At 72.7% G+C, this 57,331-nt stretch carries 52 protein-coding genes and 1 tRNA gene (1 of these 53 cut by a window edge); 24 read left to right on the forward strand and 29 right to left on the reverse strand.

The genetic code is table 11. From position 1 onward, the window contains the following. The coding region (locus ABT336_RS05460) for a YcnI family copper-binding membrane protein (RefSeq protein ID WP_350895287.1) at positions 1-572 on the reverse strand (572 nt) is incomplete at its 3' end. 34 nt (positions 573-606) lie between these two features. Next, complete coding sequence (locus ABT336_RS05465) at positions 607-2,298, reverse strand: copper resistance CopC/CopD family protein (protein WP_350895288.1); 1,692 nt, start codon at positions 2,296-2,298, stop codon at positions 607-609. A 201-nt stretch (positions 2,299-2,499) separates the two neighbouring features. Between ABT336_RS05465 and ABT336_RS05470 the strand changes: the two genes are divergently transcribed. From ABT336_RS05470 to ABT336_RS05485, 4 genes are read left to right on the forward strand one after another with little or no spacing between them, the layout of a single operon-like run. Further along, the gene (locus tag ABT336_RS05470) at positions 2,500-3,111 is read left to right on the forward strand and encodes a sigma-70 family RNA polymerase sigma factor (protein WP_350895289.1); all 612 of its coding nucleotides are present in this window, start codon (positions 2,500-2,502) and stop codon (positions 3,109-3,111) included. A 34-nt stretch (positions 3,112-3,145) separates the two neighbouring features. After that, on the forward strand, positions 3,146-3,670 hold the full coding sequence (locus ABT336_RS05475; RefSeq protein WP_350895290.1) for a MauE/DoxX family redox-associated membrane protein: 525 nt from the start codon (positions 3,146-3,148) through the stop codon (positions 3,668-3,670). Next, complete coding sequence (locus ABT336_RS05480) at positions 3,663-4,379, forward strand: DsbA family protein (protein ID WP_350895291.1); 717 nt, start codon at positions 3,663-3,665, stop codon at positions 4,377-4,379. Before ABT336_RS05475 ends, ABT336_RS05480 begins: the two co-directional genes overlap by 8 nt. After that, a complete protein-coding gene (locus tag ABT336_RS05485) occupies positions 4,376-5,620 on the forward strand; it encodes a hypothetical protein (RefSeq protein ID WP_350895292.1) in 1,245 nt (414 codons plus the stop codon). The genes ABT336_RS05480 and ABT336_RS05485 overlap by 4 nt, the downstream gene beginning before the upstream one ends. Here ABT336_RS05485 and ABT336_RS05490 read toward each other — a convergent pair. Genes ABT336_RS05490 through ABT336_RS05505 form a run of 4 tightly spaced genes read right to left on the reverse strand, consistent with a single transcriptional unit; the run spans position 5,604 to position 8,208 of the window. Then, positions 5,604-6,353: an energy-coupling factor ABC transporter ATP-binding protein gene (locus ABT336_RS05490; protein WP_350895293.1), complete on the reverse strand. Its 750-nt coding sequence runs from the start codon at positions 6,351-6,353 to the stop codon at positions 5,604-5,606. The genes ABT336_RS05485 and ABT336_RS05490 overlap by 17 nt on opposite strands. Then, positions 6,350-7,120 carry a cobalt ECF transporter T component CbiQ gene (cbiQ, locus tag ABT336_RS05495; protein WP_350895294.1) on the reverse strand — a complete coding sequence of 257 codons (771 nt, stop codon included), beginning with the start codon at positions 7,118-7,120 and terminating at the stop codon, positions 6,350-6,352. The genes ABT336_RS05490 and cbiQ overlap by 4 nt, the downstream gene beginning before the upstream one ends. A gap of 3 nt (positions 7,121-7,123) precedes the next feature. Then, a complete protein-coding gene (locus ABT336_RS05500) occupies positions 7,124-7,489 on the reverse strand; it encodes a PDGLE domain-containing protein (protein WP_350895295.1) in 366 nt (121 codons plus the stop codon). Beyond that, positions 7,486-8,208, reverse strand: a complete 723-nt coding sequence (locus ABT336_RS05505; RefSeq protein WP_350895296.1) for an energy-coupling factor ABC transporter permease — start codon at positions 8,206-8,208, stop codon at positions 7,486-7,488. The genes ABT336_RS05500 and ABT336_RS05505 overlap by 4 nt, the downstream gene beginning before the upstream one ends. A gap of 146 nt (positions 8,209-8,354) precedes the next feature. Here ABT336_RS05505 and bcp point away from each other — a divergent pair, with 146 nt between their 5' ends. From bcp to ABT336_RS05520, 3 genes are all read left to right on the forward strand, one after another. Next, positions 8,355-8,825, forward strand: coding sequence for a thioredoxin-dependent thiol peroxidase (gene bcp / locus ABT336_RS05510; protein WP_350895297.1), 471 nt, complete (start codon positions 8,355-8,357; stop codon positions 8,823-8,825). A gap of 72 nt (positions 8,826-8,897) precedes the next feature. Next, positions 8,898-8,975: transfer RNA gene (locus ABT336_RS05515), tRNA-Leu, on the forward strand. An 87-nt stretch (positions 8,976-9,062) separates the two neighbouring features. Next, positions 9,063-9,584, forward strand: coding sequence for a GNAT family N-acetyltransferase (locus ABT336_RS05520; RefSeq protein WP_350895298.1), 522 nt, complete (start codon positions 9,063-9,065; stop codon positions 9,582-9,584). A 59-nt stretch (positions 9,585-9,643) separates the two neighbouring features. On the opposite strand, the gene ABT336_RS05525 is transcribed toward ABT336_RS05520, so the two are convergent. Beyond that, the gene (locus tag ABT336_RS05525; protein WP_350895299.1) at positions 9,644-10,717 is read right to left on the reverse strand and encodes an expansin EXLX1 family cellulose-binding protein; all 1,074 of its coding nucleotides are present in this window, start codon (positions 10,715-10,717) and stop codon (positions 9,644-9,646) included. Between the two features lie 99 nt (positions 10,718-10,816). Beyond that, positions 10,817-11,650, reverse strand: a complete 834-nt coding sequence (locus ABT336_RS05530) for a class I SAM-dependent methyltransferase (RefSeq protein WP_350895300.1) — start codon at positions 11,648-11,650, stop codon at positions 10,817-10,819. A 115-nt stretch (positions 11,651-11,765) separates the two neighbouring features. Here ABT336_RS05530 and ABT336_RS05535 point away from each other — a divergent pair, with 115 nt between their 5' ends. Next, positions 11,766-12,818: an LCP family protein gene (locus tag ABT336_RS05535; protein ID WP_350895301.1), complete on the forward strand. Its 1,053-nt coding sequence runs from the start codon at positions 11,766-11,768 to the stop codon at positions 12,816-12,818. A gap of 200 nt (positions 12,819-13,018) precedes the next feature. Then, positions 13,019-14,320 carry a sugar transferase gene (locus tag ABT336_RS05540; RefSeq protein ID WP_502891112.1) on the forward strand — a complete coding sequence of 434 codons (1,302 nt, stop codon included), beginning with the start codon at positions 13,019-13,021 and terminating at the stop codon, positions 14,318-14,320. A 59-nt stretch (positions 14,321-14,379) separates the two neighbouring features. Here ABT336_RS05540 and ABT336_RS05545 read toward each other — a convergent pair whose 3' ends face one another. From ABT336_RS05545 to ABT336_RS05575, 7 genes are read right to left on the reverse strand one after another with little or no spacing between them, the layout of a single operon-like run. Further along, entirely contained in the window at positions 14,380-15,636 is a 1,257-nt protein-coding gene (locus ABT336_RS05545) for a DUF1501 domain-containing protein (protein ID WP_350895303.1), read from the reverse strand. A gap of 2 nt (positions 15,637-15,638) precedes the next feature. Next, complete coding sequence (locus ABT336_RS05550) at positions 15,639-16,907, reverse strand: DUF1800 domain-containing protein (RefSeq protein ID WP_350895304.1); 1,269 nt, start codon at positions 16,905-16,907, stop codon at positions 15,639-15,641. A gap of 27 nt (positions 16,908-16,934) precedes the next feature. Then, positions 16,935-18,182, reverse strand: a complete 1,248-nt coding sequence (locus tag ABT336_RS05555; protein WP_350895305.1) for an MATE family efflux transporter — start codon at positions 18,180-18,182, stop codon at positions 16,935-16,937. Further along, entirely contained in the window at positions 18,179-21,016 is a 2,838-nt protein-coding gene (locus ABT336_RS05560; protein ID WP_350895306.1) for a glycosyltransferase, read from the reverse strand. Before ABT336_RS05560 ends, ABT336_RS05555 begins: the two co-directional genes overlap by 4 nt. Continuing rightward, positions 21,003-22,172, reverse strand: a complete 1,170-nt coding sequence (locus tag ABT336_RS05565; RefSeq protein ID WP_350895307.1) for a glycosyltransferase — start codon at positions 22,170-22,172, stop codon at positions 21,003-21,005. Before ABT336_RS05565 ends, ABT336_RS05560 begins: the two co-directional genes overlap by 14 nt. Then, a complete protein-coding gene (locus ABT336_RS05570) occupies positions 22,169-25,546 on the reverse strand; it encodes an SGNH hydrolase domain-containing protein (protein WP_350895308.1) in 3,378 nt (1,125 codons plus the stop codon). Before ABT336_RS05570 ends, ABT336_RS05565 begins: the two co-directional genes overlap by 4 nt. A gap of 34 nt (positions 25,547-25,580) precedes the next feature. Continuing rightward, complete coding sequence (locus ABT336_RS05575) at positions 25,581-26,723, reverse strand: hypothetical protein (protein WP_350895309.1); 1,143 nt, start codon at positions 26,721-26,723, stop codon at positions 25,581-25,583. Between the two features lie 148 nt (positions 26,724-26,871). Here ABT336_RS05575 and ABT336_RS05580 point away from each other — a divergent pair, with 148 nt between their 5' ends. From ABT336_RS05580 to ABT336_RS05615, 8 genes are all read left to right on the forward strand, one after another. Next, on the forward strand, positions 26,872-27,723 hold the full coding sequence (locus ABT336_RS05580; RefSeq protein ID WP_350895310.1) for a MurR/RpiR family transcriptional regulator: 852 nt from the start codon (positions 26,872-26,874) through the stop codon (positions 27,721-27,723). A 12-nt stretch (positions 27,724-27,735) separates the two neighbouring features. After that, complete coding sequence (gene hutU / locus ABT336_RS05585; protein WP_350895311.1) at positions 27,736-29,382, forward strand: urocanate hydratase; 1,647 nt, start codon at positions 27,736-27,738, stop codon at positions 29,380-29,382. Between the two features lie 14 nt (positions 29,383-29,396). Next, the gene (locus ABT336_RS05590; RefSeq protein ID WP_350895312.1) at positions 29,397-30,617 is read left to right on the forward strand and encodes an allantoate amidohydrolase; all 1,221 of its coding nucleotides are present in this window, start codon (positions 29,397-29,399) and stop codon (positions 30,615-30,617) included. 34 nt (positions 30,618-30,651) lie between these two features. Further along, positions 30,652-32,037 (forward strand): formimidoylglutamate deiminase, encoded by a 1,386-nt coding sequence (locus tag ABT336_RS05595; protein ID WP_350895313.1) that lies wholly within the window; start codon positions 30,652-30,654, stop codon positions 32,035-32,037. Beyond that, on the forward strand, positions 32,034-33,218 hold the full coding sequence (hutI, locus tag ABT336_RS05600; protein WP_350895314.1) for an imidazolonepropionase: 1,185 nt from the start codon (positions 32,034-32,036) through the stop codon (positions 33,216-33,218). Before ABT336_RS05595 ends, hutI begins: the two co-directional genes overlap by 4 nt. Next, positions 33,215-34,750, forward strand: coding sequence for a histidine ammonia-lyase (gene hutH, locus ABT336_RS05605; protein WP_350895315.1), 1,536 nt, complete (start codon positions 33,215-33,217; stop codon positions 34,748-34,750). Before hutI ends, hutH begins: the two co-directional genes overlap by 4 nt. Before the next feature lie 488 nt (positions 34,751-35,238). Further along, positions 35,239-35,907, forward strand: a complete 669-nt coding sequence (locus ABT336_RS05610; RefSeq protein ID WP_350895316.1) for a hypothetical protein — start codon at positions 35,239-35,241, stop codon at positions 35,905-35,907. A gap of 251 nt (positions 35,908-36,158) precedes the next feature. Beyond that, positions 36,159-36,962 (forward strand): hypothetical protein, encoded by an 804-nt coding sequence (locus ABT336_RS05615; protein ID WP_350895317.1) that lies wholly within the window; start codon positions 36,159-36,161, stop codon positions 36,960-36,962. 48 nt (positions 36,963-37,010) lie between these two features. Here the strand turns inward: ABT336_RS05615 and rdgB are convergent, their stop codons facing one another. From rdgB to ABT336_RS05645, 6 genes are all read right to left on the reverse strand, one after another. After that, positions 37,011-37,628 carry an RdgB/HAM1 family non-canonical purine NTP pyrophosphatase gene (gene rdgB, locus ABT336_RS05620; RefSeq protein ID WP_350895318.1) on the reverse strand — a complete coding sequence of 206 codons (618 nt, stop codon included), beginning with the start codon at positions 37,626-37,628 and terminating at the stop codon, positions 37,011-37,013. Positions 37,629-37,678: 50 nt separating this feature from the next. After that, positions 37,679-38,407 (reverse strand): ribonuclease PH, encoded by a 729-nt coding sequence (rph, locus tag ABT336_RS05625; RefSeq protein ID WP_350895319.1) that lies wholly within the window; start codon positions 38,405-38,407, stop codon positions 37,679-37,681. Positions 38,408-38,524: 117 nt separating this feature from the next. Then, positions 38,525-39,271 (reverse strand): MBL fold metallo-hydrolase, encoded by a 747-nt coding sequence (locus tag ABT336_RS05630; protein ID WP_350895320.1) that lies wholly within the window; start codon positions 39,269-39,271, stop codon positions 38,525-38,527. A gap of 255 nt (positions 39,272-39,526) precedes the next feature. Beyond that, entirely contained in the window at positions 39,527-40,492 is a 966-nt protein-coding gene (locus ABT336_RS05635; protein WP_350895321.1) for a PLP-dependent cysteine synthase family protein, read from the reverse strand. 9 nt (positions 40,493-40,501) lie between these two features. After that, positions 40,502-40,864, reverse strand: a complete 363-nt coding sequence (locus ABT336_RS05640) for a MoaD family protein (RefSeq protein WP_350895322.1) — start codon at positions 40,862-40,864, stop codon at positions 40,502-40,504. 65 nt (positions 40,865-40,929) lie between these two features. Further along, on the reverse strand, positions 40,930-41,418 hold the full coding sequence (locus tag ABT336_RS05645; RefSeq protein WP_350895323.1) for a M67 family metallopeptidase: 489 nt from the start codon (positions 41,416-41,418) through the stop codon (positions 40,930-40,932). A gap of 165 nt (positions 41,419-41,583) precedes the next feature. Between ABT336_RS05645 and ABT336_RS05650 the strand changes: the two genes are divergently transcribed. Next, positions 41,584-42,444: an aldo/keto reductase gene (locus ABT336_RS05650; RefSeq protein WP_350895324.1), complete on the forward strand. Its 861-nt coding sequence runs from the start codon at positions 41,584-41,586 to the stop codon at positions 42,442-42,444. A gap of 192 nt (positions 42,445-42,636) precedes the next feature. Here the strand turns inward: ABT336_RS05650 and ABT336_RS05655 are convergent, their stop codons facing one another. Further along, positions 42,637-43,134, reverse strand: coding sequence for a DUF2017 domain-containing protein (locus ABT336_RS05655; RefSeq protein ID WP_350895350.1), 498 nt, complete (start codon positions 43,132-43,134; stop codon positions 42,637-42,639). A 2-nt stretch (positions 43,135-43,136) separates the two neighbouring features. Continuing rightward, complete coding sequence (gene clpS / locus ABT336_RS05660; RefSeq protein ID WP_350895325.1) at positions 43,137-43,427, reverse strand: ATP-dependent Clp protease adapter ClpS; 291 nt, start codon at positions 43,425-43,427, stop codon at positions 43,137-43,139. A gap of 126 nt (positions 43,428-43,553) precedes the next feature. On the opposite strand from clpS, the gene ABT336_RS05665 reads away from it, so the two are divergent. The 4 genes from ABT336_RS05665 to ABT336_RS05680 all read left to right on the forward strand — a co-directional run bounded on the left by ABT336_RS05665 (position 43,554) and on the right by ABT336_RS05680 (position 48,457). Next, on the forward strand, positions 43,554-44,840 hold the full coding sequence (locus tag ABT336_RS05665; protein WP_350895326.1) for a nicotinate phosphoribosyltransferase: 1,287 nt from the start codon (positions 43,554-43,556) through the stop codon (positions 44,838-44,840). An 86-nt stretch (positions 44,841-44,926) separates the two neighbouring features. Continuing rightward, entirely contained in the window at positions 44,927-45,508 is a 582-nt protein-coding gene (locus ABT336_RS05670) for a nicotinamidase (protein WP_350895327.1), read from the forward strand. Positions 45,509-45,572: 64 nt separating this feature from the next. Further along, positions 45,573-46,799, forward strand: a complete 1,227-nt coding sequence (locus tag ABT336_RS05675) for an MFS transporter (RefSeq protein ID WP_350895328.1) — start codon at positions 45,573-45,575, stop codon at positions 46,797-46,799. A 128-nt stretch (positions 46,800-46,927) separates the two neighbouring features. Beyond that, complete coding sequence (locus ABT336_RS05680) at positions 46,928-48,457, forward strand: lactonase family protein (RefSeq protein ID WP_350895329.1); 1,530 nt, start codon at positions 46,928-46,930, stop codon at positions 48,455-48,457. Positions 48,458-48,606: 149 nt separating this feature from the next. Here the strand turns inward: ABT336_RS05680 and ctaD are convergent, their stop codons facing one another. From ctaD to ABT336_RS05710, 6 genes are all read right to left on the reverse strand, one after another. After that, positions 48,607-50,364 carry an aa3-type cytochrome oxidase subunit I gene (gene ctaD / locus ABT336_RS05685; RefSeq protein WP_350895330.1) on the reverse strand — a complete coding sequence of 586 codons (1,758 nt, stop codon included), beginning with the start codon at positions 50,362-50,364 and terminating at the stop codon, positions 48,607-48,609. Between the two features lie 141 nt (positions 50,365-50,505). Then, the gene (locus ABT336_RS05690; RefSeq protein WP_350895331.1) at positions 50,506-51,618 is read right to left on the reverse strand and encodes an FAD-dependent monooxygenase; all 1,113 of its coding nucleotides are present in this window, start codon (positions 51,616-51,618) and stop codon (positions 50,506-50,508) included. Between the two features lie 112 nt (positions 51,619-51,730). After that, positions 51,731-52,516: an aldo/keto reductase gene (locus tag ABT336_RS05695; RefSeq protein ID WP_350895332.1), complete on the reverse strand. Its 786-nt coding sequence runs from the start codon at positions 52,514-52,516 to the stop codon at positions 51,731-51,733. 80 nt (positions 52,517-52,596) lie between these two features. Continuing rightward, entirely contained in the window at positions 52,597-54,378 is a 1,782-nt protein-coding gene (locus tag ABT336_RS05700; protein ID WP_350895334.1) for a glycoside hydrolase family 15 protein, read from the reverse strand. A gap of 39 nt (positions 54,379-54,417) precedes the next feature. After that, positions 54,418-54,810 carry a cupin domain-containing protein gene (locus tag ABT336_RS05705; RefSeq protein ID WP_350895335.1) on the reverse strand — a complete coding sequence of 131 codons (393 nt, stop codon included), beginning with the start codon at positions 54,808-54,810 and terminating at the stop codon, positions 54,418-54,420. Between the two features lie 272 nt (positions 54,811-55,082). Further along, positions 55,083-55,625, reverse strand: coding sequence for a septum formation initiator (locus tag ABT336_RS05710; protein ID WP_350895336.1), 543 nt, complete (start codon positions 55,623-55,625; stop codon positions 55,083-55,085). A gap of 103 nt (positions 55,626-55,728) precedes the next feature. Between ABT336_RS05710 and ABT336_RS05715 the strand changes: the two genes are divergently transcribed. Beyond that, positions 55,729-56,424 (forward strand): response regulator transcription factor, encoded by a 696-nt coding sequence (locus ABT336_RS05715; protein WP_350895337.1) that lies wholly within the window; start codon positions 55,729-55,731, stop codon positions 56,422-56,424. Next, on the forward strand, positions 56,421-57,331 hold the 5' portion of the coding sequence (locus ABT336_RS05720) for a sensor histidine kinase (protein ID WP_350895338.1). Its footprint extends 394 nt past the window's final position; 911 of the gene's 1,305 nt are visible here — the first part of the coding sequence; it begins with the start codon at positions 56,421-56,423; its stop codon lies off the right edge, out of view. Before ABT336_RS05715 ends, ABT336_RS05720 begins: the two co-directional genes overlap by 4 nt.

The raw sequence follows: 57,331 nt of genomic DNA on the forward strand, positions 1-57,331 counted from the left end.
GCCGGCTCCGTCGCCCTGTCGGCACCGGCTGCGGTCAGGGTGAGCACGGGGGCGGGATCCTGCGGCTCCTCCCCACCGGCCACCGGCGGCTCGATCCAGCGCTGGACGTTGCCGTCGGAGTAGGTCTGCAACGCCCGGAACACCATCGTGTCGACCTCCGGCAGCGGACCCATCGAGACCGGGAACTCCTGGAACTCGCCCGGCTTGACCCCACTGCCCTCGGCCGCCGTCCAGGTCAGCTTGGACACCGCCTCGGTGAGTTCGGCACCGTGCACCTCGATCGGCGGGCTGACCGGTCGCCGCTCCACCGTCACCGTCCACCCCGGGACCGGCAACGTCGACACCGACCCGACCGGCGCGTCCTCCGGCAGGGTCACCTCCAGCTTCACCGTGGAGGCGGTGTCGCTCTCGTTCGGCACCCGGAACGCCACCCGGCTGTAGGCGCCCTGCTCGGCCTCGCCCGGACTGACCGTGACGTGCGCGGCGGCGGGTGCCCCGACGCCCAGGACGAGGGCGGCGGCGGCACCGAGCGTGAGCGCGACGGAGGTGGCGGTACGCCGGGGACGGATCATCGGTGGAACCTTCCTTCGGGACGGGCCTGTGGCCCTATCTGATCGGCACGGTGGCGGTCACCGTGGCCTGGTCGATGTCGGAGACGCGGACTGTGAACCGGAACTCCCAGTCTCCGGCGGCGGGGAGGTTGACCTCGCTGGTCGCGTGGTTGTCGGTCAACGGGAGCAGCGGGAACTCGATCGGCTCGATCCCGGCCGACGGCAGCGCCGCCGTCACCCGCCACTGCTCGACCGGCTGCGGCCGGTTGTCCGGGGTGTACGCGTACAGGTGCAGGGTGTTGTTGCCCCGCTGGACCGGGGAGAGTTCGACCTGCAACGAGTAGATCGGGCTGGTCAACGTGGTGTTGAAGAAGTTCTGGGTGCCTCCGGCACCACCCACCCCCTCGACCACCGCGCTGCGGGCCGGCGGGGTCTGCACCAGGGTGGCCGAGACGCCGAGGACCACCACGGTGACCGCCAACTCGGCGATGACAAGTCGGCGTACCCGGGTCGGACGCTGCGCCGCCGTCCGCTGGCGTACGAGGTGACGGGAGACCGCCGCCACCCCGATCACCAGGGCGAACAGGGCGATCTTGGCGAGCACCAGCTGCCCGTACGTGGTGTTCAGCAGCCCGTCGAGGGTGGCCACCTCGACCAGGGCCTGCACCGTACCGGCGAGCAGCAGGGCCGCCACCGACAGCGCCGCCCACCGCGACCAGATGGGCAGGATCGCGTCCAGTTCCCGCTCCTGTGCCCGGGGCAGCAGGAACGCGGCGAGCATCACCAGTCCGCCCAGCCAGATCGCCATGCTGCCCAGGTGCACAGCGTCGACGAGGACCGAGACGGCCGGGGCGGGCGAGGCCACCGCGTGTCCGGCGAGCGGCCAGGTGAACAGCGCCGCGCCGCCGAGAACGGTCAGGATGATCAGGTCGGTTCGGCCGACCACACCGGCGAGGACCGGGCGGAGCAGGAACGCGGCGGCGGCGAGCAGACCCAGCCGGACCAGGTGGGCGGTGCCGAAGCCGCTGCCCACCACGCTGCCCAGCCCCTCACCCGTCACCTCGAACAACCCACCCCCGGCGGTGTACGGCACCTGGAGCCAGATCGCTGCCACGGTGGCGAAGGCCACCAGGCCCATCCCGGTCCAGGCCAGCCGGATCGGCCCCCGCCGGTCCAGCCGGGTCGGCCAGAGCGCGGCGAGCACCAGCACCGCCCCGACCACCAGCAGCAGACCGACGTAGCCGACGAACTTGGCCACCTTGACAGCGACCTCGACGGTCGGGTCGGCCCGACTGTCCGACCCGCTGTCGGTGGGCGGGGTCGACGGGGCGCCGACCGAGTAGGTGAACGCACCGGAGATCGGGTGGCTGTCGGCGGAGATCACCCGGTAGCTCACCAGGTAGGTGCCCTGTCCGGCGTCCCCGGCCACCTCGATGGTGACCACACCGCCGTCGAAGCGGGGCTCGCCCCGGTCGGCTCGGGAGCCGTCGGGGGCGATCACCCGGATCCGGTCGGTGATCTTGCGTACCGGTTCGCTGAAGGTGAGCACCACCTCGGCCGGTGCGTTCGGGACCACTGCCGAGGCGGCGGGGCTGGTGCTCTGTAGCACCGCGTGGGCGCTGGCGGGGGTGGCCGGCGTGATCAGCAGCGCGAGGACGGCGACCAGCAGGCCGGTGGCGGCGGCCCAACGGACGATCCGTCGACGGGGCGCGCTGACCGGGGGGCGGCGGCGGGGGACGGCAGTCATGTCGGCAATGCTCGCCGACGAGACCGGGTGCTGGCGAGTCCCAGCCTCCCGCGAATCGCCGCCACCTGCTCGGGCGCACCCGTCTGACGTCTCACGGAGGGGTGGTCGGCCCGTGTGGCGGAAAAGTTCCCGACGTGGCCCAGGTTATGTGAGGACGAACGTCCCTGTTCCCGCCGTCTCGGACGCGTACGCTGGTCAGTCGTGATCCCCGTACCGCGCGAACCCGCTGACACCGGTGCCGCCCGCCCCGCCGTCTGGCCCGCCGGAGCCGTGGCCGACACCGACCGGGAGGCGGCCACCCGGTGGGCGCTGGCCGCCCGCGACGGCGACCCGGCAGCGGTGTCCGCCTTCGTCCGCGCCACCCAGGCCGAGGTCTGGCGGTTCACCGCCGCCCTGGTCGACCCGGACAGCGCCGACGACCTCACCCAGGAGACCTACCTGCGGGTGTTGCGGGCGCTGCCCGACTTCCAGGGCCGGTCCAGCGCGCGGACCTGGCTGCTCGGGATCGCCCGGCGGACCTGCGCGGACCATTTGCGGACCGTGGTCCGGCGGCGGCGGCTCGACGACAGGCTCGCCGCCCACGCCCACACCGACGAGCTGCACCCCGACCCCGCCGGCCAGTTCGGTGCCGCCGACCTGGTCGGGCGGCTGGCGGCGGACCGCCGCAGCGCGTTCGTCCTGACCCAGTTGCTCGGCCTCTCCTACGCGGAGGCGGCGGTGGTGGAGGGGGTGCCGGTGGGCACCATCCGGTCCCGGGTGGCGCGGGCCCGCAGTGAGCTGGTCGAAGCGGTCGGCGACGCTCTCGCCGGTTGAGGCACCGGAACTTCCCGCAGGGACAGGACGACCTATGACCATGACCGCAGCGGTGACGCGGACCGGACGGTGGACCGTCCTACGCCCCTGGCTCGGCCTCGCCGCCCGGCTGGGACTGGCGGCGGTCTGGCTGGTCGCCGGGGCCACCAAGGTCGGCGACCTGGCCGCCTCCGGGCGGGCCGTGAACGCCTACCAGATCCTGCCGTACGACCTGGCGGTGGTGGTCGGTGCGGCGCTGCCCTTCGTCGAGCTGGCCCTGGGCGTCCTGTTGCTGGTCGGGCTGGCCACCCGGTTGAGCGCCGGGGTCTCCGTGGCGTTGTTGCTGGTCTTCGTCGCCGGGATCGCCTCGGCGTGGAGCCGGGGGCTGGCGATCGACTGCGGTTGTTTCGGCACCGGCGGGGAACTGGCCGCCGGGCAGTCCCCCAGCTACCTCCCGGAGATCCTCCGGGACCTGGGGTTCCTGGCGCTGGCCGGGTTCCTGCTTCGTTGGCCGGTCACCCCAGTCTCGGTCGACGGGGCGCTGGCCGGTGATCCCACAGTGGAGGACGACGATGAGTAGTCGTAAGGGCCGCCGGGACGCGGCACGGGTGGTCCGGGAGCAGATGGCCCGGGAGCGGCGACGCAAGCGGGCCCTCTGGACCTCGGTGGCCGCCGTCGCCTTCCTGGTCGTCGCCGGGCTGATCGGGTGGAGCGTCTGGTCCGGCCAGCGCGCCGGGGACGTCACGGTGCCGACCGGGGCCAACGAGGCGGGCACCGGGATCGTCGCCGGGTCCGGCCCGGTCACAGTTGACGTCTACGAGGACTTCCTCTGCCCGGCGTGCAAGCAGTTCGAGGAGGTCACCGGCCCGACCCTCGACCAGCTGATCACCGAGGGCACGGTCCGGGTGGTCTACCACCCGGTGGCGTACCTCAACCGCTACTCCACCACCCAGTACTCCACCCGGTCGTCGGCCGCCGCCGGGTGCGCGGCGGAGAACGGCCGTTACCGGCAGTACGCGAAGAAGCTCTTCGAGGCGCAGCCCGCCGAGGGGGGTGCCGGACTCAGCGACGACCAGCTCACCGACCTCGCCGTCGAGGCGGGGCTGGACCGGGACGGCTTCGCCGCCTGTCAACGGGACGAGGCCTTCAAGCCGTGGACCGAGCGGCTGACCGACGAGGCCAGCCGGAGCGGGATCACCGGCACCCCGACCGTCCTTGTCGACGGCGAGGAACTCGCCGACCGCAGCCCCGACGGGTTGCGCGCCGCCGTCGAGGCAGCCGGCCGATGAGGCGTTCCGGCAGGCTGGTGCTGGTCCTGGCCGGGGTGCTCGCCACGCTGGTGGGGACCGCCGTCCCGGCTGCCGCACACGGGGCGGACGCCCCCGCCGGGACCGACTACCGGACCGAGGTCACCGGGGTCTTCCCCGACCTGCCGGGGGTGCACGTCCGGCCCATCGAGGCGGGGGCCCGACTGGAGTTGACGAACCTCGGCGACCGGGACGTCGAGGTGATCGGCTACTCCGGGGAGCCGTACCTGCGGGTGGGTCCGGAGGGTGCCTTCGAGAACGTCCGCTCCCCGGCGACGTACCTGAACCGGACCATCGCCGGGGGAACCCTGCTGCCGGCCGAGGCCGACCCGGCCGCCGCCCCCACCTGGCGCAGGATCGACGCCTCTCCCACTGTCCAGTGGCACGACCGGCGGGCGCTGTGGCGGGAGGAGGGGCCGCCCGCCCAGGTTCGGGCCGCACCGGACCGGGAGCACCGGGTACGGGACTGGGCGGTCCCGATCCGCCACGACGACGGCACCGGTGGGTCCGAGGAGGGTGAGATCCGGGGCACCCTGGACTGGGTGCCCCCACCGGACCCGTACCCGTGGTGGGTGGGAGCCACGCTCGGCCTGCTCGCCGTGGGGGCGCTGGGCCTGGTCCCGGCCGGTACCCGCAACGGGGCGCGAGCCCTGGCGGGGATCGGCGGGCTGCTGGCCCTCGGTGGCCTCGCCGCCGGGGTGACGATAGTCGGCCGGGAGGTCGACGCCGGGGCGACCGGCCCGACCGGGGTCCTCGTCGGGCTGCTCAGCGGGCAGATCTGGGCGCTGCTGACCGGGCTCGGAGCGCTGGTCGCCGGTTGGTACGCCGTCCGTCGCCGACCGGGGGCGGACTTCGTGCTGGCGCTGGCCGGGACCTGCCTGGCCCTGTTCGCCGGGATCGGCGGCGCTGCTGTCCTCACCCGTTCGATAGTGCCGTCGCCGTGGCCGGGGGAGGTCGTCCGGGCGATGACGGTGCTGGTCCTGGTCGCCGGGGCGGGTGCCGCCGCCGCCGGAATCCTGCGGCTGCGAGCCGCCGCCGCCCTGGCCCCGTCCAACCGACCGGCCGACGGCCCGCCGGACGATCCGGCATCGGAGGGCTCGACGCCGGAGCCCGACGACGACGGGACGAACGGGTCGTCGCCGGGAAGCTCGACGCCGGAGCCCGACGGCGGCGGGACGGGCCGGGGTTCCGGAGGGCGTCCGGTGGTCAGGGCCGGGGGCTGAAGCCGTACGGCAGCTCCAGGCGGTGCCGGGCCAGCAGCTCCCCGTCGGCGAGCAACCGGGGGGTGGGTCCGTCGGCCACGATCCGGCCCTCGTCCAGGATCACCGACCGCTCGCACAGCTCCAGCGCGTACGGCAGGTCGTGGGTGACCATCAGGACTGTCACCGGCAGGCCGCGCAGGATCTCCGCCAGCTCCCGCCGGGACGCCGGGTCGAGGTTCGACGAGGGCTCGTCGAGGACCAGGAGCTGCGGGTGCATGGCCAACACGGTGGCCACCGCGACCCGGCGACGCTGCCCGAACGACAGGTGGTGGGGGGCGCGGTCGCGGTGCCCGGCCATGCCGACGGCGGCCAACGCCTCGTCCACCCGGGCCGCCAGCGCCGCACCCCGCAGCCCGAGGTTGGCCGGGCCGAACGCCACGTCCTCGGCGACTGTCGACAGGAAGAGCTGGTCGTCGGGGTCCTGGAAGACGATGCCGACCCGGCGGCGGACCTCGGCGAGCACGGCCCGGTCCGACCCCACCGTCATCCCACCGACCCGCACCGTCCCTTCCACGCCGGTGAGGATGCCGTTGAGGTGCAGCACCAGCGTGGTCTTTCCCGCGCCGTTGGGGCCGAGCAGCGCCACCCGCGCACCGTGCGCCACCGTCAGGTCCACCCCGCGCAGGGCCACGTGCCCGTCCGGGTACGCGAACCGGAGCCCCCTGACGTCCAGGGCGGGTGCGGTGGTGCTCACGTCAGGGCGACGGCGACGGCGGCGACGGTGAGCGCCGCCGCCGGTACCGCCGCCCCGGCCAGCCACTGTGCGGTGGTGGCCGCCGCCGAGTCCGTCCGGCTCGGGGGCATCCGCCCGGTGTAGCCGCGCGAACGCATTGCCAGGTACACCCGTTCACCCCGCTCGAAGGCGCGCAGGAACAGCGTGCCGACCCCGGCGGCGAGCCCCCGCACCTGCCACAGGAAGCGGGGGTCGTCGCCCCGGGAGATCCGCGCCACCCGCATCCGCTGCGCCTCCCCGACCAGCACCGGCAGGTAACGCAGCATGAAGGTGGCGATCTGGGTGACCACCTGCGGGCAGCGCAGCCGGTCCAGACCGAGGATCAGGTCCCGGGTGGTGGTGGTAGCGGCCAACAGCAGCGAGGCGAGCACCCCCAGGGTCGCCTTGGCCAGGACGTTCCACGCCCCGTACAGCCCCTCCTCGGACAGCCGCAGACCGAACAGGTCCACCCGGTCGCCGGTGCCGAGGAACGGCAACGTGAAGGCGAACAGGACGAACGGCACCTCGATCGACGTCCGGCCGAGCAGCCACCCCGGTGGCACCCGGGAGAGGACGGCGACCACCGCCACCAGCAGGGCGTACCCGCCGAAGGCCCAGAACCGGGCGCGGGGGGTGGCGACCACGACGAGGGTGAAGGCGACCATAGCGGTGATCTTGACTTCGGGTGGGAGCCGGTGCACAGGTGAGGTGCCGTCCCGGTACAGCAGGTGCGTGGACCCGGCCCCCACCGGTCAGTCCTCGACCGCGGTGTCCGGCGACCCCGCCGGTTGACGGCGGCGCAGCAGCCAGAACCCGCCACCGCCGACGGCGAAGGTGAGGACCACCCCGAGGATCCCGGACAGGCCGGTGGAGAGCAGACCGTCGCCCAGCCCGGCGATGCCGTAGTCGGCAAGCGGGCCGCCGATCTCGTGGTCCCGTTCCTGCTGTGCGGGGCAACTGCCGCCCACGAGGGTGTCGTCGGCGTCGAAGGTGCAGCCCTCGCGCAACGACGAGTCCAGACCGTCGGGGTGCGACGACGCGAAGCTGCTCACCACACCGGCCAGCAGGAACGCCACCAGGAGACCGGCACCGAGGAACCCCCACAGCCGCCGGTTCACCGGGCACCTCCGGTCACCGGGGCGGCCGAGGAGGGTCGGCGGGTCGGCGGTAGTCGGCGCAGCGCGTACACCAGATCGGGTCTGACCTTGGCGACGGTGACGACAGTGGTCGCGGTGATCAGTCCCTCGCCGACGCCGATCAGCAGGTGCACCCCGGTCATCGTGGCGGCCAGGCCGGCGAGGTTCCCGCCCAGGTCGGTGGTGCCGCCCAGCCAGTACTGGACGACGAAGCCGAGCGCCGCCACGACCACGCTGAGCAGCCCGGCGACGAAGCCGGTCACCGCCAACCCGGCGGGGGTACGCGGGAGCACCCGCAGCAGGAGCGCGATCAGCAGGTACGCAGCGGCGGTGCCGATCAGGGCGATGTTCGTGACGTTGAGCCCCAGCATGGCCACCCCGCCGTCGCCGAAGACGAGCGCCTGCACGACGAGCACCACGGTGACGCAGAGCGCCCCCACCCAGGGGCCGACGAGGAGGGCGGCGAGCGCCCCACCCATCAGGTGCCCGCTGACCCCGGCGGTGAGGATCGGGAAGTTGAGCATCTGGACGGCGAAGATGAACGCGGCCACCAGACCGGCCATCGGGGCCAGCCGGTCGTCCAGGTCACGTCGCCCGCGCAGGACGCAGAACACCAGGACGACCAGGGCGAACGCGGCGAACGCGGCGGCCACCGGGCCGTCGATGATCCCGTTGGAGATGTGCATCGCGAGGGTGTCCACCCGGGCCTCCGAGGGGCGACAACTGATCGATGAACGCAACTGTCGGGCAGAGTATTCACCACCTGACCCACTGTTGCCAATACCTGGCAACAACGGCGGCGCGTCGCCGCAGGCGGCACCGGCCGGGGCGGCGGTAGGGTCGGGCCATGACCGACCGCCTCTCCCCCGGTGACCCCGCGCCCGAGTTCAGCCTCCCCACCGACACCGGGGAGACCCTCGCCCTGGCCGACCTGCGGGGCCGCCGGGTCATCCTGTACGCCTACCCGGCCGCCATGACCCCCGGCTGCACCAAGCAGGCCTGCGACTTCCGCGACACCCTCGACTCCCTGCGGTCCGCCGGGTACGAGGTGGTGGGCATCTCCCCCGACAGGCCGGCCAAGCTGGCCAAGTTCCGGGAGCACGACGCGATCACCTTCCCCCTCGTCTCCGACCAGGACAAGCAGGTGCTCAGCGCGTACGGGGCGTACGGCGAGAAGCAGATGTACGGCCGTACCGTGACGGGTGTGATCCGTTCCACCTTCGTCATCGACCCGGACGGAAAGATCGAGCGGGCCCTCTACAACGTGAAGGCCACCGGCCACGTCGCCAAGCTCCGCCGCGACCTCGGACTCGACTGACGTCCCCCACACCGGTGCCCGGCGGACGGTGGCCGCCTCGGCAGTGGTCTACGATTCGACAGCGGTGGTGACGGGGCCGTAGCCCAATTGGCAGGAGGCATACGGTTTAGGTCCGTACCAGTGCGGGTTCGAGTCCCGCCGGCCCTACCACGGCGGTCTCCGCCGACTCGACGGTGTCGATGTCGGGCGCGTCACGATCACGGGCGGGGGCGTCCCGCCACCGGCCAGGATGTCCGCGTGACACTGCACTTCGTCCTGGACCCGGACCTCACCCCCGACCTGCGCGACCAGCTCGTGGCGCTCTGGTTGGAGGTGACGAACGCCGGTGGCGCTGTCGGGTTCGTCCCCCCGGTCACCGAGGCCGAGGTGCGGTCCATGGCCGACCCGACGTTCGACGGGATCACCGAGGGTCCCGACCGGCTCCTGGTCGGGTACGCCGACCGCCGACCGGTCGCCGCCCTGGTCTTCGCGGACAACCGGTTCCACCTCAAGCCGCACTGGTGCACCCTGAAGCGGGTGATGGTCCACCCGGACGCCCAGGGCAACGGGTACGGGGCCGCCCTGATGCGGGAGGCCGAACGGCTCGGCCGGGAGCTGGGGTGGGAGGCGCTGCACCTGACCGTCCGCGACGGGGGCGGGCTGGACGCCTTCTACCGGCGACTCGGCTACCGGGAGGTGGGCAGGCTGCCCGGCGCGCTGCGGGTCGGCCCCGGCGACGACCGCGACGAACTCCACATGTGGCTCGCCCTGCCCCGGTGACCGAGGTCAGCAAGCCGGTGTGAGGGGCGAACCCCCTCGCTCCCCTTCCACCAGTCGGGTCAGCGGGTGCAGGCGACGGGGTGGGGCTGGCCGCCGCCGCCCGCCGCCCCGTCCGCCGGTGGGTCGGCCGGGGGTGCGGTGGGCATGTCGGTCGGCGAGGTCGACGGGGAGGCCGAGGGGCTGGGCGACGGGGAGGCCGAGGGGCTGACGCTCGGGCTGGGCGAGGCGGAGCGGGACGGGGTCGCCGACGGTGACGCCGAACTGGCCGCCCGGGGGGCGGTGGTGGCCGACCCCCCGCCGTACATCCGGACGTCTGTGGCCTGGACCTGGCCGGGGGCCATCCGGATGCCGGTGGCGACCGCCCGGTTGCCGTTGGTGTCGGTCACCCGGATCGAGTACGGCCCCGGTCCAGCCCCGGACCCGATCTCCCAGTAGTTGTAGCTCTGCCGGGTGGCGGTACGCCACGCACCCGAGGTGCCCGGCCGGACCTCCACCGACCGGAGCGGGTTGCCGTGCGACCCGACGAGCACCGAGAACCAGTACTGCGAGGCACCCTCCTTGATCCGGAAGGTCAGGGGGCCGGGGAGCGCCGGGTCGACCAGCGCCCGGTAGCTGACCGGGACGATCCCCTGGACCGGGTCGGCGATCTCCCGGAACGCCTCGGCGGAGAGGTCGATGTGCCCGGGGGCGCACTCCGGGCACTGGTCCACCACCAGCACCCGGACCGAACCCTTGGGGCCGGTCACGTCGAGGTATCCCCCGCAGGCGGCGGCCGAGGCGTACTCGGAGGGGCCGAGGGCGACGTACCGCTTGTTCGACGGTGGGGTCGGGTACGAGCAGTTGCCGATGCCCCCGGCGAGGTCGTAGAAGGTCGCCTTGCCCTGGTTGAGCCGACCGGCCACCGGAGGGGCCGCCAGTGCCGCCGGGCCGGCGGCGAGCACCGGGGCCGCGACCGGGGGTGGGGCGGCGCAGACCGGCGCGGCGTCACGCAGCACGAGGGTCAGCCCCAGCACGGAGGCGACCCCGGCCACGCCGACCGCCAGCAGCCACCGGGGCGGTATCGCCGAGGGGGCTCTGCGCCGACCGGGGCCGGGCGGGCGGTCGAGGTCCTTGGGCAGGTCAGGGTCGGTCACGGAACCCGATGCTGCCCGACCCGACACCATCGGGACAAGCCGGCTAAGCGAAAACTAAGACGGACGGCCCCTGTGGCCTCCACCTGCGGGCCGAGGGAGTCACCAGGCGACGCCGATGCCGTCGCCCGGATACCAGTGCCGGGCCGGGGTCTCCCGGTAGGCGAGGAACCGGCGGCCGGTCCGCTCGGCGTGCTCGGCAAGGACGTTCGTCGCTGTGACGTTGTCGGTCAGCAGGATCGCCCCGGGGGCGAGCTTCGCCTCGACCGCGTCGAACTCGCGCTTCTCGTGGGCTCGACTGTGGTCGCTGTCGTGCAGGAAGAGGTCGACCGGGCGGTCCAGGGCGTCGAGCGAGGCGATCGAGTCGCCGATCACCAGGTCGACCACCTCGGACCAGGGCTCGGTGCGGGCCAGGTAGCCGGCCTCCGGGTTGATGTCCAGGCTGGTGACCCGACCGGGTCGCCCGTCGGCCGCGTTGCGCAGCAGGGCGGCGGCCAGGACACAGCTGCCCAGCCCCTTGTCGACGCCGGTCTCCACCACGTGTGCCGGGCCGGTGGCGCGGACCATCGCGTACCACCCGATGCGGCGGGCGTAGCGGACCTGCCGGTCGGCCAGGCCCCGGCGGGCCGCCCCGGCGGTCGCCTGCTCGATGTGGGTACGCAGCCGGTCGTCGGCCTCGATCTCGTGGAAGTACGCCCGGACCTGCTTGACCGGTACGTCGCAGACCACGCTGACGAACCAGGCCAGGTGGTGCCGACTCAGCTTGGTCAACTCGTACGTGTAGTTGTGATGCTCCCGGGAGGTCACCAGCCAACGGGCCGAGGTCTTGAGCACCTTGGCGTCGTGCCGGGCCACCCGGACCAGCCGCTTGGGGAAGGCCGCGATCGGCGCGAGCCGGGTGCGGGCGATGTTCCGCCGGAGCTTCTCTGCGTCCACAGGAGCGTTCTACCATCCCTCGGGAAACAACAGGTGCGCTCTTGACCGGATCGACGGGTGCGTGGTCGACGACCGGGGGACACCCTGGACGGTCGACGGTCAGTAGCATGCCGACATGTCCATGGGTCGACAGGTTCCGGAGTCCGAGCCGAGCACACCGGTCGGGGCGGGCCCGGGCGGTGCCGCCCGACCTCGCCGCAGGCGTCGTCTCCTGCTGACCGGCCTGCTGGTCCTGGCGCTGGTCGGCGGCGGTGGTGTCCTGGCCGCCGCGCTCTACGTCAGGTCGGTCGACTCGGCGATCGACAGGGTGGACGCCTTCGACGAGGTCCCGGCGGAGTCTCGACCGCAGGTCGTGGCGACCGACGCGTTGAACGTCATGATCCTCGGCAGCGACTCCCGTGACCCGGAGGACAGCTCCGGGTCACGGACCGACACGATCATCCTCGCCCACCTGCCCCGGGACCGGTCGAGCGCACAGCTGATCTCGATCCCCCGCGACACCTGGACCGCGGTCCCCCGGTCGAAGCAGGGGCGCGGCGGCCGGGACGCCAAGATCAACGCAGCGTACGCGTGGGGTGGTGTCCCGCTGATGGTGCAGACGGTGGAGAGGTTCACCGGTGTCCGCATCGACCACGTGACGATGGTGGACTTCGCCGGGTTCAAGGACATCGTCGACGCGCTCGGCGGCATCGAGATCGACGTGGAGAAGGGGTTCACCTCCACCCACTCGCTCAACGCCGACGGTCGACGGGAGTTCGTGGCGGGCCGACAGACGATGGACGGTTCCGCAGCCCTCGACTACGCCCGCGAGCGGTACGCCTTCCCCGACGGCGACTTCGCCCGCATCCGGCACCAGCAGCAGGTGATCAAGGCGATCCTGGACAAGGCCGCCTCCGGCGGCACGCTGAGCAGCCCCACCCGGTTGAACGCGTTCGTCCGGGCCACCGCCGAGGCGGCAGCTGTCGACAGATCGATGTCCCTGCTCGACTTCGCGATGGAGCTGCGGCACCTGCGCAGCGGCAACCTGGAGTTCTTCACCTGCCCGGTGACGGGCACCGGCAGGGTGGGCAGCGAGAGCGTGGTCTTCGCCGACGAGGAGAAGGCCGCCCGCCTCTTCGACGCGGTCCGACGCGACGACGTACCCGAGATCCTCGCCGCCGGTAGGTAGTCCGCCTCCACCGAGTAGGGATGACCATGTCGCGCCGGACCGAACCGAGCATCCCCGGTCCGCCGAGGCCGGTCGAGGGGTCTGCGGTGTCCGGCGTGCCGGACCCCGACCCCACCGACCGGCCGGGCCTGGAGACCACAGCAGTCCTGCCGTACGCCGGTTCCCGGGCCTCGACGAGGACCCGGGCGCTGCGCGCCTGGATGCTGACCCTCCCGGTCGACGTCGTCGCCCTGCTCATCCCCCTGTTGGTCAGCCAGACGTACTGGCGGGGGACACTCGCCTACGCCGCCCTCGTGGTGACGGTCTTCGCCACCGGCGGGCTGTACCGCGCCCGCCGCCACCTCGGCATCCTGGACGAGCTGCCGACCCTCTGCGGACGGCTGCTCTCCTGCGGGGCGGCGGTGGCCATCATCGCGGCCGTACGCCACGAGTCCGTCCCGTACGTCAGCGGGTTCATGCGCGACGTGGCGCTCTGCGGGGTGCTGGTGGTCGTCGGCCGGGCCGGGACCCGCAAACTGATCCTCGTCGCCCGACGGCGACGCTGGATGGAGCACAACGCCATCGTCGTCGGTGCCGGCCCGGTCGGCCAGGAACTCGCCCGGCTGCTGCGCCGACACCCCCGCTACGGGCTGCGATTCGTCGGATTCGTCGACGCCGCGCCGCAGCGCCCGGGGCCGGTCCCCCTCATCGGCACCCTCGACGACCTCGAACGGCTCATCCCGGCGCTCGACTGCGACGTCATGGTCATCGCCGATCCGGACTGTTCGGAGGCGGCCCTGATGGAGGTCCTGCTCCGGCCGGTCAGCGCGGGGTGCAACCTCTGGGCGGTGCCTCGCCTGTGGGGTTCACGGTCCCAGGCCGGATACCCCGACCACGTCGGGGCCATTCCGATCACGGAGATCGGGGACACCACCTTCACCGGCCCCCGGTGGGCCATCAAACGCGCCTCCGACCTGGTCCTCGCCACTGTCGCGGCGGCCCTGCTGAGCCCGGTGCTCCTGCTCGGCGCGGTGGCGACCTTCCTGGAGGGTGGGCGTGGCGTCTTCTTCCGCCAGGAACGCATCGGCCGGTACGGCCGCCCCTTCCAGGTGGTCAAGTTCCGCACCATGCGGCCGGTGGACGAGTTCGAGTCGCAGACCAACTGGTCGATCGCGCACGACCGCCGGATCGGCCCGGTCGGGCGGTTCATGCGGCGTACGTCCCTTGACGAGTTGCCGCAGCTGTGGAACATCCTGCGCGGGGAGATGAGCGTGGTCGGCCCCCGCCCGGAACGGCCGCACTTCGTGGCCAAGTTCTCCGCCACCTACCCGACGTACGCGATGCGGCACCGGGTCCCCGTCGGGCTGACCGGGCTCGCGCAGGTCAGCGGCTTACGAGGGGACACCCCGATCTCCGACCGGGCCCGGTTCGACAACTACTACATCGAGAACTGGTCCCTCTGGCTGGACGTCAAGGTGCTGCTGCGTACCGTCGCCGAGGTGCTGCGGGCCGGCGGTCGCTGAACGGTCCCCGTCACGTCGAGGCCCACCGGGGCGGCGAGGGACGACGCGGTGGCTGGCGCTCAGGTGGGGCGCAGCAGGGGCAGTGGTCGCGCCCGGTACCCGCCGCCGAGGTGCTGGTCGGGGTCGGCGTCGAGCACCTGCGCCAGCACCGTGCCGAAGACGTCCCGCAAGTCGGTGGTCGCCTTCAGGTCACCGTCGTCGAGGTCGGTCAGGCTCGGCTGCTCGCCGTAGCAGCCGCCCGCCACCTGCGACCCCAGCACCAGGACCGGTCCCGCCGTACCGTGGTCGGTGCCCTGGGAGGCGTTGGCGCGGACCCGCCGACCGAACTCGCTGTAGACCACCACTGTCACCCGACGCCCCGCCTCGGTGCCCGCCATCCGCGCCACGAACGACGACAGTGCCCGGTCGAGCCGGGTCAGCAGCGCCTCGTGCCCGGGCAACGCCATGGCGTGGGTGTCGAAGCCGTCCAGGCTGACCGAGTAGACCCGGGTCGGCACCCGGGCCTCCACACACCTGGCCACCAGCGCCAACTGGTTCTCCAGGACGCTGCGGGTGCCCGGTCCGGTGGTGAGGACCTGCGGCCCGTCGACGCTCGGGACCGGGTCGGGGTGTTCCTCGGCCCCGCGTACCAACCTGTCGACGTCGAGCAGGTCGCGGTAGGCGGCGGCGGCCCGCGCCTGCATCTGCGACTCCCCGGGCTCGATCCGCCCCAGCCCGGCGACAGCCTCCACCGTGAGCCCCGGCGGCAGGTCGAGGCCCCCGACGCCCACGCAGGCCCCGGACCGGGTCGCCCCGGCCAGGACGGGCGGCAACACCGGCTCGAAGCTGACAGCGGCCTCCGGGGCGGCCCTCGTGGTGTCGAGCCACCGGCCCACCCAGCCGGTGGTGACCGGCTCGACCGGTGACGCGGTCTGCCAGATGTCCATCGACGTGAAATGGCTCCGGTCGGGATTCGGGTAGCCGACCCCGAGGACCACGGCGAGTCTGCTGTCGTCCCAGATCCGGCGCAGCCCCCGCAGGACCGGGTTCAACCCCACAGCGTCGTCGAGGTGCAGCACCCGCTCGGGGTCGTAGGCCAGTTCCGGCCGGGCCGCGTGGTAGGCGGGGTCGGCGTACGGGATCACGGTGTTCAGCCCGTCGTTGCCGCCGTAGAGGGTCACCAGCACGAGGGTGTTCGTCGGGGCGGCGTCGGTCGGGACCGTCGCACCGCGCGCCAGCAGGTCGAGCAGTCCCGCTCCGCCGGTTCCGGCGGCGAGGGCGGCACCCCCGGCCACCCCGGAGGCGACCAGGAACCTCCGGCGGGTCAGCGCGTCCATCCTCAGGTCACCAGGTATTCCGGGCTGACCAGCCCCAGGACCATCAACTGCCGACGGTCCCGGCTGCCCTTCAACACCTCGTACGTCCGGTCGGTCCACCCGTCGACGCAGAGCTGGTGCGCCAACCCCTCCGGGTTGAGCCCGTCGGTCTGCGCCCACCCGGCGATCCGCGCTGCCAGCCGCAACCGGACCCGGGCCGCGGCGGACGTCAGCCAGGCCGCCCCGGCGGGCCAGCCGCCCACGTTGGGCGGGGCCAACGGCAGCTGCCCGAGGGCGTCCAGGTCGCTGCGCAGCGCCGCCCGGTCCTGCGGCGACAGGCCCGAGGGCCGCACCCCGACCTGCCGCAGCGCCCCGACACACCACTCGACCGGTGACTTGACCATCGACCCGGCGGTGGCCCGGAACGCCTCGTCGGCGAGGAGCACCCGGAGCATCGCCATCGGCGCGGGGAACGCCTGCGCCATCCGCTCCCGCAACCCCTGTGGGATCGGCTGCTCCGACGAGGCGTACCGGAACCACAGCCGGGACGCCACGAACCGGGGGCAGGCCGGGTGCCCGACCATCACCTCCACCAGGCTCTGCGCGTCGAGGGAGGCGGTGTGACCGAGGACCGTCTTACGGCCCGGGTCGTGGGCCGTCGCGTCGAAGACCGAGGCGCCCCTGGTCAGGCTGAACCGCCAGCCGGTCAGGGCCCGCCCGGCCTCCCTGACGTCACGTTCGGAGTAGTTGCCGTGCCCGAGGACGAACAGTTCGCACAGCTCACGGGCGAGATTCTCGTTCGGGGCCTGCCGGGTGTTGAGGTGACCGTCGAGGTAGTTGTTCAACGCCGGGTCCACCACCATGGCCCGACTCATCGCCACGAAGTCCGGGGCGCTGCGCAGCGTCCGGTGCTGGGCGAGCATCAGCTGCGGGCTGCGGACCTTGCGCACCGAGGTCGCCCAGTGCCCGTGCCAGAAGAAGACCAACTTCTCGACCGCCTGGTGACCGGCGACGGTCATCCGGTCCAACCACCACTCGGTGAGCTGCCCGGTCTGCACCGTCCGCAGGTCCTCCAGCCGGACCTTCTCCTCGAAGGTCGGGTCGCGGCGTCCCGCGTACACGTCAGGGCCGAGGTCCGGGACGGGGGCGGTGTTCGCGCCGAGGTCGGGACCGGGTGGCGCGGTCAACGCCGACAGGGCGGCGTCGGGGCCGCCACGACGGGCGGCGGTCAGCTCGATCGCCGTCGGACCGAACCCCGCCCGCCGCAGCAGCAGGCCGAGGCTGTCGCTCATCCTGACAACATAGACGACCGTCGGTCGTCAGGACAGCTCGCCTCCGGTGCCCACCCGCGCCGGTACCGGCCGCGCCGGTCGGGGCAGCGCCACCACCACCAGGGCGTAGCCGACCAGCCCCACGGTGGCGGCGACCAGGTAGCCGACCGGCCCGAACCACACCGTCAGCAGCGGCGCTGCCACCACAGTCACCCCGAGCATCAGGTAGCGGGCCCGCAGCAGGGTGCCGAAGTCACCGTCGACGAACCGGCTCAGGGTGGCCCCGTAGGAGAACCCGAGGGCTGCCTTCTCCAGCCCTGCCGCGAGCAGCACCCCGCCGACGGGCAGGAAGGCCAACGCGGGCACCAGGTCCCGGGCGAACACCACAGCCGTCCCGAGGACTGCCGCGCCGACCGCCACCATCGACAGGGCGAGCGCGCCGTCCCGCAGGTCCCGCCCCCGGGTCGTCGGGGTCCCGGCGGTCCGCTGGTAGACCAGGACCCGACGGAGGGTGATCGAGACGAGCGCCAGCGGGCCGAACAGCTGCTGCACCACGCGGATCACCCCGAGCGTGTACGCGTCGGCGACCAGGGCGGTGACCTGGAGGGCGAGCAGTGGGGTGAGACCGACGAGCAGGGCGTCGAGCGAGGCCGCCCCCATCGCGCCGCGCTTGTCGCGTACCCATCGCAGGAGCCCGCCGAAGTCCGGCCGCCGCAGCGCCCCACCAGCCGCGAGCAGCGCGAACGCGGCGTTGACGAGGGTCCACGACAGGCAGACCAGCAGTGGCTCCCCGACGGCGGCGAACGCCACCAGCAGCACCGACTGGACGACGAGCCACCCCACCGTCTCGACCAGGACGGCCCGGGAGGCCCCGCCCGCCACCCCGGCGGACCGCCCGATGTCCAGGGCCATCGCGAACGGGATCCCCACCGCGTACGCCACCGCCAGCTCGACCGATCCGCCGGGTACCGCAAGCGACGACAGGACCGCCACGACGGTGCCGACGGCTCCGCCGACCACCGCCGTCGCGACCGACAGTCGGCAGTCCGCCGGGGCGGCGGTCCGGGTGGCGCTCGCCGCCCGCAGCAGCGTCGCCTCGGCCAGCGAGCGTTGCAGGACCCCGCAGGTCAGCTGGAAGACCAGCATCGCCGGGGCGAGCGCCCCGACCGCGCCGAGGCCACCGGCGTACCCCAGGGCGAGGCTGAACACCAGGCTGGTGGCCATCAACGTGACCTGCCCGGCGGTCAGGGCGAGCCGGGCCGGACCACGTCCGCCCACCGACGTCGTCACCGTCACGATCGACCTCCGGACCCGGTCCGCCGGGCCCCGGCGGTGACAGTCGGCTCGGCCGCGTCGGCTTCGGTCGGGGGCTCCGCCGCGTCGATCGCGGCGCTGACAGTCGGCTCCGCCGCGTCGGCTTCGGTCGAGGGTTCCGCCGCCTCGATCGCGGCGGCGTCAGGCAGGGGGTCGGAGGGTCCCGGGTCGGTCGGTGCGGTTCTCCTGTCGAGCGCACGCCGGACGGCGACGGCGACCTGCTGGTCCAGGGTGGCCGCCGGGGGCGGGGACGTCGGGGCCTCCCGACCGGGTCGGCCCCCGGCCAGGAGGTCGGCGAGGGCGACCGCCGCCGCCTCCGGGTCGTCGAAGTCCGCGAACCCGTACGTCCCACCGGAGGCGGCAGCCGCCTCGGGCAGGCCACCCAGCGGCGCGACCAGCATCGGCAGGCCCGACCGACCCACCTCGACGGCCACCCGCCCGAACGGCTCCAGCCACCGGGACGGGATCAGCACCACGTCCACAGCGGCGCAGAACGCGTCGACGTCGAGGTGTCCCGGCATCTTCAGCTCGACACCCGCACCGTCGGCCGACTCCGCGAGCGTCCGGGCGTAGTCGGCGGGTCCCGCACCGGCGACGAGGACGGTGACCTCGGTGCCGGTGTTCCGGCCGTACGCGGCGGCCGTCCGGATGGCCGACTCGATGCCCTTCACCGGGCTGACCCGGCCGAGGTAGCCGACGACGAGACCGGTGTCCGTGGGGCGGGGCGGCGGGGCCGCCACCGGTTCGGCCGGACCGACCAGGGGGTGGCCGACCAGGCTGGCCTCCGGGGTGGTCAGCCCGACGGCGACCAGGTCGTCGCGGACGAACCCGGAGACGCAGACGCCGACGGCGTCGTCGGGGGTGACCCGACGCAGCACCAGGGCCTTGACGGTGCAGTCGCCGCAGACCGTCGCGCAGATCCGTCCGTCCCGCATCCGGGAGCGCCGCCAGCAGGTGTCGCTCAGGTCGTGGAAGACCCGGACGTACGGCAGGCCGCGCCGCCCGACCCAGCGCGGCAGCCAGGGGCCGGTCCGGGAGATGTTCCCGGCGACGACGACGTCGGGGCGCACCGCCCGCAGTCGACGGGTCAACCCGGACGCCACGAAGGGCAGCGTCCAGCCGGTGAGGAACTCCAGCCCTCGACGGACCCGGGTGTCGTCGTGCACCCGACGGGCGAACGGTCGACGGACGGCGTGGACGGTGAGCGGGCCGTCGGCGTACGTGCTCGACGCGGCGGCCGGGACGACGACTGTCACCTCGGCGAACCGGGCCAGTTCCCGGGCCGCCGCCCGGGCCGACCGTTCCGCCCCACCCACCTCCTGGGGCCACCACCAGTCGGCCAGGACCACCACCCTCGGCCTCGGGCCGGTCCCGTCCCGGTCCACTGCGGCACCGTTCTCCTCCGGTGGCCGGGTGAGCCGCCACCGGGGGCCGTGCCACCCCGCGACGGCCAGGACGAGGACAGCGAAGGCCGCCCCGACGAACGGGATCTGCGCGCCGAGCGGGCCGCGCAGCAGGCCGATCTGGAAGGCGGCGAAGAGGATCGCGACGGCGGTGCCGAGTCCGGCCGGGGACCCGGCCGCCGCCCGGTCGAGTCGCCGGGCGAGCATGCCGTAGCAGAAGAAGAGGACCACCACCCCGACGAGGCTGAACTCCACGTACGTCTCCGCCCAGAACGGCAGGGCGAGGTTCTGGAACTCGTAGCCACGACTGGCGGCGACGGCGTTCCCGGCGGGGATCGCCTTCTCCTCCCACCAGGACCTCGGCACCCAGAACAGCAGCGCCGACAGGAGGTGGTGTCCCCAGGTGTGGCCCTCGACCCGGGCGTGGAAGACGGCGTTTACCGTCTGCTGGAAGCCGTCGAAGTCCCAGGTGTAGTAGGCGTCCAGGCCGAGGCGGAGGTCGGCCCGGGACCGCTCGTTGCGGAACAGGTTCGCCAGCGGGTACAGGACGGCGAGCCCGACCAGCATCCCCACCGAGAACACCACCCGCCGGGCCGGACGGTCGAACCTGACGACGGCGAGACCGGCGGCGAGGAGGACACCGAAGGCGGCGAACCGGTTCGCCGACAGCGGATTGTTGTAGACCAGGTTCAGCAGCGCAGCCGTCCCGGTGGTCAGCGCCAGCGCCACCCCGCCCCGACGACCCGCGTGGCTGCGGTTGCGCCAGCACAGGAGGCAGAGCAGCAGGGCGACGGCGCCGACCGCCGCCGGAAGGGTGCTCAGCAGTCCGAGCAGGGCCAGGTCCTGCTGGCTGCGCAGACCCGCCTCGGCGATGGCCCGTTGCAGGTCGTCGCGGCTGCCGAAGCGGACCGCCAGGCCGCCGGTCATCGGCAGGCAGACCACCGCGAGGGCGGCGGCGGCACCTGTCACCACCACCGCCTTCTCGACTGTGATCCGGGTACGTGGGGAGGACGACCGCCGGGCGGCGGGCAGCGGGCGGGTGTTGCCGGCCCAGTACGCCACCACCGCGAACAGGAGGACCACCTGCGCTGTGACCCAGTACTGGTCGAGGGGGAGGTCGGGCCAGGGCAGCCGCCGGTCCCGGATCTGGAGCAGCGGCGCGAGGCCGACCCAGACCGTCACGAACGCCCAGAACGTCACCGACACCGGGGCGAAGGTCGCCGACCTGGTGGTCCGGTAGAGCGCCACCAGGCACACCCCGACCACGACGAGACCGACGGCACCGGCCACAGTGGGTCGGGGCAGGACCGTCACGACCCCGAGGGCGGCGAGCAGGGCACCCCCCAGGACCGCCGCGACGATCGACGGTACGCCCCGACGCGGCACTGTCGTCCGCAGGTCAGCGCGTCGCATCGCGTACCCAGTCGGCCACGTTCGACCGGAACACCTCGGGGGAGAAACGCTGCGCGTACGCCCTCAGTGGAGCCCGGTCCAGTCCGTCGACGCGGCGCAACGCGTCCACGTACGCCCCCGGTTCGGTGGAGTCGACCAGGAACCCGGTGTGGCCTTCGCGTACCGTCTCCCGGACCCCGCCCCGGTCCAGCCCCACCACCGGGGTCCCGCAGGCCATCGCCTCGACCGGGATGATGCCGAAGTCCTCGTGGGTCGGGAAGAGCAGGGCGTGGGCACCCCAGTACAGCTCGCGGAGGCGCTCGCGCGACGGTCGCCGTTCGAACAGGACGGGTACGCCCGCTCGGGACGCCGCCCGACGCAGCGTCTCCTCCTCCGGCCCGGAACCGGCGATCACCAGGGGCCGACGGGCGGCGGCGGCGATCTCGATCATCAGGTCGAACCGCTTGTACGGAATCCACCGCCCCACGCCGAGCAGGTGCTTCCGGTCCTGTCGGCGCTGTCCGGGCGGGGCGGCGGCGAAGTAGTCGACGTCGACCGGGGGGTGGACGATCCGGGCGTCGCGTCCCCAGAACCGCCGGATCCGGTCCCGGACCTCGGCCGAGTTCGCGGCGTAGCTGTGCACGTGTCGGCTCAGCCGCACGTCGACGCCGCGCAGCACCCGTCGGGGGAGGGCGAGCAGGCCCCCGGAGCCGCGACCGTCGAAGTCCGGGCTCCACAGGTAGCGGGCCGGTGAGTGGACGTAGCTCAGGTACCGGGTCTGCGGCGAGGACGGCAGCCTGACGGTGTGGGCGAAGGCGTGACTGGAGGAGATCACCACGTCGAACCGTTCCCTGGTCAGGGTCCGCCAGGCCAACGGCATGGCGGGCAGCGCCAACGCCTTGGACCGCCGCAACGGCGTCCGGGCCAGCCACGACTCGGTGAGGTCGAGCCCCCGTCGGGCGTCCCGGTCGCGCCACAGGACGAACCCCTTGGCCTGGGGAAACACCTCCTGGATGGCGAGGAAGACGTTCTCGGAACCGCCCGTCGCACCGAACCACTCGTGGACCAGGGCGACCGAGGTCCGCGCCGGCAGCACCGGCGGTGGTTCGTCGTCGGCAGACACCTCGGTGATGGCCGTGTCCTTCCTGGTCGGGGCGGACCCGTCGGGCCCGCTCATCCGGTTACCGCCCGTAGTCGCTCGTCGAGGCGACCGGCGAGGGTGCGCGCGTACGTCGCCGTCAGGTGATTGGTGTCGCGGTAGACGAGCACCCCGCCGATCACCGGCGCGCACCGGGTCGCCGGGCAGATCGCGTCGTTGAGGTCCACCAGGTGTACGCCCGCCAGGCCCTCCGCCGCCGTCTCCTGGATCGGCCCGACACCGGCCAGGGCCTCCACCCGGGGTACGGCGCACCGGGTCAGCTCCTCCCGGTGGGCCGAGACGCAGTCGGCCATGTCCCGCCGGGGGGCGGGGGTGTCACGCAGCACCACCACCGGTGCCACCTCGGCGAGCCCCCGCCAGGTCCGGCGCAGCGCCGTGGCCAGGGCGGTCTCGTTCTCCGTACCTGTCAACAACCGACCGTCCCGATGGACCTGGTAGTTGTAGCTGCTGGTGACCACCAGGTCCGGGGGGTCGGCGGCGAGCCGCTCCCGCAGCGCCCGGTTCCACTCCCCGCAGCTGCGGTTCGGGCGGGCCTCGTCCCCACCCGCCACCTCGACGTCGACGACCGGGCACTGGGACTTGGTGTGGGTCACCAGCCGCCAGTCGCGTTGCGCCGCGATCTCCTGGAGGGCGGGCACCCACTGGGCGGCGTGCGAGTCCCCGACGACTGCCACAGTGAACGCGGCGTTCGCCCGACCGTAGGTGCACCCGAGCACCCTGCTGCCGGTCTGACTGGCGTGGCACCCGTCGGCGTAGACCGAGGCGACGTCGTCGCGGGCCACCGACGGGTCGGGCACCACCGACGCGGACCGGTCGACGGGTTCACCGGTCTGCCCGGCGGCGAGCACCGCGGCACCCTGCACGTCGCGGGCCGCAGTCGTGGCGGTGGGCGGTCCGACGGTGACGTGGTGCAGGACCAGCCCCACGCAGACCGGCAGGACCGTGCAGCCCACCCCGACCGCGACGGTCCGACCGGGTCGGGCCGACAGCCGGGTCGAGTGCCAGGCGGGACGCTCCACGAACCTGCTGGTCAGGTACGCCAGGAACACCGCCAGCGCCATCGCCGCAGCCACCGCCCGGCCGTCGGGCTCGTCCATCCGTACGGTCAGCACCACCAGCAGCGGCCAGTGCCACAGGTAGAGGGTGTACGAGATCCGGCCGAGGAACTGCATCACCGCCACCCGGAGCACCGCCACCGGGCCGTACCGCAGGTCCGGACCGGCCACCAGGACCAGGAGGGTGCCGAGGGTGGCGGGCAGGGCCAGCAGCCCGGGGAACGGGTCGGTGGTGTCCAGCAGCAGGGCCGAGGCGACGATCGCCCCGGCACCGACCCAGCCGACGACCGATCCCACCAGGGGGGAGAGCCGCCGCAGCGGGACCAGTGCCAGCAGCGCCCCGACCGCCAGCTCCCAGAGTCGGGTGGTGGTCACGAAGTAGGCCCGGCCGGGGTCCTGCGCGACGAGCAGCACCGACCAGACGAACGAGGTGACCAGCACGGTGGCCACCGCGCCGAGGGCCAGGACCCGCCAGCGGGTGGGCGGGGCGCTCCCCCGCCGGGCCAGCCAGGCGACGCCGACCAGCAGCACCGGCCAGAGCAGGTAGAACTGCTCCTCGACAGCGAGCGACCAGTAGTGCTGCACGATGCTGGGGGCCCGCTCGGCGGCCAGGTAGTCGATCGACTGTTCGGCCAGCCGCCAGTTGACCACGTACAGGGCGCTGCTCACCACGTCGAGGGCGGTGTCCCGCCACCGGATCCCGGGCAGGAGGAGGTAGGCCAGCACCAGGGAGGCGACGAGGACCAACCCGGCGCTGGGCAGCAGCCGCCGTACCCGCCGCGCCCAGAACCGACCGAGGGACAACCGTCCCGTCTTCGCGATCTCCGCCGCCATCCCGGCGGTGATCAGGTAGCCGGAGATGACGAAGAAGACGTCCACCCCGACGAATCCACCCGGGACGAACGGGACCCCGGCGTGCCAGAGCACCACGAGCACCACGGCGAGGGCCCGCAGCCCCTGGATGTCGGCCCGGAACCCCCGCCCGGCCCCGGGTTCGGCCTCGGGTCCGGGTCCGGCCTTGGGTTCGGGTTCGGCCTTGGGTTCGGGCTCGGGCTCGGGTTCGGGCTCGGGCTCGGGGGTGGGCTGCGGCTCGGGGTCGGGGTGGGTCGGGCGGGGGCGCAGTCGTCGGTGGAGGAGCCCGGCCGCAGCGATCACGGCCGCGCCGACGGCGGCGGAGAGCAGGTAGAACAGCCAGTCCCCGGCGTCGCCCCGGACGTCCCCGTCCCGGTCGAGCCGGGTGGCGGCCCGGTCCCGGTACGTCAGGGCACCCTCGTGGTCGGGAGCCAGGCGGAGGATCTCCTCGAACCCCTCGACAGCAGTGGAGTACCGACCGGCGAAGTAGTCGCCGAGGGCGGCGCGGTACCGGGAGTCCACCGGACCCAACCGGTTCGTCACCTCGGCGGACTCCAACAGCCGGTACAGGTTGGCGGTGCTGATCAGGTCCCGGACGGGCTCACCCGGGGCGGTGGTGTCGGTGTCCAGGAGCGCCACCAGCCGACCGTCGGCGTCCACCACCGGGCCGCCCCGGGAGTCGGGGCCGACCTGCCCGTCCACCCCGGTACGGTTCGTCCCGGTCAACCCGACGACCTGGACCGTACGGTTCCGGACGGCGTACGTGGCGGGGAGGTCGGTCGAGTCGGTGATGCCGTACCCGAGGATGTCCAGGGTGGAGCCGGTCGGCGGAACTCCGACGGGGCCGATCTCGACGGCCGGGAGGCCGCCCTGTAGCAGCTTCACCAGGGCGGCGTTCCCGTCCACGGCGGGCAGGGCCGCGACGACTGTGGCCCGGACCGCCGTGTCGGGGTCGGCCGGTGAGGTCGCCACGCCGGTCTGGGCCAGCAGGGTGGCGGTGGGGCGGCTGCGCCGACGGTCACCGGTGAAGGTGACCGAGTCCCGGTGCTCGGCGACGAAGTCGTCCAACTCGTCAGCCGGCAGGCGGCCGTCCTGCACGAGGGTCCGGCCGAGCCGGTAAAGGGCGTTGACCTGGAGGACCTCGGTGCTCGGCCGGACGCAGACGGTGTTCGTCACGGCGTACCCGTCGGGGTCGACGACCACCCCTGTGCAGCGGCGGGTGACGACCACCTCGTCGGGCCGCAGGAGGGTCCCGTCCTCGGTGTCGCGCAGGCGTCCGGTGTAGGTCGCCTCCAGGTAGACGGTGGCCGGTGCCGCGACGGCGGTCGCCGGTTCGTTGCGGGCGTACGACGGGACCGGGACGGAGGTGGCCGGTTCGGCACTGGCGTACGCCGGTGCCCCGGCGGCGGGCAGGGCGACGAGACAGCCGGCCACGACGAGACCGGCCAGTGACGCTGACCGACGCGCCAGGACGGCGGAGGGCATGTCGATCTCCAGGCGGCAGGGGGTGGAGCGGGAGTCAGAAGATCAGGGCGTCACGGAGGTGGTTGGCGACCCGACGCAGTCGGCCGGCACCGTCGATCGGGGCCGTCATGCGGAGCACCACCTGACTGTCGACCCGACCGGTGTCGCCGCCGCGCACGTAGGCGACGACGACGAGACCGTACCGCCGTTCGCCGTCGAGATCGAGTCGGCTCGAATCGGCGTACGAAACGAACTGTCCACCCCGGATCCACTGGAGACCCCAGGCCTCCTCGGCCTGCCGCATGGCGGTCTGCCGCTGCTCGTCGCAGGGCAGGACACAGTCCCGTACCACCAGCTCGCCGCCGAGTTCACCCTGGTTACCGGAGGTGCCGCAGCTGTACTTGACGTACCCCTCGGCCTTCCCGGCGGGGGTGCAGGTCCACTCCGGCGGGACCTTGAGCGCGAAGCCCAGGTCGGCCAGGTCGACCACCGTACGGACCGGGTCCTGGGGGGTGAACTTCGGCCAGTCCCGGGGCCACTGCCCGGCGGCCGGCGGCTCGATGCCCGGGGCCTGCGGTGGCGCGGACGGGGCCGGGGGCAGCGCCTCGACGGCCGTGGTGGGGGCGGCCTGGGGGGTGCCGGGGGTGTCCGAGTCGAGCCAGACGAAGGCCGCTCCGGTTCCCGCCAGCACCAGCAGCACCAACGCCGCCGCTCCCACCCAGAGGCCGGTACGCCGGGGGCGCGGCGGGGACGGCTGGATCCGGCGGGTCGGGGCGCTGAACGGGTCGTGCGGCACCCCGCTGACCGGCTGGTACGGCGGCCCGGACGCCTGCCCGCCCGAGGGCGACACCGGGTACGGCGGCCCGGACGCCTGCGGGGCGGGCTCCTCGCGGCGGATCTCGTGACCGAGGGCGACGAACAGGTGCTCGGCACCGGGGCCGCCGTCGGCGGTGTACGCCACCCACGGGGTCCGGCCGGACACGTCGGCGGCCAGATAGGACCGTCCACCACCACCGGGGGCGGCGAGCGCGTCGGCCATCCCGAGGAACGCCTGCCGCCAGGCCGGATCCTGTGCCACCTCGGGGTCGAGCACCGCCACGGTCAGCAGCCGGTCCTGCTCGTCGGTGGCCCACCAGACCTCGCCGACCCGGCACCCGCCCATCACTTCGGTGAACCTGTACGGCGCATCCGGCTGCATGTCCCCACCCCTCTGCTCACCCGCAGAGGGATGGTACCGAGAGGCCCGTCACCGGCCAGCCCTCCCGTCGATGCGACGACATCCCCCGGGCGGGTCCCGGACCGGAGGACCGTTGCGGAATGAAATATTTCATGCATAGAGTCTCGGCATGAATGACAGGGCCGTCAGCGGATCGACCGAACGGCTGCTCGGCCTCTTCGAGGGGGTCCGACTCACCCCCACCCAGCGGCGGATCGCGCACTGCCTCGTCCAGCACTCCCCCACCGTGGCGTACCTGTCCGCCGCCGAGGTCGCCGAGCTGGCCGGGGTCAGCCAGCCGTCGGTGACCCGGTTCGCCACCGCCCTCGGCCACGACGGCTACCCGGCGTTGCGTCGCCGCCTGCGGGAGCTGACAGCAGGCGCGCCCGACGGCCCCACCGAGGTCGGCAACGAGCTGCAACAGGCGGTCCGGACCGAGATGGACAACCTCGGTCGGCTCGCCGGGCAGCTCGCCGACCGCAGCCGCATCGCCGAGGCCGGGAGTCTGCTCGCCGCCAGTCGTCCGCTCCCCGTGCTGGGGCTGCGTGCCGCCGCCCCGCTGGCGGCGTACTTCGCCTACTTCGCCGCGAAGGTCCACCCGGACGTCCGGGTTCTCGACACGGCGGGCAGCCTCCTCACCGACCGGGTCGAACAGGCCGCCGGGGCGGGGGCGGGGGCCCTGCTCGCCTTCGTGTTGCCCCGCTACCCCCGGGAGACCCTCGACGTCCTGCGGGAGGCCCGGGAGGCGGGGCTGCGGATCGTGGCGATCACCGACTCGCCGGTCAGCCCCGCCACCGAACACGCCGACCTGGTCCTGCCCGCCGCTGTCGGCACCGGTCTCGTCTTCGACCTGCACACCGCCCCGATGACCATGGCCATGGTGCTGTTGCAGGCGCTCTGCGACGCCGCACCCGTCGACACCCAGCGTCGGCTGGAGGCCTTCGAGGTCTCCGCCGCCCGCCGCCAGGTCTTCGTCAGCTGAGAGGAGCCCGACATGCCCGAGCCCGTCCGTGCCGCGCGCGGCACCGAACGTACCGCCCGGGGTTGGCCGCAGGAGGCCGCGCTGCGGATGCTGATGAACAACCTCGACCCGGAGGTCGCCGAACGCCCCGACGACCTGGTCGTCTACGGCGGCACCGGGAAGGCCGCCCGGGACTGGCCGTCCTACCACGCCCTGGTCCGGACGCTCACCGAGCTGCGCGACGACGAGACGATGCTGGTCCAGTCCGGACGACCGGTGGGGGTGCTGCGCACCCACGAGTGGGCACCCCGGGTCCTGCTGGCCAACTCCAACCTGGTCGGGGACTGGGCCACCTGGCCGGAGTTCCGCCGTCTGGAGGCGCTCGGCCTGACCATGTACGGGCAGATGACAGCCGGATCGTGGATCTACATCGGCACCCAGGGCATCCTCCAGGGCACCTACGAGACATTCTCGGCGGTGGCCGAGAAGCGGTTCGGCGGCTCCCTGGCCGGAACCCTCACCCTCACCGCCGGATGCGGTGGGATGGGCGGGGCGCAGCCCCTGGCGGTCACCATGAACGGTGGGGCCTGCCTCATCGTCGACGTGGACCCCGGTCGTCTCCACCGACGGGTACGCGACAGGTACCTCGACGAGGTCGCCGACAGTCTGGACGAGGCGGTCGACCTGGCGCTCGCTGCGAAACGGGACCGGCGGGCGTACTCCGTCGGGGTGGTGGGCAACGCCGCCACGGTCTTCCCCGAGCTGCTGCGCCGGGGCGTCGCCGTGGACGTGGTGACCGACCAGACCAGCGCCCACGATCCGCTGTCGTACCTGCCGGAGGGGGTCGACCCCGCCGACGCCCGGGAGTACGCGACGACGTCCCCCGCCGAGTTCACCGACCGGGCCCGCGCCTCGATGGCCCGGCACGTGGAGGCGATGGTCGGGTTCGGCGACGCCGGGGCCGAGGTGTTCGACTACGGCAACTCGATCCGGGGGGAGGCGCAGCTCGGCGGATACGACCGCGCCTTCGACTTCCCCGGGTTCGTCCCGGCGTACATCAGGCCGTTGTTCTGTGAGGGTCGGGGTCCGTTCCGGTGGGCGGCACTCTCCGGCGACCCGGCCGACATCGCCGCCACCGATCGGGCCGTCCTGGAGTTGTTCGGGGAGAACGAGTCCCTGGCCCGGTGGATCCGGCTGGCCGGTGAGCGGGTCTCGTTCCAGGGGCTGCCCTCCCGGATCTGCTGGCTGGGCTACGGGGAACGGGACCGGGCGGGGGTGCGCTTCAACGAGATGGTCGCCTCGGGTGAGCTTCGCGCGCCGGTGGTGCTCGGTCGGGACCACCTGGACTGCGGCAGCGTGGCCAGCCCGTACCGGGAGACCGAGGCGATGGCCGACGGGTCGGACGCGATCGCCGACTGGCCGCTGCTCAACGCGCTGGTGAACACGGCCAGCGGGGCGTCGTGGGTCTCCATCCACCACGGCGGCGGGGTGGGCATCGGCCGGTCGCTGCACTCCGGGCAGGTCTGCGTCGCCGACGGCACCGCCCTGGCCGGGCAGAAGATCGAACGGGTGTTGACGAACGACCCGGCGACGGGCGTCCTGCGCCACGTCGACGCCGGTTACCCCGCCGCCCGTGAGGTGGCCGACCGCACCCACCTTTCCATCCCCACCGACAGGTAAGGAAGGTCCTCCCCTTGTCGACGGATCCTGCACTGAGCGGACCCCTTCCGGACCGGTTCCGGGCGCTGTGGGACGAGATCGCGCCGATCGGCCGGGACGCCACCACCGGCGGCTACCTGCGGTACGCGTTCACCGAACCCGAGGTGGCCCTCCGCGGCTGGTTCCGGGGGCAGGCCGAGCGGCGGGACATGCCGGTCACCGACGACGGCAACGGCAACCTCTTCGCCAGGTGGGGTCCGGCCGACGCCGGTGACGCCGTCCTGACCGGCAGCCACTTCGACTCGGTGCCGCACGGCGGGGCGTACGACGGTCCGCTCGGCATCGTCAGCGCGTTCCTCGCCGTGGACGAGCTGCGCGCCGCCGGGGTCACCCCGTTGCGCCCCCTGGTGGTGGCCGCGTTCGCCGAGGAGGAGGGGGCGCGCTTCGGCGTACCCTGTCTGGGGTCGCGGCTGCTGACCGGGGCGATGGACCCGCAGCGGGCGGCCGGGCTGCGCGACGCCGACGGGGTGAGTTTCGCCGAGGCGCTGGGCGACCGGCCCGCGGGTGCCCGCCCCGACCTGCTGGCAGGCTTCTCGTCCTTCGTGGAGCTGCACGTCGAGCAGGGTCGGGCCCTCGTCGACCGGGACGCCCCCGTCGGGGTGGCCACCGCGATCTGGCCGCACGGCAGGTGGCGGCTGGACTTCCACGGCGAGGGCAACCACGCCGGTACGACGCTGATGGCCGACCGACGTGACCCGATGCTCACCTGCGCGTTCACTGTCCTCGCGGCGAACAAGGAGGCCCGGACCCGGGGTGCCCACGCCACGGTGGGCCGGGTGCGGGTGACCCCCAACGCGACGAACGCGATCCCGACGACGGTGACCGGGTGGCTTGACGCCCGCGCCGCCGACCAGGAGACCCTCGCCGGGCTGGTCGAGGCGGTCCGGGCCAAGGCCGGTGAGCGGGCCCGCCGCGACGGCACCCGGGTCACCTGCACCGAGGAGTCGGTCACCCCCCTCGTCGCCTTCGACGACGGGCTCGGTGCCCGGCTCGCCACGCTGCTCGACGCCCCGGTGCTGCCCACCGGGGCCGGCCACGACGCGGGGGTGTTGGCCGGGCGGCTGCCGACGGCGATGCTGTTCGTCCGCAACCCGACGGGCGTCTCGCACTCCCCCGCCGAATCGGCGGCTGACGACGACTGCGCCGCCGGGGTCACCGCCCTGGCCCGGGTGTTGACGGAGTTGACCAGCCGATGACCCGGACCACCCCGCCCGACAGGAGCCGCCGCCGATGACAGTCACCAGATGGCTGGCCGAGTACGCCTGGTTGCCGGGCCGGGACGAGCCCACCCCCGATGTGCTGATCGAGGCCGACGAGGGCCGGTTCACAGCGGTCACCCCGTTGTTGGGCGGGGGACCCGTCGCCGGGGTCGAGGTGCACCCCGACGCGGTACGCCTGCCCGGGGTGACCCTGCCCGGCCTGGCCAACGCCCACTCGCACGCCTTCCACAGGGCACTACGGGGGCGTACCCACTGCGGGCGGGGGGACTTCTGGACGTGGCGGGAGCAGATGTACGCGGTCGCCGAACGGCTGGACCCGGAGAGTTACCTGTCCCTGGCCCGGGCGACGTACGCGGAGATGGCGCTGGCCGGGATCACCGCCGTCGGCGAGTTCCACTACCTGCACCACGGGCCGGGCGGCACCCGGTACGACGACCCGAACGCGATGGGTGCGGCACTGGTCGAGGCCGCCACCCAGGCCGGGATCCGGCTCACCCTGCTCGACACCTGCTATCTGAGCGCCACAGTCGACGGTGCACCACTGACCGGACCGCAGCTGCGGTTCGGCGACGGCGACGCGCAGCGGTGGGCCGAGCGGGTCTCCGCGTTCACCCCGTCACCGCCTCCCGGGTCGCAGGCGGCGGGGGCGGGCCCCCGGGTCCGGGTCGGTGCGGCGGTGCACTCGGTCCGGGCGGTCCCCGCCGACCAGCTCGCCACCGTGGCCGAGTGGGCGGCCCGGCACACCGCTCCGCTGCACGTCCACCTCTCCGAGCAGCCCGCCGAGAACGACGCCTGCCGGGCGGTGCACGGGCGGACTCCGGCCAGGTTGCTCGCCGACCACGGGGTCCTCGGACCGCACACCACAGCAGTGCACGCCACCCATCCGACGAGCGCCGACCTGAACCTGCTGGCCGGCACCGACAGCGGGGTGTGCCTCTGCCCCACCACCGAACGGGACCTGGCCGACGGGATCGGCCCGGCCCACCGGATGGCGGACCTCGGGATCCCGCTCAGCCTGGGCAGCGACAGCCACGCCGTCGTCGACCCGTTCGAGGAGGCCCGTGCGGTGGAGCTGGACGAGCGGCTGCGCACCCGACGCCGCGGCCACTTCACGCCGGCGGCCCTGCTGGAGGCGGCCGGGGTCACCGGCCACACCGCGCTGGGCTGGGGCGACGCCGGTCGGATCGCCGTCGGCGCGCGGGCCGACCTGGTGACGGTCCGGCGGGACGGTGCCCGGGTCGCCGGTGTCCCGCCGGTGGGGGTGTTCTTCGCTGCCACCGCCGCCGACGTCACGCAGGTGGTGGTCGACGGGCGACAGGTGGTCGCCGACGGCAGGCATCTGCTCGTCGACGTGCCGGCCGAGCTGCGGACCGCGATCGAGCAGGCCACCCGATGAGCACCCTGCTCGTCGACGACATCGGTGAGCTGGTCACCAACGACGGGACCGACGGCCCGCTGGGGATCCGCCGGGACGCCGCCCTCCTGGTCGAGGGGGGACGGGTGGCCTGGGTCGGGTCGGCCGCCGACGCCCCCGCCGCCGACCGACGGATCGACGCCGGTGGGGCCGCCGTCCTGCCCGGGTTCGTGGACAGCCACGCCCACCTGGTCTTCGCCGGGGACCGGGCGGCCGAGTTCGCGGCGCGGATGGCCGGGCAGGCGTACACCGGGGGTGGGATCCGGACCACAGTCGGCGCGACCCGGGCCGCCTCCGACGCGCAGCTGCGCGCCACCGTCGGGCGACTGCGGGACGAGGCGCTGCGACAGGGCACCACCACGATCGAGATCAAGAGTGGGTACGGGCTCACCGTCGCCGACGAGGCCAGGTCTTTGCGGATCGCCGCCGAGTCCACGACGGAGACCACCTTCCTCGGTGCACACGTGGTCCCCGCCGAGTACGCCGACCGCCCCGACGACTACGTCGAGCTGGTCTGCGGGCCGATGGTGCGGGCCGCCGCCCCGTACGCCAGATGGATCGACGTGTTCTGTGAGCGGGGGGCCTTCGACGCCGACCAGGCCCGGGCGGTCCTCACCAGCGGTCAGGCCCTCGGCCTGGGCGTACGGGTGCACGCCAACCAGCTCGGCCCGGGGCCGGGGGTGCGGTTGGGGGTGGAGGCGGGGGCGGCCAGCGTCGACCACTGCACCCACCTCGACGACGCCGACGTCGACGCGCTGGCGGGCACCGCCGGACCCGACGGATCCGGCACCACCACCGTCGCCACCCTCCTGCCGGGGGCGGAGTTCTCCACCCGGTCGCCGTACCCGGACGCCCGTCGGCTGATCGACGCGGGCGTGACAGTGGCGCTGGCCACCGACTGCAACCCGGGGTCGTCGTACACCTCGTCGATGGCGTTCTGCATCGCCCTGGCCGTACGCGAGATGGGGATGACCCCGGCCGAGGCGGTCTGGGCGGCGACTGCCGGCGGGGCACGGGCCCTGCGCCGGGACGACGTCGGTCGGCTCCGGGTCGGCTCCCGGGCCGACCTGGTGATCCTCGACGCCCCCTCCCACCTGCACCTGGCGTACCGGCCTGGTGTTCCACTGATCCGCAAGGTCCTGCACGACGGAGTACCCCGATGACTGTGATCGTCCGCCCCACCGGGGTCACCCCCGACGACGTCCTCGCCGTGGCCCGCGCCGACGCCCCGGTGACGATCGACCCCGCCGCCGTGGCCGCCATGGCGACAAGCCGGGCCATCGTGGACGGCATCGAGGCCGCCGGCCGTCCCGTCTACGGCGTCTCCACCGGCTTCGGGGCGCTGGCGAACACCTTCGTCGCCCCGGAGCGCCGGGCCGAGTTGCAACACGCCCTTGTCCGCTCGCACGCCGCAGGCATCGGCGCACCGATGCCCCGGGAGGTGGTCCGGGCGATGATGCTGCTGCGCGTACGCTCCCTGGCGCTGGGACGGTCCGGGGTCCGCCCGGTGGTCGCCGAGGCCCTGGTCGACCTGCTCAACCACTCGATCACCCCGTGGGTGCCGGAGCACGGATCGCTCGGCGCCTCCGGCGACCTGGCCCCGCTGGCCCACTGCGCGCTGGCCCTGCTCGGCGAGGGTTGGGTCCTCGGACCCACCGGCGAGCAGGTGCCCGCGGCCGACGCCCTGCACGCCGCCGGACTGGCCCCGGTCGAGCTGGCCGCCAAGGAGGGGCTGGCCCTGATCAACGGCACCGACGGGATGCTCGGCATGCTGCTGCTCGCCGGGCACGACGCCGGGCACCTGTTCACCATGGCCGACGTGACCGCCGCCCTGGCGATCGAGGCGATGCTCGGTTCCGAACGGCCGTTCCTGCCCGAGCTGCACAGCATCCGCCCGCACCCGGGGCAGGCCGTCTCGGCGGCCAACATCCACCGGCTGCTCCAGGGCTCCCGGGTGATGGACTCGCACCGCGACGACCTGGCCCACGCCGTCCAGGACGCGTACTCGATGCGGTGTGCCCCGCAGGTCGCCGGGGCGGCCCGGGACACCCTCGACTTCGTCCGGACCACAGCGGGGCGGGAGCTGCTCTCCGTGGTGGACAACCCGGTGGTCCTCACCGACGGGCGGGTCGAGTCGACGGGCAACTTCCACGGGGCCCCGCTCGGGTTCGCCGCCGACTACCTGGCCATCGCCGCCGCCGAGGTCGGGGCGATAGCGGAACGTCGGGTGGACCGGTTGCTCGACGTGGCCCGTAACCGGAACCTGCCCGCGTTCCTCTCCCCCGACGCCGGGGTCAACTCCGGGCTGATGATCGCCCAGTACACCGCCGCCGGGATCGTCGCCGAGAACAGACGGCTGGCCGCCCCGGCCTCCGTCGACTCGCTGCCCACCAGCGGCATGCAGGAGGACCACGTGTCGATGGGATGGGCGGCGACCAAGAAACTCCGCACCGTCCTGGACAACCTGACCAGCCTCCTCGCCGTGGAGCTGGTGGCCGCCGTACGCGGGTTGCAGCTACGCGCCCCACTGTCCCCGTCCCCGGCGGGACGGGCGGCGCTGGCCGCGCTCGGCGAGGTGCTGGGCGACCCCGGCCCGGACGTCTTCCTCGCCCCGGTCCTGGAGGCCGCCCGGCAGGTGGTGTGCGGCCCCGACCTGCTGCACTCGATCGAGCAGGAGATCGGCCCCCTCGCCTGACCCAGCTCGATCCGATGCGAACAGCCGCCCACTGTGGAACACCTACCTTTTGCCCCTGTCCGGGTAGCTGGCCTTCAGGAAGTGCGTCGAGGGCAGCGATGTAGGCGGCTTGGGAAATTTGTCTTGGCATATTCAGATCATTAAGCGTCGAGTGGCCACGGGTATGCCGGACGAGGTGTCAGCAAGGTCCATCACTTGATCGACATCGCCTCCCAAGGCCGAGACCGACCGCACGATACTCCCAGACGCACCCCTGGCCGCGAACACACCGGCCCGTACGCAAGTCGCCACGATCACATGCCGGCTCCGGCCGTCACCTGCCCAGATTCGAGGATTCCCGCCCCTGCGCCGGGACGATGTCGGTGGGCTGCGGACCGGCTCCCCGGCCCCCCCTGGGCATGGACGAAGGGGCTTCGTGGTTGAACCACCGCCGACCACACCGCGTTGTGGAGGGTGCCGGACACCCGACGCATCGAGGAGAAGCCCCCGTGGAAGCAACGACAACGCCTCAGGAAGCACCCACCCGGCGATCACCCGTACTGTCCGACGAGCAGGTCTATGAACTTCTGGGCCTGGGCAATCATTACACCGTGTATTCCATCATTGACAGCACCGATCGCTACCTCACGTTCCAGCAGGGAGGCATGTCGGCTCGCTTCACCACCGACGATTGGCAGCTCCCGATTGCCGGCATACGAGCGATCGATCCGCAGAAGAAGTGGCCTGAAGCGGAGCCGTCACTTCGGAAAGAGTTCGGAACGGCGAGAGGAAAGCTGCTCGCGGCAATGGTGCTCCAGACGTTCGCCAAGCGGGCCTTCCCCCTCGACCCCCACACGCAGGAGAGAGATGAACGGCTCGTCCGCGCCAGCGGCATGCTCAATCGGGCATCTGGAAGCTACCAGCAACTCCTCAAGCAGCTGGACAAGAGCAACAGTGACGGCATCGAGCGGCGAGCGCGTGAGCGGGCGAACGCGCCCTCGGTGCACAGCAACCACCAGGACGTACCAGGCGGGCCGTCGACGGCAACGGCGGTGGCCTCGATGACCTCGCCCGGTCTTTCACGGCCCGCGCCGGGACCCGGATCACCGGCACGGAGTGACAGCTCACCCCCGCGTGACCTGAGCCCAGGACGTCCGGGGCACGGACGACAGCCCTGACGATCGCCCACCCACGCTTCGAGTGACATTCGGTCGGGCCGGCTCGGGCGGACCTGGCGGCGACAGCCGCCCGAGTCGGCCGGCTCACCGACGGTCCAGCTCGGTGCTGGGGGACGCACGCCGCCGCAGGTGGGGCCGGGGACGGCGGTGGAAACAACAGGTTGCCTCTGATTCACGAATCAGTGAACCAGCGGCGGGTCGGTGACGTTAATGAGGGTTCAGTCACTCGCCGACCGTGAGGAGCGTCTCTCGTGCAGCCCACCGACCCCGCGCCGCAGGACCCGAACGCCGAGCTACCGGTCCTCGACGACCAGGAGGTCCTGGACCGCCTCAAGGCGCGGGTTGACTACTCGTTCTTGCGCCCCGTCGACGACGGCTACGAGTTCGTGATCGTCTTCGGGGACGGCCAGTCCACGACGATCGACGCCTCCGGGTGGCAGATCCCGGCGATGGCGATCTACGACATCGACGTCGAGGCGAACTGGCCCGACGCCGACCCGGAGCTGACAGCCGCCCTGTACGCCGCCCGGGAGAACCTGTTCCACACACAGCTGATGCAGGTGCACACAGTCCGCTGTGAACCCTGGAACGCCTCGTACTCCGTACGCCGCACGGAGTCCCTGGGCCAGATCGAGGCTGCCCTCAGCTACTTCTACGAAACCCTGGCCACTGTCAAACGCAACGACCGCCGCAACAAGGACCTCGAACTGGAGGAGCTGACCGAGGAGCGGGAGCAGGAACTCCTCGCCGAACGAGAGGAGGAGTTGGAGGAACGGCTGGAGGAGGAGCGGGAGCAGGAGCTTCGCGAGGAACGGGAAGAGGAACTCCGCGAGGAACGCGAGGAACAGCTCCGCGAGGAGCGACGACGCCGCAAGCGCGACGGCGGGTCGGGATTCGAGATCGAGGCGATGCTGGAGTCGATCCAGATGGTGGCGACCGTGGCGGCGATCAGCGCACCCGGCGACCACGACCCCTCGCAGAGCAACTCGGCGACGAGCAGTCTCGGCAACGGGTACGAGACCACCCTGGAGGCCGGGCAGAACCGGTCCCGTTAGGGGCGGAGGCCGTTGCGGGGACGGGCCCTCGGGCCCGTCCCGACCCGCTCACGCCACCGGCGGAAGCACCTTCGCCACCAGCTTCGCCAACTCCCGCAGCGCCTTGCCCCGGTGGCTGATCGCGTCCTTCTCCTGCGGGGTCAGCTCGGCGTTGGTCCGGTCCTGTCCGTCACCGAGGAAGATCGGGTCGTACCCGAACCCGCCCTCGCCCCGGGGACCCCGCAGCAGCCGACCCGGCTGGCGGCCGTCGACCAGGTGCTCCTTGCCGCCGGGCAGCACCAGGGCGACGGTGCAGACGAACGACGCCCCGCGCTGCTCGTCGGGCAGGTCGGCGATCTGGTCCAGGACCAGCTGGAGGTTGGCCTGGTCGTCACCGTGCCGCCCCGCCCACCGGGCGCTGAACACCCCCGGCATCCCACTGAGCGCGTCCACCGCCAGACCGGAGTCGTCGGCGATCGTCGGCAGGCCCGTCCGCCGGCACCCCTCCCGCGCCTTGATCAGGGCGTTCTCGCCGAAGGTCAGGCCGCTCTCCGGCAACTCCGGGTAGTCCTCGACGTCGTCGAGCCCGAGCAGGGCGATCCGGTGCGCGCCGAGGGCGCCGTCGAGGATCCGCTGCAACTCGATGAGCTTCTTGCGGTTCCGCGTCGCCAACAGGATCTTGTTCACTCGACCACCTTCGTTCGCGACTGCGGGGCTCGCAGGCTCACTCCTCGCGCTCACAGCGAGAGCGCCTCTCGTTGGGCCTCGGCCAGGTCCACGCACCCGGCGACGGCCAGGTCGAGCAGGGCGTCGAGCTGATCGCGGGCGAACACCCCGGCCTCGCCGGTCCCCTGCACCTCGACGAACTCCCCGGTGCCGGTGCAGACCACGTTCATGTCAACCTCGGCTGTCACGTCCTCGGCGTAGTCGAGGTCCAACCGGGCCTCGCCGGCGACCACGCCGACGCTGACCGCGGCCACCGACCGGTGCATCACCTTCTCCACCTTGCCGGTCAGGGCCTTGCGCCCGGCCAGCCAGGTCACCGCGTCGTGGAGCGCCACGTAGGAGCCGGTGATCGCCGCCGTCCGGGTGCCCCCGTCGGCCTGGAGCACGTCGCAGTCGAGCACGATCGAGTTCTCGCCGAGGGCCTTGAGGTCGATCGCCGCCCGCAGGCTCCGTCCGATCAGGCGGGAGATCTCGTGGGTACGCCCACCGACCTTGCCCCGTACGCTCTCTCGGTCCGACCTGGTGGTGGTGGCCCGGGGCAGCATCGCGTACTCGGCGGTCACCCATCCGAGCCCGGATCCCTTGCGCCAGCGGGGCACCCCCTCGGTGACGCTGGCGGTGCAGAGCACCCGGGTTCCGCCGAACTCCACGAGCACGGAGCCCTCCGGGTGGGAGCTCCAGCCCCGGGTCAACGTCACAGGTCGGAGTCGGTCGGGCGTCCGCCCGTCAGGTCGCGCCATCCCTGCACCCTATGCGGTCGGTTGATCGACCCGTGCCCGGGTGTCACCGGTTCACACCGGGTGCCGCACCGCCGACCTCTCCGCGCCCCGACCGGGGCGGCCCCGCCGTCGGGAAGGTCAGATGTCGTACGAGGCTCCGGCCCGGACGACCTCCAGCGGCCCGGTGTACGCCCCGACCGCCGACTCGACTGTGTGCGCCTCGCTCCCCCAGGCCGCCACCAGGTGGGTGAGCAGGAGTCGACCCACCCCCGCCTTGGTGGCCGCCTCGCCGGCCTCCCGGCCGGTCAGGTGCAGACCCGGCGGGTTGTCCACCCCGTCGAGGTAGCTGGCCTCGCAGAGGAAGACGTCGGCGTCCTGGGCCAGCCGCAACAAGGCGTCGCACGGGGCGGTGTCGGAGGAGTAGCAGAGCACCCGACCCTCGTGCTCCAACCGCACCCCGTACGTCTCGACGGGGTGGTTGACCCGGTCGACGGTGACTGTGAACGGGCCGATCGGGAAGGTGCCCGGTTGCAGGCCGTAGAACTGGTAGACGTCGTCGACCGCGCTCTCGTCCTGCCCGTACGCGGCGTTGAGCCGGTCCGGGGCGCCGGGCGGCGCGTACACCGGCAGGGCCGGGTAGGGGCCGTCCGGGGCGTACCGGCGGACCACCACGTACGACGCGGCGTCGAGGATGTGGTCGCCGTGCAGGTGGGTCAGGACGATGGCGTCCAGGGCGTGCAGCCCCACGTACCGCTGGAGGGTGGAGAGCGAACCGGATCCGAAGTCGAGCAGGAGTCGGAAACCCTCGGCCTCGACCAGATAGGCGGAGCAGGGGGACTCGGGGCCGGGGAAGCTCCCCGCACAACCCAGTACCGTCAGGCGCATCCGGTCGTCCCACGATCACGCGCCGTAGTCACCACACCGGCCTCGGGGCCACCGATGATCTTCATCGACGCGTACGTCACGCTGCGCAGCCTACGCCGACGTTTGCGGAGCAAGAATCACTTTGTGGAAGTTGTCGCCAAGGCGACACCCAGCCCGACGAGGCTCGTCGACCACGTCACCCTGACAGTCCACCACGATCACACACAGCGATGGGCCCGGCCCGGCGACTCGCCGAACCGGGCCCCAACCGAACGCTCAGGCCCAGAGCTGGCCTTCGAGGGCCTCCTCGGCGTCGGCGAGGGTGCCGCCGTACGCCCCGGTGGACAGGTACTTCCAGCCGCCGTCGCAGACCACGAAGGCCACGTCGGCGGCGCGGCCGTCCCGGACCGCCTCGTGCGCCACGGCCAGCGCCGCGTGCAGGATCGCCCCGGTCGAGAAGCCCGCGAAGATCCCCTCCACCTCGACCAACTGCCGGGTACGCAGCACCGCGTCCCGGGTGCCGACGGAGAACCGGCGGGACAACACAGTCGCGTCGTACAACTCGGGGACGTAACCCTCGTCGATGTTGCGCAGGCCGTAGACCAGTTCACCGTAGCGGGGCTCCGCCGCGACGACCTGGATCCCCTCGACCTTCTCCCGCAGGTACCGTCCCGTCCCCATGAGTGTCCCGGTGGTGCCCAGACCGGCCACGAAATGGGTGATCGTCGGCAGGTCCCGCAGCAGCTCCGGGCCGGTGGTCTCGTAGTGTGCCCGGGCGTTGGCCTCGTTGCCGTACTGGTAGAGCATCACCCAGTCGGGGTGCTCCTCGGCGATCTGCTTGGCCACCGCCACCGCCTGGTTGGAGCCGCCCGCCGCCGGCGAGAAAATGATCTCCGCGCCGTACATCCGGAGCAGCTGGACCCGCTCGGCGGAGACGTTCTCCGGCATCACGCAGACCACCCGGTAGCCCCGCAGCTTCGCCACCATGGCCAGCGAGATACCGGTGTTGCCGCTGGTCGGCTCCAGGATGGTGTCGCCGGGGCGGAGCCGACCGGCGGCCTCGGCCGCGCGGACCATGTACAGGGCCGCCCGGTCCTTGATGCTGCCGGTCGGGTTCCGGTCCTCCAGCTTCGCCCAGAGCCGAACCGGCGGTGCCCCGTCGGCCACCGTCGGCCGGAGCCGGGGAAGACCGATCAGGGGCGTACCGCCACAGGCGTCGAGCAGGCTCTCGTACCTGGCCATGGCGGGCCGTCAGCGGGTGGCGGAGAGCCGACGGGCGTCAGTGCCCGCCACCGACGCCGCGTACGAGGCGATCGCCGCCGCCGCCGCGAACCCGAACGCACCACCGGCCACGGCGGGCAGGATGGTGACGCTGTCGCCGTCGGCGAGCTTGGCGTCGAGCGCGCCGAGGAAGCGGACGTCCTCGTCGTTGACGTAGACGTTGACGAACCGGTGCAGCGCGCCGGTCTCGGTGACCAGCCGCCCCTTGATTCCGCCGTGCCGCGAGTCCAGGTCGGTCAGCAGGTCGGCGAGGGTCTCACCGGACCCCTCGACGACCTTCGCGCCGCCGGTGTAGCTGCGCAGGATGGTGGGGATGCGAACTTCGATGGCCATGACTGGCTGACTCCTCGATCGGATTGACTTCGGTGACGGGAACGGGTCGGGCTGGTGCTGGAGGGTCAGCGGCCCGAACACTCGTAGTCGACCGTCGCCGGGGTCTGCCCGAACAAGTACGACTGGACCGCGTGCGGGTCCACCGCGGCGTCCAGGATCCGGACCTCCTCCTCGGTGACCACGCCGTCGACGATCCGGAACGAGCGGATCTCCTCGGTGTCCGGTTCCCGGGTGGAGACGAGCAGGTAGTGCGCGTCGGGCTCACCGGCGAAGGAGATGTCCGTCCGGGACGGGTACGCCTCGGTGGCGGTGTGCGAGTGGTAGATGACCACCGGCTCCTCGTCCCGGTCGTCCATCTCGCGCCAGACCCGCAGGTGCTCCATCGAGTCGAACTCGTAGAACGTCATCGAGCGGGCCGCGTTGTCCATCGGGATGTGCCGGGTGGGGGTGTCGGTGCCCACGGGGCCGGCGACCACGCCGCACGCCTCGTCGGGGTGGTCACGACGCGCGTGGGCGACGATCGCGTCGACGATCGACCGGTCGATGCTCAGCACGTGGCCCAGCGTAACCCCTGCCGAAGCGAAGGCCGAAGTGGCTGCCGTCACCTTCCCAGCCGCCGGGCGGAAAACTTCGTCTCCCGACCCGGAAGTGTTCGTTTTCCACCCCGGGGTGGGCGGGTACGCAGACCACGGAAGCCAGCCGAGACGTGAGGAGATCACATGCAGCAACGCCGCATCGGCGGGGTGCAGGTCGGAGCGGTCGGACTCGGCGGGATGCCGATGTCGATCGCCGGTCGGCCCGACACCGACCGATCCGTCCGGACCATCCACGCCGCGCTCGACGCCGGGGTGACGTTCATCGACACCGCCGACGCGTACTCGCTCGGCTCGCAGGACTTCGGGCACAACGAGTCGCTCATCGCCCAGGCCCTGGCCGACTACGGCGGGGACACCTCCGGCGTCCTCGTCGCCACCAAGGGCGGGCACACCCGTCCCAGTGAGTCGGAGTGGGGGCTCAACGGCTCCCCCGAATACCTCCGGGCGGCCTGCGACGCCTCCCTGGCCCGGCTCGGCGTCGACGCGATCGGGCTGTACCAGTTCCACCGACCGGACCCCCGGGTCCCGTACGCGGAGTCGATCGGGGCGCTGCGCGACCTCGCCGACGCCGGCAAGATCCGGATGGCAGGCATCTCCAACGCCGACCCGGACCAGATCCGTCAGGCCCACGACATCCTCGGTGACCGGCTGACCGCCGTCCAGAACCAGTTCTCCCCGGAGTTCCGCACCAGCGAGCAGGAGCTGCGACTCTGCGCCGAGCTTGGCCTGGCCTTCCTGCCCTGGTCACCGCTGGGCGGCATCGGCCGCGCCGGGGACCTGGGCGGCCGGTTCCGGCCCTTCGCCGAGATCGCCCAGGCGCGCGGGGTCAGCCCGCAGCAGGTCTGCCTGGCCTGGCAGCTCGCCCTGGCCCCGGTCGTCGTGCCGATTCCGGGGGCCAGCCGTCCGGAGACGATCAGGGATTCGGCCGCCGCCGGTGACCTGACCCTCGACGAGCGGGAGCTTGCCGCCCTCAACGCGGCCTGACCGACGCGCTCACCACCCGGACCGACCGGCACGTCACCGGGCGGCTCTCCGGACACCCGGGCCGACCGGCACGTCACCGGGCGACCGGCACGTCACCGGGCGACCGGCACGTCTTCGGCCGGCGCTCCACCGGCTGGCCGGTCGGTCCCGGGGCGGACACCGGCCGGCCGGTCGGTCCGGGGAGGCTCCCCCTCACCCCTCGACGAGGGCGTTGAGCAGGGATTCCTGGAGGTATCCGAGATAGGCGTAGACGGAGAGCTGGAACACCCGCGAGGAGGTCGGGTCGGCGGCGACCGCGTCGTCGAGCTCGGCGCCCAGATCGGTGCCGTCCTTGACCTCCAGCCGTACCCCCATCGCCAGCCGGGCGTCGTTGAGCGCCCGCAGCCAGGCCTCGGCCGCCTCGGCGTCGAGGCGTACCTCGCCACCGGACTCGTCCGGGAGCGCCGCCAGGATCGCCCCGGCCTGGTCGATCTTGGCCGTCTTGAGGTCGCCCTCGGTGTAGCGGCGGAACTCCTCGGTGCCCTCGGTGTCCTCCGGGTAGACCTCGGGGAAGAGTCGACCGACCACCGGATCGGAGTAGTCGAAGCCGTCGGTGAGCAGTCCGACCACCTCGGAGGCGACCTTGTGCAGCACTCGTACCTCGTCGACGGCGAAGGTCGCCACGTACCGGTCGCCCCGGCGGCGGAACATGCTCACGACCGCTCCACCGTCGCCCACAGGCCGTACGCGTGCAGCTGGGACGCGTCGTGCTCCATCCGTTCCCGAGCCCCGCTGGAGACCACCGCCCGCCCCTTGTGGTGCACGTCGAGCATCAGCTGCTCGGCCCGCTCCCGGCTGTAGCCGAAGAGCTTCTGGAACACCCATGTCACGTACGTCATCAGGTTGACCGGGTCGTCCCACACGACCGTCACCCAGGGCCGGTCGGTCTCCGGCATCGCGTCGGTGGCCGGCGTCTCGACCGGGGCAACCTGTGGAACCGCCATGCCACCATCGTGCCACCGGATCGGGCGAACCGATGAACCGGAACCCCGGGTGATCCGGCGAATGCCGAATGCGACCGACGACCGGGCCCTCCACCACGACGTGCGGACGAACTCTAGGCTGGGGACGTGAGCACCTTTCGCCCTGCGCTGCTGACCGACCACTACGAGCTGACCATGGTCAGCGCCGCGCTGCGCGACGGCACGGCCGACCGGCAGTGCGTCTTCGAGGTGTTCAGCCGTCGACTCCCCACCGGTCGGCGCTACGGGGTGGTGGCGGGCACCGGTCGGCTGATCGAGATGATCCGCGACTTCCGCTTCTCCGAGGCCGAGGTCGACTTCCTGCGCCGTACCGGGGTGGTGGACGAGGCCGCCGCCGCCTGGCTGGCCGACTACCGCTTCACCGGCGACATCGAGGGGTACGCCGAGGGCGAGCTGTTCTTCCCGGGCTCCCCGATCCTCACCGTCTCCGGCGGGTTCGCCGAGTGCGTGGTGCTGGAGACCCTGATCCTGTCGGTGCTCAACCACGACTGCGCGGTGGCCGCCGCGGCGGCCCGGATGGTGACCGCCGCCCGGGGCCGGGCGCTCATCGAGATGGGGTCCCGGCGGGCCCACGAGGAGGCCGCGGTGGCCGCCGCCCGCGCCGCCTACCTTGCCGGTTTCCGGTTCACCTCCAACCTCGCCGCCGGCGAGCGGTACGGCATCCCCACCGCCGGCACCGCCGCACACGCCTTCACCCTGCTGCACGACGACGAGCGGACCGCCTTCGCCTCCCAGGTCGCCACGTTGGGGCGGGACACCACACTGCTCGTCGACACCTACGACATCAGTCAGGGCATCCGCAACGCGATCGAGGTGGCCGGTCCGCAGCTGCGGGCGGTCCGGATCGACTCCGGGGACCTGGCGGTGATCGCCCAGCAGTCCCGGCAGCTGCTCGACTCCCTCGGTGCCACCGAAACCAAGATCATCGTTTCGGGGGACCTCGACGAGTACGCGATCGCCGCGTTGGCCGCCGAACCCGTCGACATGTACGGCGCCGGCACCTCCGTGGTCACCGGCTCCGGTGCCCCCACCGCGAGCCTCGTCTACAAGCTGGTCGAGGTCACGGGACGGCCGGTGGTGAAGCGCTCCGAGCACAAGGCCACCATCGGCGGCCGGAAGGTGGCGGTTAGACGTCACAAGCCGACCGGCACCGCCGTCGAGGAGATCGTGGTCACGCAGGGCGTACCCGACCAGCGGCCCCACGACCGACTGCTGCAGCGGACGTACGTCGCCGACGGCGAACCCGTCGACCTGCCGTCGCTTGACGAGTCCCGGGAACACCTGCGGCAGTGCCTGATCTCGATCCCCTGGGAGGGACTGAAGCTCTCCGCCGGGGACCCGGCGATCCCGGTCACCGTCGTACCCGGGAGCTGAGGCGGCGTACCCGGGTCGAAGCCGAGACGGCCCGCAGTCGTACCCCGGGGCTGAGGTCGGCCCCGCAGAGCGAGAGGAGAACCCCGGTGGGCAGTGCACTGATCATCGTGGACGTGCAGAACGACTTCTGCGAGGGCGGATCCCTGGCCGTCAGCGGCGGGGCCGGGGTGGCGGCCGCCGTCTCCCGGCTGCTCGCCGCCGAGCCGGACCGGTGGGACCACGTGGTGGCGACCAAGGACTACCACGTGGATCCGGGCGCCCACTTCGGCGACCCGCCGGACTTCGTCGACTCGTGGCCCCGGCACTGCGTGGTGGGGACCACCGGATCGGATTTCCACCCCGAGTTGGAGACCGGCCGGATCGAGAAGATCTTCCACAAGGGCGAGCACGCCGCCGCGTACTCGGGGTTCGAGGGGCACGCCACCGACGGCGAGGGACTGGCCGACTGGCTGCGCCGACACGACGTGGACCGGGTCGACGTGGTCGGGATCGCCACCGACCACTGCATCCGGGCCACCGCCCTGGACGCCGCCCGGGAGGGGTTCGCCACGACCGTCCTGCTCGACCTGACCGCCGCCGTGGCCCCCGCCACCACCGACGTGGCGCTGCGGGCGATGGAGGGGGCCGGGGTGACGCTGCGGGGCACCCCTGTGATCCAGAGCGCATAACCGGAAAGTGATTGGTGGATGTCGTATCCGGGGTCGAAGATGACGCCCGGAGGTACGCATCACCATGAATCTGAAGCCCTACCGGGAGGCGCTGTCGCTGCCCGGTCTCCGGTCGCTGCTGCTGGTCTCGGTCTTCGCCCGGCTGCCGATGGCGTCGGCCGGTGTCACAGTGACGTTCTACGTCGTCCTCGAACTGGGTCGGGGGTACGGCGCGGCGGGTCTGGTGGGCGCGGCCCTCACTGTGGGGGCCGCGCTGGGCAATCCTGTGCTGGGGCGGCTGATCGACAGGTACGGACTCCGCCCGGTGGTGGCCCTGACCACCGTCGCCGAGGCGGTCTTCTGGACCTCGGCGGCGGCCCTGTCGTACACCCTGCTCCTGCCGGCCGCGTTCCTCGCCGGCCTGCTGGCGCTGCCGGTCTTCTCGGTGATCCGTCAGTCGATCGCCGCGCTCGTCCCGCCGGAGCGCCGTCGTCCGGCGTACGCACTCGACACCATGTCGACCGAGCTCTCGTTCATGATGGGTCCCGCCCTGGCGGTGGCGGTGGCCACCACCGTCTCGGCGCGGGCCACCCTCTGGGCGGTGGGCGTCGGGATCGTCGTCTCCGGGGTCGTCCTCTGGCTGCTCGACCCGCCGGTCCGTAGCGCCGGGGAGGCGGCACTACCGCCGCGCCGGTTGCCCTACCGGGAGTGGCTCAACCCCCGCCTGCTCGCCGTCCTGGCGATCAGCGCCGCCGCCACCGTGGTCCTGGCGGGCACCGACGTCGCTGTGGTCGCCGTCCTCCGGGAGAACGGGGCTGTCGGGTGGACCGGTGTGGTGCTCGCCGGGTGGGCGGTCGCCTCCCTCGTCGGCGGCTTCACCTACGGGTCGCTCAACCGGTCGGTCTCCCCGCTGCTGCTGCTCGTCGGCCTGAGTGCCTGCACCGTCCCGGTGGGGCTCGGCGGTGGGGCGTGGTGGCTGCTCTGTCTGGCGCTGATCCCGGCGGGGATGCTCTGTGCACCGACCCTCGCGGCCACCGCCGACCTGGTCAGCACCCTCGCCCCGGCGGACGTGCGCGGGATGGTGATGGGATTGCACGGCTCGGCTGTCACCGTCGGGATGGCGGTGGGTGCTCCGCTGGCCGGTGCCGTCATCGACCGTACCGCCCCGCTGTGGGGTTTCGTGGTCACCGGCGTACTGGGGCTCCTCGTCGCGCTCGCCGTCCTCCCGGTGGAGCTGCGTCGTCGCCGGTCCGACAGGCTTCCGCCGACGTCGAAGGCCCCCGGTCTCGTCCCGGTCGACGTCGGTCACTGAACCGCCCGGCCCCTGCCCCGACCCGCCGGGTACGGCGGCGGGCGAACCTGCGCTGACCGGCCGGGGTTCGAGGGCGGGCGACTCCGCGCTGACCGGCCGGGGTTGCCGACGGCGGGCAGGATGGCCCCATGGGTGGTCGGCGGGTGGTGGCGGTGTTCCTGGCAGCGGGCATGGGTGGACTGGTCGCCTGCTCCGGGCCGACCGACGATGGTGGGCCGGTCCGGGTGGGTGAGCTGCCCCCGGGCGTGACCGGCCTGGGCCCGGCCGTCCTCCTCGGTGACGTGCCCGACGACCGCCGCTCCGACCTTCAGGGGTTGTACCCGGTCGACCGCTTCGGCGACGACCTGAGCGGGGTGTCGCCGGCCCGTCGGCACGTCCGGGTGGGGGTCGGGGACCCCCTGGCCCCGACTGTGGCGCGAGGGCTCGCCGAGGACCCCCGGGACGCCTTCGTCGTCGACGGCCGGCTGCACGACACGGAGTTGCCCGAGCACAGCTCGGCCGACACCGTCACAGCGGTCGGCACCGACCTGGCGTTCACCGGCAGCCGGTGTCTGGTGGTCCGCCGGGACGGGCAGATCCGCCAGCCCGCCACCGAGGCCAGGTGCACCGCCGCGCCGACCGGGGGGATCCTGTGGTCGAACACCCCGGACCGACGGTGGGGCGGCGTCGACCTGGCGACGGGGGTGCCGAGCGCCGGGGTCGAGCTTCCCGACGCCCCGTTCGGGGTGACCCCGGACGGGCGGTACCTCTTCGTCTCCGGGGCCGGCACCGACCGGGTGGCGGTCGTGGACACCACCTCCGGCGCGACGACACCGACACAGGCCCGGACGGCCCGGGGTACGCCGCAGGGTGCGGTCGGCCCCGGCGGCTACGCGTACGTGCGCCTGGTCGAGCGGGAACGCCGGTTGACCCGGGTGGGTGTGGACGGGACGGTCCGGGATCTGCTCGGCCCGGTCGGGAGTGTCACGTTCACCCCCGACGGCACCCGGGCACTGGTCTCCGTGCCGAGTGAGGGTTACCGGCTGGTGCTGCTGGACCTGGCCACCGGTACGGTGCGCCCGGTGACCGGGGCGGACACCCCTCGGGGGCAGGTGGTGGCGGTGGCCGACGACGCCCACGCGGTGGTCGCCGAGTCGGTCGGCGGCGACCGGAACGAGGCCCGTCCGGTCCGGGTGTGGACTGTCGACCTGGGTGAGGGCCGGCTCACTGCGGCACCCGGATCGATCGCCGCGAGCTCCGTCCGGGTCGTCGACCGGACGATCACCTTCCAGCCGGGTGGCGAGTCGGTGAGCCTGGACGCCCGGGGGCGGGCGGTGACCGCCCCGCAGGGAGTCCGCCCGGCCCTGGGACTGCCCGACGGGCGGCTGGTCCACCGGTTCGACGACGGCGACGGCGGCACCCGTGAGGACCGGCTGCTGGTGGGCGGGGTGGACGGCGAGCGGGTCGAGGTGGCCACCGGGGCCACCGACGACCAGGTGGTGTCCCATCTCCTGCCCACCCCCGACGGCGCGCACCTGCTGGTGTCACTGCGGCCGGCGGGAGGGTTGCGGGCCCGGGGAGCGGGCAGTCAGATCGTGCTGGTCCGGCTGGACGGCACCGGTGAACCGGTGCCGCTGTACCGGGGCGCGGTGCTGGTCAGCCTGGGCCTGACCGGCTGAGTCCGGGGGCGGCCGGCGGACCTCCCGGGCGACGCCCTGGTGCCCGCCCAGGCCGGGACCCGCCCGCCCCCACCAGGCCGGGCCGCAGTGGGTACGACGGCGACGGCGCCGCACCCCACAGGGGTGCGGCGCCGTCGGGGCTTGTCGCGTCAGTTCCGGTCGAGGGTCGCGGTGTCCTCCTGGTAGCTGGCACCACCGTTGGACTCGCTGGTCAGCGGCTTGGAACCGCCCTCGGGGGGACCGGCCAGGGACTGGCCACCGGCGGCCAGCTCCGGGAACTTGTAGTCGAACGCCGGGCGCTCGGACCGGATCCGGGGCATCTTGTCGAAGTTGCGCAGCGGCGGCGGGGAGCTGGTCGCCCACTCCAGCGAGTTGCCGTGGCCCCACGGGTCCTCGACCTCGACCACCGGGCCGGCCTTGTACGACTTCCAGCAGTTGTAGATGAACGGCAGCGTGGAGATACCGGTGATGAACGCGCCGATCGTGGAGATCATGTTCAGCGTCGTCCAGCCGTCGATGTCCTGGTAGTCGACGTACCGCCGGGGCATGCCCTCGTTGCCGAGCCAGTGCTGCACCAGGAAGGTGGTGTGGAAGCCGATCATGGTGAGCCAGAAGTGCACCTTGCCGAGGCGCTCGTCGAGCATCCGGCCGAACATCTTCGGGAACCAGAAGTAGATCCCGCCGAAGACGGCGAACACGATCGTGCCGAACAGCACGTAGTGGAAGTGCGCCACCACGAAGTAGTTGTCGTGCAGGTGGAAGTCGAGCGGCGGGCTGGCCAGCAGCACACCGCTGAGGCCGCCGAAGAGGAACGTCACCAGGAAGCCGACGGCGAACAGCATCGGGGTCTCGAAGCTGATCTGGCCCCGCCACATGGTGCCGATCCAGTTGAAGAACTTCATCCCCGTCGGTACGGCGATCAGGAAGCTCAGGAAGCTGAAGAACGGCAGCAACACCTGGCCGGTGGCGAACATGTGGTGCGCCCAGACGCTCATCGACAGGGCGGCGATGGCGATGGTCGCGGCGACCAGACCCTTGTAACCGAAGATCGGCTTACGGGAGAAGACCGGGATGATCTCGCTGATGATGCCGAAGAACGGCAGCGCGATGATGTACACCTCGGGGTGACCGAAGAACCAGAACAGGTGCTGCCAGAGCATCGGGCCGCCGGTCTCGGGGGCGTAGATGTGGGCACCGAGGATGCGGTCGGCGGCGAGCGCGAAGAGCGCGGCGGCCAGCAGCGGGAAGACCAGGATCGCCAGGAGGCTGGTGACCAGCATGTTCCAGGTGAAGATCGGCATCCGGAACATGGTCATGCCCGGTGCCCGCAGGGTCAGGATCGTGGTGATCAGGTTGACCGCGCCGAGGATGGTGCCCAGACCGGAGATGGCCAGACCAACGATCCACATGTTGGCGCCGACGCCCGGGGAGTGCTCGACGCTGCTCAGCGGTGTGTAGGCGGTCCAGCCGAAGTCGGCGGCCCCACCCGGGGTGAGGAAGCCCGCCACCGCGATCGTGCCGCCGAACAGGTAGAGCCAGTAGGCGAAGCTGTTCAGCCGGGGGAAGGAGACGTCGGGAGCACCGATCTGCAACGGCACGACGTAGTTGGCGAAGGCGAACACGATCGGCGTCGCGAAGAAGAGCAGCATGATCGTGCCGTGCATGGTGAACAGCTGGTTGTACTGCTCCGGGGAGAGGAACTGCATCCCGGGCAAGGCCAGCTCGGCCCGCATGATCAGGGCCATCAGGCCACCGATCATGAAGAACACGAACGCGGTGATCATGTACATGATCCCGATCTGCTTCGCGTCCGTGGTGCGCAGCAACCGCGCGAGGGCCGACCCCTTGACCGGCTCTCGGACCGGCCAGGGCCGGGTCACGACCGGCTTGGGTGCGACGGTGGTCACGAATGGCCTCCGGTTCTCGGTTGTCCCGCTCGGCTGCGCACTGTTGATCTGCGAGCCGTCATCCGCAAGGAGGATAGTCCCCGGCAGGTCGGAACGCGGTTCGGGGGTGCGGCGGGGTGACACCGCATGCCGTCCGGTCGATCACAGCGGGTCGACGAGGAGCCGGTAGTGCTCTCCGAAGATGCGTCCGCCCCGTCCGCGCAGCAGGGGATCACGCAGCGCCGGCGGCACGTCACGGGTCCGGTTGCGGTCCCGGGTCCGGTCCCGCACCCATCGGGTACGCGGCCGACGGCGACCCTCGTACGCGATGAGCGCCGCCTCGACGGTGTCGGAACCGGCCAGCGAGTCGGCGAGCACCACGGCGTCCTCCAGCGCCATCGCCGCCCCCTGGGCCAGGGTCGGGGCGGTGGCGTGGGCGGCGTCCCCCACCAGCAGCACCCGCCCCCGTGACCAGCGACCGAGTTCGACCTCGTCGGTGCGCTCGGCGTGGATCTCCACGTCGGTCAGGGCGTCCAGGACCTGCGGCACCGGGCCGCCGTACCCGGCGAAGAGTTCACGGAGTCGAGCCCGGGGGTCGGCGGGCAGGTCGGTGCCGGCCTCGTCGGCGTAGACGTGGAGCCGACCGGCCCCGATCGGGACGACCAGGAAACCGGAGCGCTGACCGAGCAGGGCGGTCCACTCGGTGACCCGGGGGCCGCCCCGCAGCACTGCCCGGTAGACGACCTGACCGGCCGGGCGGGCCGGCCCTCCGAGGGCCGCCAGGGTACGCACCGACGAGCGGGGCCCGTCGGCCCCGATCAGCAGGTCGTACTCGCCGGTGGTGCCGTCGCCGAAGGTGACCCCGACCCGGTCGGGGAGGACGTCGACACCGGTGACCTCGGCGCCGTGCCGGACCGCCCCGCCGGCCCCGGTGAGCAGCACCCGGTGCAGTTCGAGGCGGGGCAGGGCGCGGCACTCACCGACGCCGTTCCAGAGTGAACCGAGGTCGACCTCGCAGAGCTGGTCACCTGTGACGTCCAGGAACCGCTGTCTGTGGATCAGCTGCCCGAGGGGGCGTACGGGGCCGTCGAGGTCGAGTCGACGCAACGCTCGGGCGGCGTTTCCGGGCAGGTAGAGACCGGTGTCGACGAGGTCGGTCGGGGGGCGCTTCTCGGTGACGTCGGGCCGGATGCCGGCCATTCGCAGTGCCCGGGCCACGGCCAGCCCGGCGACGCCCGCGCCGACGATGAGGACACGCAGGGGGGAACCACCCATCGCGGTGTACGCCTCCGAGGGGGTGCGGGACGCGTTGAAGGCAAGACACTACTCCGTGCGATCGTCGCACGCCAGAGGCGGTCGACGGACGGGCCGTCCGGGGAGGTCGTGGTCACCTCCCGAGCGCGTCGATGTCGCGCATCTCCTCGGCGGTGAGGGAGAAGGAGAAGATGTCGGCGTTGGCCCTGATCCGATCCGGTGTGACCGACTTGGGGATCACCACGATCTCGTGGTCGACGTGCCACCGGAGCACCACCTGGGCCGGGGAGACGTCGTGTGCGGCGGCGATCCGGGTCAGCACGGGGTCGGCCAGGTCGGTGCTCTTGAAGGGGCTGTACCCCTCCAGCACGATCCCCCGGTCCCGGTGTTCCCGGTGCCGCTGCCTGTCGTACAGCGAGGGGCTCCACTTGATCTGGTTGACCGCCGGGGCCTCCCCGGTCGCCTCGGTCAACTCGTCGAGCCGGGTGGTGTCGTAGTTGCTCACCCCGACCGCCCTGGTCAGGCCCGCGTCCCGGGCGGCGAGCAGCTCACGCCAGACCGGGACGCTTTCCGACCCGGCGGAGGGCGGCCAGTGGATCAGCCAGAGGTCGACCTGGTCGAGGCCGAGCGCCCGCAGGCTCTGCTCGATGGTCTCCCGTTCCCGGCCGACCCGGTCCGGTGGCAGTTTGGTGGTGACGAAGACGTCCTCCCGGCGCAGCCCGCTCTCCCGGACGGCCCGGCCGACCTCCGCCTCGTTGCCGTACATGGTGGCGGTGTCGATGTGCCGGTAGCCGGCGTCGAGTGCGGCCAGGACCGCCTCGTACCCCTGCTCCCCGGTGGCCTGCCAGGTCCCGAAACCGAGCAGCGGCATCCGTACGTCGTCGGAGAGGGCGACAGTGGGCTGGTCAAGGCGGGTCATGGCCGGTGTTCTACCCCTGGTCACGGCAACGAATCCTCCCCGGCCGACCGGCGCGGTGACGGTGGACGTTCCGGGGACCCTCAGTCGGTGGACGGCTCGGTCAGCCGCCAGGCCGCGCTGATCAACCCGATGTGCGACAGCGCCTGCGGGGTGTTGCCCAGCTGTGCCCCGGTGGTCGGGTCGATCTGCTCACTGAACAACCCGACGTCGTTGACGTGGGTCGACACCCGCTCGAACAGCTCCCGCGCCCGGTCCGGTTCACCAGCCAGCACCAGACACTCCACCAGCCAGAACGAGCACATCACGAACCCGGCCGGGTCGGACGACCAGCGCCGTACCAGCCCGTCGCCGACGCCCAACGTCCGCTCGACGGCCGCGATGGTGGACCGCATCCGGGGATCCGTGGCGGGCAGGAACCGGACCAGCGGCAGCACCAGGGCCGAGGCGTCCAACTCCGCCGACCCGAACACGGCGGTGTACGCGCCGGCCTCCTCGTTCCACCCGTCCCGCAGCACGGTGGCCCGGATCTCCTCGGCGATCGCCGCCCACCGGCTCGGATCGGCCCGCTCCCCCAACCGGGGAGCCAACGCCACAGCCCGGTCCAGCGCCACCCAGCAGAACACCTTCGACGACAGGTGGTGCCGGTCGGCGTCCCGCGCCTCCCAGATCCCCCGGTCGGGCAGGTGCCAGGTGGACGCGACCTGCTCGGCGAGGTCGACCACCATCTCCCGCAGCTCGGGGGCGAAGGTCTCGCCGAGGTACTCGTGCAGCCGCCACACCGCCAGGATCACCTCGCCCGGCACGTCGAGCTGCCGCTGCCGCCACGCCCCGTTGCCCACCCGTACCGGGCGGCTGTCGGCGTAGCCGCGCAGGTGCTCAAGGTCGTGCTCGGCGAGGTACCGCTCCCCCTCCAGACCGAACAGGACCGGCACCGGGGCCGCCCCGATCCGCCCGATCGAACGGGCCGCCCAGGCGAACAGCCGGTCCGCCTCCTCCGGGCAGGCCGCCACCCAGAGCGCCCGCATGGTCATCGCGAAGTCACGCAACCACGAGTACCGGTAGTCGTAGTTGCGGTCACCACTGATCCGCTCCGGCAGCGAGGTGGTCGCCGCCGCGACGACAGCGCCACTGCGGGCGTACGTCAACCCGGTCAGCACCGTCGCGCTGTGCCGGACCAGGTCCGCGTACTCCCCGTCGTACCGGTGGGTCTCCCGGAACGCCTCCCAGGCCGCCACCGTGTCGGCGAGCGCCGCCACCGGTTCCAGTCGGGCCGGGGGATGCCCGTACGCGGGCGCGTACGCCAGGTCGAAGGCGACGGTCTCCCCGGCCGAGACTGTGAAGTCGTGGCGTACCCGGTCGTGGTCGGCGCGCAGTGTCACCCCGCCACCGCGCAACAGGAGGGTGACCCGACCGGCGGCGGCCAGGACCGACCCGTCCAACACCTCGTGCAGGTACGGCGTGAGCTGCCCGTACTCCGGGCGGGGCGCGTAGTCCAACCGCATGGGGACCCGCCCGGTCAGCCCCTCGACCACCCGCAGCAGGACGGCCGGGGAGTTCCGACCCAGCTCGTGCCCCCGGGCACCGGGCTCGGCGGCGAGGGTGTCGGTGACAGCGACGCTGCCCTGCTCGGTGTGGTGCACGGTCCGCAGGACCAGGGTCCCCGGGTGGTAGTGCCGCTCGACCCGTCCGGGCCGGGTCGGCGCAATCCGCCAGTGCCCGGCCCGGGGGTCCAGGAGCCGACCGAAGACCGAGGGTCCGTCGAACCGGGTCGGGCACCACCAGTCGACGGAGCCGTCCCGGCCGACAAGCGCCCCCGACCGGCAGTCGGACAGGAACGCGTAGTCGGAGACGGGAGGCTGCATCCGCCCCGGATACCCCGCCCTGGGCCGGGTTCACCCACGTCAGGAGGTCGGGGGCTCGTCCTCGCCCGCCGCCTCGGCCCGGTCGGCCTCCTCCTTGGTCCGGTGCACCGCCTGGTCGGCGTGCTCCGGCGGCCCGTACACCGTGTAGAGGACCAGCGGGTTCGGCCCGGTGTTGACGAAGTTGTGCTTCGTCCCGGCGGGCACCACCACCAGGTCGCCCTGGGCGACCTCCTTCGTCTCCCCGGCGACCCGGGCCTCACCGGTGCCGCTGACGAAGGTCAGGATCTGGTCGATGCCCTCGTGGACCTCCTCACCGATCTCTCCGTTCGGCGGGATCGTCATGATGACGAGCTGGGTCTGCTGCCCGGTCCAGAGCACCCGCCGGAAGTCCGGGCTCTTCTCGGCGACGGTGGCGATAGTGAAATGTTCCATGGCGGCTTCATACCCGGTCCCGGCCCGGTCCACGCCGGGCTTCGCAGATGGTGGAAGGTCTCGCCGATCGGGGGTTTGGGGACCCCGGAAAGGGGGATCGAAGGGCTGTCCGGAGCACTGGTGCCGGACGAGCCAGGTCCCCGCCGGCGTACCGCCGTTGGGCTGCGAGGGTGGGAGACGGCCAGAGCGCGGCGACGTCACGACCTCCGTCGGACGGCGCCGTGCGCTCGTGTCCGGGGTCCGGCCCGCGGCACGACGGCCGGGGAGGTCGGTCAGTCGTCGTCGGGAACGGCCACCGGGATTCCGCCCTGACACTCCACCTTCAGCTCGTACTCGCCGCCCGGCCCTTCGAAGGTGACGTCGACGTCGTCGTCCGGCCCCCTGTCGACGTCGGTGGTCCGGTAACCCTGGGCGGGCGTCCAGCTGACCAGCCGGGCCTCGGTGCCCCGACACTCGGCCACGACGGATCCCCCCGCCACGGCGAAGACCCGCCGGGGGGCGCTCGGTGTGGTGGCCGTCGGGGCGGGGGCCGTCGCCGACGGCGGTGCCTCGGATCCGCCGGTGGTGGGTTCGGGGCCTCCCGGGGTGGTGGACGGGCTTACCGGCGTGACCGGGCTCCCCGAGGTGGTCGAGCCGCCCGGGACGGTCGGGGGCGGGTTGGCCAACGCCCGTTCGATCTCCTCCTGGCTGAGGACCCCGCCGGGGGTGCCGGTGATGCCCTCACCGACCAGCCGGATCGCCCCGAGCCCGATGCCGGTGGCGAGAACCGCGGTGACCAGCCATCCGACGGTGGCGAGGAGTGTGCGTCGACCCATGCCCCCGACTATCCCCGAACGGACGTTGGGTCGGGATCAGCGGGGGGATAAAGGAGGGTTAAGGACGCGGGCCCCCGGTGACCGGCCCGCTAGCCTGCCTGGTGTGCCCCGCCTGCTGCTCGTCGAGGACGACCTCACCATCCGTACCCCTCTGGTTCGTGCGTTGCGGGAGCGGGGCCACGCCGTGGCCGCGACCTCCACCGCGATGGAGGGGCTGCGTTCCGCGCTGGACGACCGCCCCGACCTGGTCGTCCTCGACCTGGGCCTGCCCGACCTGGACGGCCGGGAGCTGTTGCGGATGCTCCGGGCGGTCAGTGCGGTACCGGTGATCGTGGCCACCGCCCGCGACGACGAGACGGAGATCGTCCGGGCGCTCGACGCGGGCGCCGACGACTACGTGGTGAAGCCGTTCACCGCCGCGCAGCTCGATGCCCGGATCCGCGCGGTGCTGCGGCGCGGGCCGTCCGCCGCCGAGGCCGACGACCCCACGATCTCCGTCGGGGGGCTGCGGGTCGACCCCCGGTCCCGGCAGGTGACCCTGGACGGTACGCCGGTGGAGCTGACCCCCCGCGAGTTCGACCTGCTGCACCACCTCGCCGGACGCCCCGGTCAGGTGGTCACCAAACGGGAACTGCTGACCGAGGTCTGGCAGATCCCGTACGGCGGGGCTGACAAGACAGTCGACGTGCACCTGTCCTGGCTGCGCCGCAAGCTCGGCGAGAGCGCCCAACGGCCCCGGTACCTGCACACCGTACGCGGGGTCGGGGTGCGCCTGGCCGATCCCGGGGCCCAGTCGTGAGGGGCCGCCTGGCATTGCTGGCCGCCGCCGTCGGAGTGCTCGTCCTGACCGCCTTCCTGGTGCCACTGGCCCTGCTGATCCGGGACGTCACCGCCGACCGGGCGACCGTCCGGGCCACCGCCGACGCGCAGAGCCTGGTGCAGGTGGTCGGTACGGCCGACGACGAGACCGTCCGGCTGACCGTCGAACAACTGGTGGTCGATTCGCGGCGGTCGGTGAGCGTCTTCCTGCCCGACGGGACCGTCCTCGGGGCGGCGGCCCCGCGTACCCCCGCCGTGGACCTCGCCGCCCTGGGGCAGAGCCTCACCGCGGAGTTCGACGGGGGACGGGAGGTGGTCATCGCGGTCCAGGGCCGCCAGGACGGGACCGGGGTGATCCGGACCGTGGTGCCGGCCGCCGAGCTGACCCGTGGAGTGGACCGGGCCTGGCTGGTCCTGGCCCTGCTCGGTCTGCTGTTGGTGCTGATCGGGTTGGCCGTCGCCGACCGGCTGGCCCGCAGCCTGGTCGGGGCGATCACCGATCTCTCCACAGTCTCGCACCGGCTGGCCAACGCCGAACTCGACGCCCGTGTCGTGCCGGCCGGGCCACCCGAACTGCGCGAGGTGGCGGGGGCGCTCAACCATCTCGCCGGACGGATCCAGGTGCTGCTGCGGGAGGAACGCGAGCAGGTGGCCGACCTGTCGCACCGGCTGCGTACGCCGCTGACCGCACTCAGGTTGGAGGCCGAGTCGCTGCGCGACCCGGGGGACGCCTCCCGGGTCACCGCCGCCGTCGACGGGCTGGAACGGGCGGTGACCGGGGTGATCCGGCAGGCCCGGTGGCGTACCCCGACCGCCGAGGTGGCCGCCTCGGACGCGGCGGCGATCGTCGGCGAGCGGGTGGAGTTCTGGTCCGTCCTCGCCGAGGA

This window comes from Micromonospora sp. NPDC000207, assembly GCF_040300925.1.
Taxonomy (GTDB): domain Bacteria; phylum Actinomycetota; class Actinomycetes; order Mycobacteriales; family Micromonosporaceae; genus Micromonospora.

Excerpts from the sequence above, each read along its gene's own strand:
- ABT336_RS05640 (WP_350895322.1), bottom strand. The coding sequence starts at position 40,864 with ATGGCCATCGAAGTTCGCATCCCCACCATCCTGCGCAGCTACACCGGC.
- ABT336_RS05580 (WP_350895310.1), top strand. The coding sequence starts at position 26,872 with ATGAATGACAGGGCCGTCAGCGGATCGACCGAACGGCTGCTCGGCCTC.
- hutI (WP_350895314.1), top strand. The coding sequence starts at position 32,034 with ATGAGCACCCTGCTCGTCGACGACATCGGTGAGCTGGTCACCAACGAC.
- ABT336_RS05560 (WP_350895306.1), bottom strand. The coding sequence starts at position 21,016 with ATGCGACGCGCTGACCTGCGGACGACAGTGCCGCGTCGGGGCGTACCG.
- ABT336_RS05535 (WP_350895301.1), top strand. The coding sequence starts at position 11,766 with ATGTCCATGGGTCGACAGGTTCCGGAGTCCGAGCCGAGCACACCGGTC.
- rph (WP_350895319.1), bottom strand. The coding sequence starts at position 38,407 with ATGGCGCGACCTGACGGGCGGACGCCCGACCGACTCCGACCTGTGACG.
- ABT336_RS05540 (WP_502891112.1), top strand. The coding sequence starts at position 13,019 with ATGCTGACCCTCCCGGTCGACGTCGTCGCCCTGCTCATCCCCCTGTTG.
- ABT336_RS05595 (WP_350895313.1), top strand. The coding sequence starts at position 30,652 with ATGACAGTCACCAGATGGCTGGCCGAGTACGCCTGGTTGCCGGGCCGG.
- ABT336_RS05480 (WP_350895291.1), top strand. The coding sequence starts at position 3,663 with ATGAGTAGTCGTAAGGGCCGCCGGGACGCGGCACGGGTGGTCCGGGAG.
- clpS (WP_350895325.1), bottom strand. The coding sequence starts at position 43,427 with ATGGCGGTTCCACAGGTTGCCCCGGTCGAGACGCCGGCCACCGACGCG.
- ABT336_RS05485 (WP_350895292.1), top strand. The coding sequence starts at position 4,376 with ATGAGGCGTTCCGGCAGGCTGGTGCTGGTCCTGGCCGGGGTGCTCGCC.
- ABT336_RS05700 (WP_350895334.1), bottom strand. The coding sequence starts at position 54,378 with ATGCAGCCTCCCGTCTCCGACTACGCGTTCCTGTCCGACTGCCGGTCG.
- ABT336_RS05710 (WP_350895336.1), bottom strand. The coding sequence starts at position 55,625 with ATGGGTCGACGCACACTCCTCGCCACCGTCGGATGGCTGGTCACCGCG.
- ABT336_RS05705 (WP_350895335.1), bottom strand. The coding sequence starts at position 54,810 with ATGGAACATTTCACTATCGCCACCGTCGCCGAGAAGAGCCCGGACTTC.
- ABT336_RS05695 (WP_350895332.1), bottom strand. The coding sequence starts at position 52,516 with ATGACCCGCCTTGACCAGCCCACTGTCGCCCTCTCCGACGACGTACGG.
- ABT336_RS05545 (WP_350895303.1), bottom strand. The coding sequence starts at position 15,636 with ATGGACGCGCTGACCCGCCGGAGGTTCCTGGTCGCCTCCGGGGTGGCC.
- ABT336_RS05655 (WP_350895350.1), bottom strand. The coding sequence starts at position 43,134 with ATGTTCCGCCGCCGGGGCGACCGGTACGTGGCGACCTTCGCCGTCGAC.
- ABT336_RS05680 (WP_350895329.1), top strand. The coding sequence starts at position 46,928 with ATGGGTGGTCGGCGGGTGGTGGCGGTGTTCCTGGCAGCGGGCATGGGT.
- bcp (WP_350895297.1), top strand. The coding sequence starts at position 8,355 with ATGACCGACCGCCTCTCCCCCGGTGACCCCGCGCCCGAGTTCAGCCTC.
- ABT336_RS05635 (WP_350895321.1), bottom strand. The coding sequence starts at position 40,492 with ATGGCCAGGTACGAGAGCCTGCTCGACGCCTGTGGCGGTACGCCCCTG.
- ABT336_RS05690 (WP_350895331.1), bottom strand. The coding sequence starts at position 51,618 with ATGGGTGGTTCCCCCCTGCGTGTCCTCATCGTCGGCGCGGGCGTCGCC.
- ABT336_RS05465 (WP_350895288.1), bottom strand. The coding sequence starts at position 2,298 with ATGACTGCCGTCCCCCGCCGCCGCCCCCCGGTCAGCGCGCCCCGTCGA.
- ABT336_RS05565 (WP_350895307.1), bottom strand. The coding sequence starts at position 22,172 with ATGAGCGGGCCCGACGGGTCCGCCCCGACCAGGAAGGACACGGCCATC.
- hutU (WP_350895311.1), top strand. The coding sequence starts at position 27,736 with ATGCCCGAGCCCGTCCGTGCCGCGCGCGGCACCGAACGTACCGCCCGG.
- ABT336_RS05575 (WP_350895309.1), bottom strand. The coding sequence starts at position 26,723 with ATGCAGCCGGATGCGCCGTACAGGTTCACCGAAGTGATGGGCGGGTGC.
- ABT336_RS05675 (WP_350895328.1), top strand. The coding sequence starts at position 45,573 with ATGAATCTGAAGCCCTACCGGGAGGCGCTGTCGCTGCCCGGTCTCCGG.
- ABT336_RS05550 (WP_350895304.1), bottom strand. The coding sequence starts at position 16,907 with ATGAGCGACAGCCTCGGCCTGCTGCTGCGGCGGGCGGGGTTCGGTCCG.
- ABT336_RS05630 (WP_350895320.1), bottom strand. The coding sequence starts at position 39,271 with ATGCGCCTGACGGTACTGGGTTGTGCGGGGAGCTTCCCCGGCCCCGAG.
- hutH (WP_350895315.1), top strand. The coding sequence starts at position 33,215 with ATGACTGTGATCGTCCGCCCCACCGGGGTCACCCCCGACGACGTCCTC.
- ABT336_RS05570 (WP_350895308.1), bottom strand. The coding sequence starts at position 25,546 with ATGCCCTCCGCCGTCCTGGCGCGTCGGTCAGCGTCACTGGCCGGTCTC.
- ABT336_RS05475 (WP_350895290.1), top strand. The coding sequence starts at position 3,146 with ATGACCATGACCGCAGCGGTGACGCGGACCGGACGGTGGACCGTCCTA.
- ABT336_RS05650 (WP_350895324.1), top strand. The coding sequence starts at position 41,584 with ATGCAGCAACGCCGCATCGGCGGGGTGCAGGTCGGAGCGGTCGGACTC.